This window comes from Rhodobacter sp. CZR27, assembly GCF_002407205.1.
GTDB lineage: Bacteria > Pseudomonadota > Alphaproteobacteria > Rhodobacterales > Rhodobacteraceae > Cereibacter_A.
The window spans coordinates 1,729,222-1,784,735 of sequence record NZ_CP023548.1 but is presented as its reverse complement, the minus strand read 5'-3'; the positions used below and the strand labels follow the sequence as shown (position 1 = coordinate 1,784,735).

Below are 55,514 nucleotides of genomic sequence, written 5' to 3'. Positions count from 1 at the left end.
GTCGTCCATGTAGGCCGAGGTCAGCGCCCAGCCCAGGCGGTTCGACCGGCCGAGCAGCACCGCCGGGATGCCCGGGATGGTCGCGCCGATCACCCCGCCGGTGGAAAGCTGGAGCCGGGCGAGATACCAGGTCGACGGCGCGGTAAAGGCAAGGTGCGGATCATTGGCCAGCAGCGAGCCGCCGGCCGCCGAGCGTCCCGGCGCCGCCGCCCAGGCGTTCGAGGCGCCGGACAGGGCCTTCGGATGGAAGGGTGACAGCGGGTCCCCGGCCACCCCGGCCTTGCGCAGCGCGGGGAAGGGACCCGGCACGATCGAGGCGTAATCGGGCAGTGCGGTCACGCCCTCGCCCGGGGCGTCGGGCAGGATCTGCGCCACCCGCTCGTCCGGCATCAGCAGCGAGACGCGCGCGCGCAGCACCTCTGACTGCAGATGCGAGGACAGCTGAAGCGCCATCAGCTTGATCAGCACGATGCTGTCCGCGGGCCGCCAGACCGCGATCTCGTTCGAGAACAGGAAGAACTCCGGGGCGCCGCGGCCGCGGGCCTCCTCGTTCACCTGCTCGATCCAGGCATTGACGCCCCGGGCATAGGCGTCAAGCGCGGCGCGCGCCTCCGGGTCCTGCGCCTCGACCGACTGCTGCGCGACGTTGTAGAGATCGTAGCGCCGCATCAGCTCGTCGATCTTCAGCGTCCGCTCGCCGAAGACTTCGGACAGCCGGCCCTGCGCCGTGCGCCTGAGCGTCACCATCTGCCACAGCCGGTCCTGCGCATGGGCGAAGCCCAGCGCGAAATAGACGTCGGCATCGGTCTTGCCGAAGATGTGCGGCACATTCGCGTCGTTGCGCACGATCTCGACCGGCCCGGATATGCCGTCGAGCCGGAAGCTCTCGTTGTAGTCGGGCAGCGAGCGCGACAGGAAATAATAGGTGATCAGCGCCGCGGCCAGCGCCAGCACCACGAGCCCGGTGAAGATGCGCAGGAGCCAGCGGAAGACGACGATCATGGGGGCCCGTCCTTGACGCGAGAAGTGCGATGGTTCCTAGTCGATCCGGTCCGCAACGGCAATCGGGAGGGAAGACCATGGCCAAACTTGCGTTTCTGGGACTGGGCGTCATGGGATATCCGATGGCCGGCCATCTGGCGGCGAAGGGGCATGAGGTGACGGTCTTCAACCGAACCGCGGCCAAGGCGGAGGCCTGGACGGCGCAGCACGGCGGCCGCGCGGCCTCCACCCCGCGCGCCGCCGCCGAAGGGGCCGAGGTGGTCTTCGCCTGCGTGGGCAATGACGACGACCTGCGCTCGGTCTGCCTCGGGGATGAGGGGGCCTTTGCCGGGATGGCGCGGGGCGCGCTTTTCGTCGATCACACCACCGTCTCGGCGCAGGTCACGCGGGACCTCGCGGCCGAGGCCGACGCGCTGGGGCTGGGCTTCGTCGATGCGCCGGTCTCGGGCGGGCAGGCGGGGGCCGAGAACGGCGCGCTCTCGATCATGTGCGGCGGGGCCGAGGATCACTATGCCCGGGCCGAGCCGGTCATGGCCGCCTATGCCCGGGTCTGCCGCCGGCTGGGCGAGAGCGGCTCGGGCCAGATCGCCAAGATGATGAACCAGATCTGTATCGCGGGGCTGGTGCAGGGCCTGTCCGAGGCGCTGGCCTTTGGCGAGAAGGCGGGCATGGACGGCCGCGCGGTGGTCGAGGTGATCAGCCAGGGCGCTGCCGGTAGCTGGCAGATGGCCAACCGCCATGCCACCATGCTCGAGGACCGGTTCGACTTCGGCTTCGCGGTGGACTGGATGCGCAAGGATCTGGGCATCTGCCTGCGCACGGCGGACGAGATCGGCGCAAGCCTGCCGGTTACCGCCCTGATCGACCAGTTCTACAAGGAAGTGCAGCAGATGGGTGGCGGCCGCTGGGACACCTCCTCGCTGATCAAGCGTCTGCCGCGCTGAGACGGTGGCGAGGCCCTCATCCGGGTGAGGGCCTCGCCGGGGATCGTCGCTGGCGTGCAGCAGGCAGCTTGCGCCGGCCTCTCAGGGAATGATGCGGGTATACTTCACACCGCCCAGCGTCGCGCCCGCGATCAGCCCGGACTGGCCGAAGACCAGCGCCACGACCGGCTGGATCTCGGTCGTCTCCTTGCCGATGCTCGCCCCCTGGTCGGGCGTGGCATAGCGCACGTCCGCGCCCACCGCCCAGCCCGAGCCCGCGCGGAACTCGGCCAGCGCCTGCTCGGTCATGAAGAACAGCGCATGGGCGTATTGCTGCGCGCCGATCTGGAAGCCGATCGTGGCGCGGGTGGCCGAGTAGTAGTCCACCGTGATGTCGTTGATGCGCAGCGCGCCGCGGCCATAGGCGCCGCCGACGCCAAAGCCCGCCTCGGTCACCAGCGGCATGTAGAGCACGCCCTTGGCATCCTGCGCCAGGTCGCGGGTGCCCGGATAGCGGCCGAACAGGTAATCCCGCGTCGCATCCACGCGCGCGTCGATCACGGCGGCGTTGTTGTTGCCCACGCCATTGGCGCAACCCGCCGTCAGCAGCACCGCCGTGCCGGCAGCGCCCAGAAAAGCCCGTCTCGAAAACTCTGCCATGAAACCCTCTTTTCCGCCTCAAGCCCTTGCAGCGGGGATCTTCGCCCCCTGACAACAAGATATAGCCGTTTCTTCGCGCTCTGTCAGCACGCGAGGCACAGGCAGCGGCGGCGGGCCGCCGCTGCCCCCGACGCCGATCCCCGGATCAGGCCTGCGCGCGCAGCAGCCGCGCCGCTTCGGGCGCGAAATAGGTCAGGATGCCGTCGCAGCCCGCGCGCTTGAAGCAGAGCAGGCTCTCCATCATCGCGGCCTCGCCCTTGATCCAGCCACGCTCGGCCGCGCCCTTGATCATCGAATATTCGCCCGAGACCTGATAGGCATATGTCGGAACGCCAAAGGCGTCCTTCACGCGGCGGCAGATGTCGAGATAGGGCATCCCGGGCTTGACCATCACCATGTCGGCACCTTCGCGCAGGTCGCGCTCGATCAGCCGCAGCGCTTCGTCCGAGTTGCCCGGGTCCATCTGGTAGGTCTTCTTGTCGCCCTTCAGCGCCCCCGATGCGCCGACCGCATCGCGGAACGGCCCGTAGAAGGCCGAGGCGTATTTCGCCGAATAGCTCAGGATCGTCACGTCCTTGTGGCCCGCGGCCTCCAGCGCCGAGCGCATGGCGCCGATCCGGCCGTCCATCATGTCCGAGGGCCCGAGGATGTCCGCGCCGGACTCGGCCTGCGCCAGCGCCATCTTCACCAGCGCCTCGACCGTCTCGTCATTGAGGATGATGCCGTCGCGCACCAGCCCGTCGTGCCCATTCGCGTTGTAGGGATCGAGCGCCACGTCGGTCATCACCGCCACTTCGGGCACCGCGGCCTTGATCGCCCGGATCGCCCGGTTGGCGAGGTTGTCGGGGTTCCACGCTTCCTCGCACAGTTCCGTCTTCAGCGACGGGTCGGTGTAGGGAAACAGGCAGACCGCCGGGATGCCGAGGCTTGCCGCCTCTTCCGCCGCCGCGACGATCCGGTCGACCGAGCGGCGCACCACGCCGGGCATGGAGTGGATCGGCTCCTCGACGTTCTCTCCGTCGCGCACGAACAGCGGCCAGATCAGGTCGCCGGAGGTGAGCGTATATTCCTGCGTCAGCCGGCGCAGCGCGTCGATGCGACGGATGCGGCGAAAGCGGGCGTGCGGGTAGGGAGCTTGGATCGGGCGCATGGCTGTCCTCGGGGGCGCAGGCGTTGCCACCTTGCGCGGGCTGGGAAATTTTCTTCTGCCTGCCATGGAAAGGCCCGCGTCTCAAGGGTAGGAATGCCGCAATCGCCCCGTGGAACGGAGCGGTTTCGCGCGCGAGAGGAAGAGGGCCCGTGGATTTCTACGCCAGCATCTCCGAGGTGATCGACCTGCGGTCCTTCTCGAACCTGTGGTTCTGGATCGCGCTTGCCGTGATGTGGTCCACCGTCAGCCACTGGGTGATGGGCGTGCCGTGGGATCTGGTCCAGCGCGCCCGGCGGCGCGGAGGGCCGGCGGGCGAGGATGTCCACCAGCTTGCGCGGATCTATGCCGCGCGCCTGCGGCACATGGGCAGTTCGGCCGGAGCCTGGCTGGTCGGCGTGGTCGCCTTCCTGCTGACCACGCTCGGCCTTCTGGGCTTCGTCTACGGGTTGGAATTCGCGCAGGCGCTGCTTTGCCTCATGTTGCCCATGACGCTGGTGGGCGCGCTGAGCCTGCACACCGCTGCGCGGATCGAGCCTCTGGAGGGTCCGGCGCTGTATCATGCGCTTGCGTCCCACCGCCGCCGGGTGCAGGCGCTGGGGGTCGTCTCGATCTTCGTGACCGCCATGTGGGGCATGTACCAGAACCTCCGCATCGGCGTTCTCTGAGCGTTGACGCGGCGGCGCCTGCTGTTAAGTGAGCCTGATGCAGAACGGACCACGGATCCTCCTCGGCGGTGCGCCCGAGGGCTACGACGCCCGCCTCGTCGCGAAGGAACTCGCCCGCGGCGCGCCTGTCATCCATGTCGCGCGCGACGACAAGCGGCTCGAGGCGATGCGGGTGGCGCTCTCGGTGATGGCACCGCAGGCCGTGGTGCTGGAGCTTCCGGCGTGGGACTGCCTGCCCTATGACCGCGTCTCGCCCAACCCCGAGATCTCGGCGCGCCGGATGGCGACGCTGGCCGCGCTGGCCCAGGGCGTGCCCGGCGCCTTCGTGCTGCTGACCACGCTGAACGCCGCCACCCAGCGCATCCCGGCGCGCGAGGTGCTGCGCGCGGCCTCCTTCACCGCCCGCGTCGGTGACAGGGTGGATGAAGGACGCCTGCGAACTTACCTGTCCAGAATGGGATTTTCGCTGACCGACACGGTGACGGAACCGGGCGACTACGCCATCCGCGGCGGCATCGTGGACATCTTCCCGCCCGGCGTCACCGGGCCGGTGCGGCTGGATTTCTTCGGCGACGTTCTGGACGGCGCGCGCCGCTTCGACCCCGAGACCCAGCGCACGACCGAGAAGCTGCAACTGGTCGAACTGGCGCCGGTCTCCGAGGTGATGCTGGACGAGGGCGCGATCACCCGCTTCCGCCAGAACTACCGCATCGAATTCGGCGCCGCGGGCACCGACGATCCGCTTTACGAGGCGGTGAGCGCGGGGCGCAAGCATCAGGGGATGGAGCACTGGCTGCCCTTCTTCCACGAGCGGCTGGAAACGCTGTTCGACTATCTGCCGGATGCGAGCGTGATGCTCGACGATCAGGTCACGCCCGCGCGGATCTCGCGCTGGGAGGGGATCGCTGACCAGTATGACGCGCGGCGCGAAGCGATGACGGTGAAGGGCCGGATGGACACGGTCTACAAGCCCTCGGCGCCCGACCTGCTCTATCTGGACGAAGCGGCGTGGGACGAGGCGACGCGGGCGCATCGCGTGATCCAGCTTTCGCCGCTGGCGCAGTCGCCCGGTCCGGGCGTGCTGGACGCGGGTGGGCGCATGGGGCGCAACTTCGCACCCGAGCGCCAGCAGGAAAACATCAGCCTTTTCGGTTCCCTGGTCGATCATGTTCGCAAGTTGCGCGAAGATGGCCAGGTGGTGATCGCCAGCTGGTCCGAAGGCGCGCGCGAGCGTCTGAAGGGCCTGCTGGAGGATGCCGGCCTGCAAGGCGCGACATTCGTCCGCGACATCCGCGACGTGCCCGACGGCCGTGGCGGCACCTTCCTCATGGTCTGGGCACTGGAGCAGGGCTTCACCGCCCCCGGCCTCGCCGTGATCTCGGAACAGGACGTGCTGGGCGACCGGCTGATCTCGAAGCCGAAGAAACGCCGGAAGGCCGAGAACTTCCTGCGCGAGCATGACACGCTGACGCCCGGCGATCTGGTCGTCCACGTCGAGCATGGCGTGGGCCGTTACATGGGCCTCGAAACCCTGCGCGTGCCGCAGCCGCCCTCGAACAAGCCGGGTCCGCCACACGATTACCTGCACCTCGTCTATGCCGAGGAGGCCAAGCTCTACCTGCCGGTCGAGAACATTGAGCTTCTGAGCCGCTACGGGCACGAGGAAGGTCTGCTCGACAAGCTCGGCGGCGGGGCGTGGCAGGCCAAGAAGGCCCGCCTGAAGGAGCGCATCCGCGAGATCGCCGAACGCCTCATGCGGATCGCGGCCGAGCGGCACCTGCGCCACGCGCCGATCCTCGAGGCGCCGCATTCGCTGTGGGAAGCCTTCTCCGCCCGCTTCCCCTATCAGGAGACCGACGACCAGCTGTCCGCCATCGCCGACGTGGTGAAGGATCTCGAATCCGGCAGCCCGATGGATCGTCTCGTGGTGGGCGACGTGGGCTTCGGCAAGACCGAGGTCGCAATGCGCGCGGCCTTCGTCGCGGCACTGGCGGGGATGCAGGTCGCCGTGATTTGCCCGACGACGCTGCTCGCGCGCCAGCATTTCCGCAGCTTTTCCGAGCGCTTCCGCGGCTTTCCGATGAAGGTGCGTCAACTGTCGCGCTTCGTCTCGGCGAAGGAGGCAGCCGACACGCGGGCGGGGCTTGCCGACGGGACGGTGGACATCTGCATCGGCACGCATGCGCTGCTGGCCAAGGGAGTGAAGCTGAAGAGCCTCGGCCTTCTCATCATCGACGAGGAGCAGCATTTCGGCGTCTCGCACAAGGAGCGGCTGAAGGAGATGCGCTCGGAGGTGCATGTCCTGACGCTGACCGCGACGCCGATCCCGCGGACGCTGCAACTGTCGCTGACGGGCGTGCGGGATCTCTCGATCATCGCGACCCCTCCGGTGGACCGCCTCGCTATCCGGACCTATGTCTCGGAGTTCGACACGGTCACGATCCGCGAGGCGCTGCTGCGCGAACATTATCGCGGCGGGCAGAGCTTCTTCGTCGTCCCGCGCGTTTCGGATCTGCCCGACATGGAGGCCTTCCTGCGCGATCAGGTGCCCGAAGTCACCTTCGTCGTGGCGCATGGCCAGCTGGCGGCGGGCGATCTCGACGAGCGCATGAATGCCTTCTACGACGGCAAGTTCGACGTGCTTCTTGCCACGACGATCGTGGAATCCGGCCTCGACATCCCGACCGCGAACACGATGATCGTGCACCGCGCGGACATGTTCGGCCTCAGCCAGCTTTACCAGATCCGGGGCCGGGTCGGTCGGGCCAAGACACGGGCCTATTGCTACCTGACCACGAAGCCTCGCGCGCCGCTGACGCCGCAGGCGGTCAAGCGGCTGCGGTTGCTGGCCTCCCTCGACAGCCTCGGCGCGGGCTTCAACCTTGCGAGCCATGACCTCGACCTGCGCGGCGCCGGGAACCTGCTCGGCGAGGAACAGTCGGGCCATATCAAGGAGGTGGGCTACGAACTCTACCAGCAGATGCTGGAGGAGACGATCCAGAAGATCCGCTCGGGCGAGTTGCAGGGCCTGACCGAGCAGGACGAGCACTGGGCGCCGCAGATCAACCTCGGCGTTCCGGTGCTGATCCCCGAGGAATTCGTGCCGGATCTCGACGTGCGGCTGGGGCTTTACCGCCGGCTGTCGGGTCTGACGACCAAGGTCGAGCTGGAGGGCTTTGCGGCTGAACTGATCGACCGTTTCGGCGAATTGCCGAAGGAAGTGAACACCTTGCTGCTCGTCGTTCGCATCAAGGCGATGTGCAAGCGGGCCGGGATCTCGCGGCTCGAGACAGGGCCGCGCGGCGCGACCGTCCAGTTCCACAACGACAAGTTCGCCAATCCGGCGGGGCTTGTGGACTTCATCAAGGCGCAGGGCGACACGGCGCGGGTGAAGGACAACCGGATCGTGCTCGCGCGCGACTGGAAGACGGAGGCCGAGCGGATCAAGGGCGCCTTCGCCATCGCCCGCGATCTGGCCGAGAAGGTGGTGAAGCCCGAGAAGCCGAAGGCAGAGGCTGCGACCTCCGCCGTCAAGCCCTCGGCAGCGACCGGATCAGCAGGAAGCCGACGCCGCTGAAGGCCGCAACGCCCAGCATCAGGGGCAGGGGCGTGCCGTCGAAAGCCAGCCCCAGCGGCGCCGCAAGGGCAACCGCCAGCACTGTCGCCACCGAGCCGATGACCGAGGCCGCCATGCCGGCGATATGGCCCACCGGCTCCATCGCCAGCGCGTTGAGGTTGCCCAGCGTGAGGCCCGCCATGAAGAACACGCTGGTCGTCCAGGCGACATGGGCCGGGAAGACCAGCGCCTCGGGCCAGAGGCCCTGCGAGGTCATCGTCCACATGCCAAGCGACAGCACCAGCTGCCCGCCGAGCGCCACGGTCACGAGGAAGCGCATCCCCAGCCGCATGACCAGTGCCGCGTTCACGAGGCTCGCCGTGCCGGCCATCAGCGCGATCACCGCGAACCAGAACGGAAAGCTTGCGCCCCGGTCGAAGGTCACGTCGAAGATCTGCTGGGTCGAGGACAGCGTGCCGAAGAGCGCGCCGAACACCAGCGTCTGGACGCCGATGGCGGTCACAATCACCCGGTGCGACAGCACCTCGCGCAGCGCCTCCCACAGCCGCGCAGCCGAGAAGTCGCGGCGTGCCTCGGGCAGGAGCGTCTCGCGCTGGCGCAGGCCCAACCAGAGCATCGAGACGGCGGAGAACGCGAGGAAGGACAGGAAGATCCCGCGCCAGCCGAGGCCCGCGATGATCACCGTGCCCATCAGCGGCGCGACGGCCGGGACGAGGGTGAAGATCAGCATGGCAAAGCTCATGATCCGCGCCATCTCGCGCCCGCGGTAAAGGTCGCGGACCAGCGCCAGCGACACGACCCGGGGGGCTGCGGCGCCGAGCCCGCCCACGACCCGCGCCAGCAGAAGCGTCTCGAGCGTGGGCGCGGCCCAGGCGGCCAGCGCCGCCGCGCAGTAAAGCAGCGCCCCGCCCATGATCACCGGCTTGCGCCCGAACCGGTCCGACAGCGGGCCGGCGATGAAGGTGCCGATCCCCATGCCCAGCACGAAGCTCGTCAGGATCAGCTGCGCCCGGTTGGGTGCTCCGGCCGTCAGCTCGGCCGCGATCTCGGGCAGGGCCGGCAGCATCGAGTCGATCGAGAAGGCCACGGTCGCGAACAGCATCGCGATCATGCCGACGAATTCCGGCCGGGACAGCCGGTCCTGCTGCGGGATCTCCCGCGCCAGCGTCATGCCTTCGCCTCCCCGGCCGCGATCTCGTCGATCGCCTGCTGCCAGAGGGTGACGGGTTGCGTCCCCGCCACCACATAGCGGCCATCGACGAGGAAGGTCGGCACGGCCTGCACCCCCTTCGCCCGCGCATCGGCATCGCGGGCAAGGATGTCGTCGCGGTCGGCGTCAGAGGCGAGCAGCCGCGCCGTCAGGGCGCGGTCCATCCCGCATCCCGCCGCCAGATCCGCCAGCACCTCGGGATTGCCGATGTCCAGCCCCTCGCGGAAGTAGCCGCGGAACAGCGCGGCCACCACCGCCGCCTGCCGCCCTTCGATCCCCGCCCAGTGGATCAGCCGGTGCGCGTCGAGCGTATTCGGCGTGCGCTCCATCCGCTCGAAGTCGATCCCGACGCCCGCCGCCTCCGCCGCCGCCTGAACCTTGGCGTAGATCTCGACGGCGCGCTCGCGTCCGCCGAACTTCGCCTCGAGGTAGCTGCGCCGGTCCACGCCCTCGCGCGGCATGTCCGGGTTCAGCTGGAACGGATGCCAGGCGATGACGAAGGGATGATCCGGCCGCGTCTCGAGCGCCCGGTCGAGCAGCGCCTTGCCGATGTAGCACCAGGGGCAGATCGGATCGGAAAAGATATCGAGGCGGATCATGGCCGCTCCTTTCGTCGTCGGGCGGGGCGTCGGTCGGGGAGCGTCCCCGGCGGGCTGGCGCGGCTGGCCGAGGACGGCCCCCGTGCTACGCCTCCCGCCCGGGGGATGCAAGCGGCGGGCCCTCACGGCCTCTTGAACTTGCCGCAGGCTCGGCTATCTGCGAATGAACGTTCATTCGCTCCCGCAGGAGAGGCCATGTCGGACAGCGCGCTCGCCTCCGCCCAGCGGAGCGGAGAGATCCTGGACCTGATCCGGGGAACCTTTGCCGACAAGGGCTTCGACGGCGCCTCGATGCAGGATCTGGCGCGGGCCGCCGGGATGAGCGTCGGCAACTTCTACCGCTACTTTCCGTCGAAGGCGGCCATCGTCGAGGCCATCGTGCTGCGCGACCTGAAGGGCGTGGAGCGCGATTTCATGGCGGTGGTCAGTTCGACCGACCCGCTGGCGCGCCTGCGCGAGATCCTGCGCTACCGGATCGAGGTGAAGCTTTGCGAGGAGGACGCCCCGCTCTGGGCCGAGATCACCGCCATGGCGCACCGCAACCCCGAGATCGGCGAGATCTGCCGCCGGATGGAGGCCGAGATCGAGCGGGCCCTGGTCGGCATCTTCGCCCGCGTCACCGGCCTTGCCCCCGACGAGGCACACCGCCGCTTTGGCGCCCATGCGGCCTTCGTGGTGATGCTGGTCAAGACCTGGGCGCTCGACTGGCCGCAGAAGAAGGCCGGCGCCACTGAACTGAAATCCCTCCTGCTGCGTACCATCGACGCGACCCTGGACGAGGTCGCGCAGCTTCAAGCGAAAGGCGAGCCATGCGGCGCATCCTCCTGACCGTCGTTTTCCTGAGCGCGCTGCCGGCGGCCCTGTCCGCACAGGAGGTCGCCCCGCCGCAACCGCAGCATCAGGCGCTGCCGGCCATCACCGTCTCGACCGTGGGCGAGCGGGTGATGCGCGACCGGGTGATCGCCTCGGGCCTTGTCGGCGCGGTGGAGCTGGTGCAGGTCCAGCCGCTGATCGAGGGCCAGCCGATCGAGACGCTGGAGGCCGAGGTCGGCGATTACGTGGCCGAGGGCGAGGTGCTGGCGCGGCTGTCGCTCTCCACCCTCGAACTGCAGAAAAGCCAGTTCACCGCGGCGCTCGCCTCGGCCAGGGCCACCATTGCGCAGGCCGAGGCGCAGGTGCTGGAGGCGCAGGCGTCCTCGGACGAGGCGCAGCGCGTCAGCCAGCGCACGGCGCAGCTGCGCCAGCAGGGCGCGGCCTCGCAGGCGGCGGCCGATACGGCGCAGGCGGGCGCGATCTCGGCCAATGCCCGGGTGATGGTGGCGCGCCAGACGCTGGCGGCCGCCCGCGCGCAGGTGCTGCTGGCTGAGGCGCAACTGGCCAACATCGAGCTTCAGCGCGAGCGGACCAATGTGGTGGCGCCGGTCGCGGGCGAGATCGTCGAGCGCAATGCCAAGATCGGCGCCATCGCCGCGGCGCAGGGCGAGCCGATGTTCACGCTGCTGCGCGACGCGGCGCTGGAACTGTTCGCCGATGTGCCCGAGCAGGATCTGATCCGCCTGAAGCCGGGCCAGACGGTGCTGATCCGCACGCTGGGGGCGGACGAGCCGCTGATCGGCTCCGTCCGGCTGGTCGAGCCCGCGATCGACACCGAGACCCGCCTTGGCCGCGCCCGCATCGCCATCGAGCGGATGGAGCGCGTCCGCTCGGGCATGTTCGCCGAGGCCGAGATCCTGATCGCCGAGCGCAGGACGCTGGCGGTGCCGATCACCGCGGTGGGTTCCGGCCCCGAGGGATCGACGGTGATGCGGGTGTCCGAGGGCAAGGTCGAGCGCCGCCGCGTCCTGACCGGCATCCGCGACGATGGCATGGTCGAGATCGTCGAGGGCCTCGCGCCCGGCGATCTGGTGGTGACCAAGGCCGCGGCCTTCGTCCGTCCCGGCGACCGGATCAATCCGGTCCCGGCCGAGCCCGTGAACTGAGGGGCCAGCGATGAACTTCTCCGCCTGGTCGATCCGCAACCCCGTCGCCCCGATCCTCGGCTTCGTGCTGCTCGTGGTGCTGGGCTGGCAGTCCTTCAACTCGCTGCCGATCACCCGCTTCCCGAACATCGACGTGCCGCTGGTGGCGGTGGTGGTCAACCAGTCCGGCGCCGCGCCGGCCGAGATGGAGACCCAGGTCACCAAGGAGATCGAGGATGCCGTTGCCGGCATCACCGGGGTGAAGAACATCACCTCGACCGTGGTGGACGGCCGCTCCACCACCGCGGTCGAGTTCCGCATGGAGGTGCCGACCGACAAGGCGGTGCAGGACACCAAGGACGCCATCGACCAGATCCGCGGCGACCTGCCGGGCGACATCGAGGCGCCGATCGTCAGCCGCATCGACGTCGAGGGGCAGGCGATCATGAATTTCGCGGTCTCCTCGCCCGACATGACGATCGAGGAGCTGTCGTGGTTCGTCGACGACACCGTGACCCGCGCCTTGCAGGGCAAGCCCGGCATCGGCCGCGTCGACCGCTACGGCGGCGCCGAGCGCGAGATCCGGGTGGAACTCGATCCGGTGAAGCTTGCAAGCTATGGCATCACCGCGCCGCAGGTGAACGTGCAGGTGCGCGCCACGAACGCAAACCTCGGCTCGGGCCGGTCGCAGCTGGGGCAGGGCGAGCAGGCGATCCGCACGCTGGGCGACGCCTCGACCGTGGAGCGCCTGGCCCAGACCACCATCGCGCTGCCGTCGGGCCGGCATGTCCGGCTGGCGGATCTGGGCGAGGTCGTGGACACCTACGAGGAACTGCGCTCGTTCTCGCGCCACAACGACGAGCCGGTGGTGACCTTCGCCGTGTTCCGCGCCAAGGGGGCGAGCGAGGTTTCGGTGGCGGAAACCGTGAACGCCGTCCTCGCCGACCTTGCAGCCAAGCACCCGGAGGTGCGGGCGGAACTGGTCGATGACACGGTGTTCTACACCTACGGCAACTACGAGGCGGCGCTTCATACCCTGCTGGAAGGCGCGCTGCTGGCGACGCTGGTGGTGCTCGCGTTCCTGAAGAACTGGCGTGCGACCTTCATCGCGGCGGTGGCGCTGCCGCTCTCGGCGGTGCCTACGTTCTGGATCATGGACCTGCTGGGCTTCTCGCTGAACCTTGTCAGCTTCCTCGCCATCACGCTCGCCACCGGCATCCTCGTGGACGACGCCATCGTCGAGATCGAGAACATCGCCCGCCACATCCGAATGGGCAAGACGCCCTACCGCGCCGCCATCGATGCAGCGGACGAGATCGGCATGGCGGTGATCGCGACCTCGCTCACCATCGTGGCGGTCTTTGTGCCGGTCTCGTTCATGCCGGGCATCCCGGGGCAGTATTTCGAGCAGTTCGGCCTGACCGTCGCCATCTCGGTGCTCTTCTCGCTGCTGGTCGCACGGCTCATCACGCCGATGATGTCGGCCTATCTCATGCGGCCCAAGGATGCCGACGAGCACCCGCAAGAGGATGGCTTCATCATGCGCAGCTACCTCGGCCTCGTGCGGCGCACGCTGAAGATGCGCTACCTGACACTGCTGGCGGCCATCGGCGTTCTGGCGATCTCGATGTTCTTCATGCTCCGCATCCCCGGCAGCTTCATCCCGCCCGAGGACGTGAGCCGCATCCCGCTGAGCGTGGAACTCGCGCCCGGCTCGTCGCTCGACGACACCGATGCCGCGACCCGCAAGATGGCGGCGCTGATCCGGGACGTGAATGGGGTCAAGGACGTCTTCGTGCTCGGCGGCGCCTCGCCCACCGGCGAGCGCGACATCCGCCGCGCGAGTGTGACGATCCTGCTCGACAAGCTCGACCATCGCCTCAGCTACCGCATCTCGAGCCTGATGCAGCGCCTGCCCGGGATCGGGCCGTTCCTTCCGGGGCTGGAGCCGAAGGGCCGCGTCCGGCCGCAGAACGAGATCGAGGCCGAGATCTTCCGCCTTCTTTCCGCGGTGCCCGACCTGCGCGCCTTCAAGCTGAACGACCGCGGCGAGCGCGACCTGTCGTTCTCGATCCTGTCCTCGAGCGAGGCCGACCTGAACCTTGCCGTGGCGCGGCTCGAGGCGGCGATGCGGGGCGATCCGCTGCTGGACGATGTGGCCTCGGAAGGCGCGCTGCCGCGGCCCGAGCTTCAGATCACGCCGCGCGAGAAGGAAGCGGCGCGGCTTGGCGTCACGACGCGCCAGATCGCCGAGATCGTCCGCGTGGCCACCATCGGCGATATCGACGCGAGCCTTGCCAAGCTCTCCATTGATGACCGGCTGATCCCGGTCCGGGTGCAGATCGCGCCCACGGCGCGTGGCGATCTTGCCCGGCTTGCCTCGCTCAAGGTCACGACCGCTTCGGGCGCTCAGGTGCCGCTGTCGGCGGTGGCCGATATCCGCATCGCGGAAGGCCCCAGCGTGGTGGACCGGCTGAACCGCGAACGCCGTGCGACCATCGGGGCGAACCTGCCGGTGGGTGTGGCGCTGGGGACCGCCTCGGCCCGCTTCAAGGAGATCACCGAGAGCGTGGAGCTTCCGCCCACAGTCCGCATCGCCGAGGCGGGCGATGCCGAGATCCAGCAGGAGCTGCTGCAAAGCTTCGGCCGTGCGATGATCCTGGGCCTGATGCTGGTGCTGACGGTGCTGATCCTGCTGTTCCGCTCGGTGCTGCAGCCCTTCACCATCCTGTTCTCGCTGCCCTTGGCCATTGGCGGGGTAGCGGCGGCGCTGATCCTGACCGGATCGGCGCTGTCGATGCCGGTGCTGATCGGCATCCTGATGCTGATGGGGATCGTCACGAAGAACGCGATCCTGCTGGTGGATTTCGCGGTCGAGATGCGGGCGCGCGGGATGGACCGCTTCACCGCGATCATGGAAGCCGGTCACAAGCGCGCGCGGCCGATCGTCATGACCTCGATCGCCATGTCTGCGGGGATGCTGCCCTCGGCGCTGGGGGTGGGCGAGGGCGGGCCGTTCCGCGCGCCGATGGCGACGGCGGTGATCGGGGGGATCATCGTCTCGACGGTCCTGAGCCTCGTCGTGGTGCCGTCGTTCTTCCTGATCATGGACGACCTCTCGCGGCTTCTGGCGCGGATCTTCAGCGGCATCGCCACCGCGCGGGATGCCGAGCCCGAGGAGCCGTCGGCCGAGGAGCTGGCGGCCCGTCTGGCCGCCCGCGAGGCCGAGTTCGGGGCGCTGGAGGAACGGGTGGCCCGGCTGGAGAAATCGCCGCCGCCCCGGATCTTCGTGGCGCAGTAGCGGGACCGGACGACGTGGCCGGTCCGGTGTCGCCGGACCGGTCGGGCGCTCGCCCCGCGCCGCTCTTGTCGGGTCGCGGCGTTTGCTGTCTCCAGCTTGCGGCGGCCGCGCGGCCGCCCGTTCAGCCGGATCGGGAAAATCCGGCCGTCGCGCTCAGTATCCCGGCCCGAGCACCCAGTTCCCGACGCGGTTCGCGCCGCCGGTGATGTCCTGACCCACGCCGGCCACCGTGTTGCAGCCCTGAAGGGCGGCCGCGAGGGCCGCCAGAACCATCAGCTTCTTCATCTTCTCTGCTCGCTCTCAGTCCTCGTGCCACCAGACGTCCGGCAGGAAGCCCGGCCAGTCGCCATAGATGGGCAGTTTCGCCGGATAGCGCAGGTGCCTGTCATGCGCCAGCCGCGAGACGTCGGAATACCAGATCGGAACAACATAGCGACCCGCCGTAAGGATGCGGTCCAGCGCCCGCACCGAGGCCCGGAACTCCTCCGGGTCCGAGGTCGCGAGCATGTGCCGGATCATCGCTTCGGCCGCCGGACTGTCCATCCCCATCAGGTTGCGCGAGCCCGGCACGTCCTTGCCCTCGGCCGACCAGTAGAGCAGCTGCTCGTTCCCCGGCGACAGGGTGAGCGAGCGGATGAAATGGGTCATGTCGAAGTCCTGCCCGTCCACCCGCTGCTTGAACTGCGCCGGATCCACCGTGGTGATCCGCACCGAGATCCCCAGCCGCGCCAGCGCCTGCCGGTAGATGTTGGCGGCCGAGAGCATGGTGTCCGAGCCCTGCTGCAACAGGATCTCGAAGGCGAAGGGCTGGCCCTTGCCGTCCTTCAGCACGCCGTCCTCGACCTGCCACCCTGCCTCGGCGAGCAGCTTCGCCGCCGCCCGCAGCCCCTTGCGGTTGGACTCGGAGCCGTCGGAGACGGGCAGGGCATAGCCTTCCAGCGTGCCGGGCAGAAGCTCTGCCGCGAAGGGGGCGAGCAGGGCGCGCTCGCGCCCCTCGGCCGGCTTGCCCGGCTCCATCCCGAGGTCGGAGTTCGAGAAATAGGAGCGGATCCGCGGCTCGGCCCCGCCGGTCAGAGTGGTGTTGACCAGCTCGAAGTTGAAGGCGCGGATCATCGCCTCGCGCACGCGCCAGTCGGCGAAGATCGGCCGGCGGATGTTCATCACCAGCCCCTCCATCCCCGAGGGGCGGCCATGCGGGATCTCGGACCGGACGATCTCGCCCGAGCGCACGGCGGGGAAGTCGTAGTTCACCGCCCATTTCGCCGGATTGGCCTCGCGGAAGCTGGTGAGCGTGCCGGACTTGAACGCCTCGAACGCCACTCCGCCGTCGCCGAAGTATTCGATCACCACCTCGTCGAAATTGTGCTGGCCGCGGTTGAAGGGCAGATCCTTGCCCCACCAGTCGGGATTGCGGCGGTAGCGGATCACCCGGCCCGGCTCGAAGCTTTCGACCACATAGGGACCCGAGCCGATCGGCGCCTCGAAGCCGGAGGCCGCGAAATCGCGCCCCTCCCACTGCGCCTTCTTCAGGATCGGCCGCAGGCCCAGCACGAGGGGCAGTTCGCGGTCCTCGGTGTTGAAGGTGAAGCGGACGGAGCGCGGCCCGGTCTGCTCGGCCTTCGCGATCTTCTTCCACGCCACCCAGTAGCGCGGCATGCCCCTGGTGCCGAGCGTCTCGAAGGACCACAGCACGTCCGCGACCGTGACGGGCGAGCCGTCCGAGAATCGGGCGCCCTCGCGCAGCGTGAACTCGACCCATGTGCGCCCCGCGTCGGTCTCGACCGATTCGGCAAGCAGGCCGTAGAGGGTGAAGGGCTCGTCGATCGAGCGCCCCATCAGGGATTCGACCGTCATCGGTCCCAGCGAGGCCGCCGCCCGGCCCTTCACGATATAGGGGTTGAGCGAATCGAAGCCGCCGGTCTCGCCCAGCACGATCCGCCCGCCTTTGGGTGCATCCGGATTGACGTATGGCAGAGACACAAAATCCGGTGGAAGCTTCGGTTCGCCATACATAGCTATGCCGTGCTGCGGCGCGGCCGTGGCCGGGCCGGCCATGACGGCAAGGCTTGCAGGGATGAGGAGCAGGCGCAGAAGCGGCCGGATTCGATGTATCATTCGGGCAACAACTCCTCGGCAGCCGGTCCATCGCGGGCCAGAACTAAACCCGCTTGGTAACCTTTTCAAACTTTTACCTTGGACAGCGGCGGAGAAGGTCGTATAAGTGACTTACTGCTCGATAGGTTTCTTGCCTGTATGAAACCTGCCTCAACGACTTAACGCCGGCTTCGCGCCGGCGTTTTTTTTTCGCGCTTCGCGAATGACAGGGGCTTCATGCGCGCGATGCCGTCTCGCCTTGCGGCACCGGCCCGGATAGTCCTGTGGCCAGTGGAAATGACGGGAGGCAAGACATGGTGCTGAAGGGCAGGACGGCGATCGTCACCGGCTCGAACTCGGGAATCGGGCTGGGCTGCGCGGAGGAGCTGGCGCGCGCCGGGGCGGATGTGGTGATCAACTCCTTCACCGACCGGGACGAGGATCACGCGCTGGCCGAGCGGATCGGCCGCGACTTCGGGGTGACCGTCCGCTACATCGCCGCCGACATGTCGAAGGCCGAGGACTGCCGCGCACTGGTCGAGAAGGCGGGCGGCTGCGACATCCTGGTGAACAACGCGGGCATCCAGCACGTCTCGCCGATCGAGGATTTTCCGGTCGAGAAGTGGAACGCGATCATCGCGATCAACCTGACCTCGGCCTTCCACACCACGGCCGCGGCGCTGCCGGGGATGCGGGCGAAGGGCTGGGGCCGGATCGTCAACATCGCCTCTGCGCACGGCCTGACCGCCAGCCCCTACAAGTCGGCCTATGTCGCGGCCAAGCATGGCGTCGTGGGCTTCACCAAGGTCACCGCGCTGGAAACCGCCGGCAAGGGCATCACCTGCAACGCGATCTGCCCGGGCTATGTGCTGACCCCGCTGGTCGAGGCGCAGATCCCCGACCAGATGAAGACCCACGGCATGGACCGCGAGACCGTGATCCGCGAGGTCATGCTGGAGCGTCAGCCTTCGCGGCAGTTCGCGACCACGGGCCAGATCGGCGGCACGGTGGTGTTCCTCTGCTCGGACGCGGCCGAGCAGATCACCGGCACCACGATCTCGGTCGACGGGGGCTGGACGGCTCTTTGACCGCAGGCGGCGGCCCTTCCCTGCGCAGGGCAAGGGCCGCCGCCTGTGCGCGACGGGCCGCGCCGCCTCAGCCTGCCACGATGGCTTTCGCGATCGCCGCGGCGAGGCGGGCGTTCGCAAGCACCAGCGCGGTGTTGGCGGTCAGCGAGCGGCCTTCCGTCAGGTCGAAGATCAGGTCGAGCAGGAAGGGCGTGACGGCCTTGGCGGCCACGCCCTGCGCCTCGGCTGTGGCGATGGAGCGGGCGACCACTGCTTCGATCTCCTCCAGCGGGATCTCGGCCTCGGCGGGGATCGGGTTGGCCACGAGCTGCCCGCCCGGCAGGCCAAGCCGCGCGCGCATCAGGTGGGCGGCGGCGATCTCTTCCGGCGCGTCGAGCCGCAGCGGGGCCCTCAGCCCCGACCGGCGCGACCAGAAGGCCGGCAGCTCGTCCTGGCCCACCGCGATCACCGGCACGCCCAGCGTCTCCAGCACCTCGAGCGTCTTCGGCAGGTCGAGGATGGCCTTGGCGCCCGCAGAGACCACGGTGACCCGCGTCTGCGCCAGTTCCTGAAGATCGGCCGAGATGTCGAAGCTCTGGTCCGCCCCGCGGTGCACGCCGCCGATCCCCCCGGTGGCGAAGACCTCGATGCCCGCGAGCCGCGCGGCGATCATCGTGGCGGCAACCGTGGTCGAGCCGAGCGCGCCGGTGGCAAGGCATACCGCCAGATCGGCGCGCGACAGCTTCATCACATGCTCGGCGCGGGCGAGACGCTCGATCCCGGCTTCCTCGAGACCCACGCGGATGCGCCCGTCCATCACGGCGATGGTCGCGGGAATAGCCCCGGCCCGGCGCACCTCGGCCTCGACCGCGCGGGCGGTGCGGACGTTCTCGGGGTAGGGCATGCCGTGGGTGATGATGGTCGATTCCAGCGCGACGACGGGCCGGCGCGCGGCGATCGCCTCCTGGACCTCGGGATGCAGGGCAAGCGGTGCGGTCATGGGCTGTCGTCTCCTGAAACATGGGTGGCCGCGGCGGCAAGCGCGGCCTGAAGGGCAATCGGGCGCGGGACCCCCTGCCATTCGGCGGCGAGGTGGGCGGCAAGGAAGGCGTCGCCGGCACCGGTGATCCGGCGCAGCGGGACGGCGGGCGGCAGGGCTTCCAGCACGCCCGCCTCGCGGCAGCCATCGGCTGCGGGGCAGGGCCCGTCGGTCACCACGACGCGGGCGCAGCCCAGGGCAAGCAGCGCCTCGGCCGCGGCGCGCGCCGTCGCAAGACGCGATCCGCAGATCGCCTCGGCCTCGGCGCGGTTCAGGTGCAGCACCGCCTGCGGGTGCCGCATCAGCGGCACGAGGCGCGCCGCCTTGGCGGGACTCGCCGGGACCAGCCGCAGCCGCGCCCGCGACAGCAGCGGCAGGTCGGCCAGCGCATCAATCGCATCGGGGGCAAGGTTGGCGTCGATGACCGCCGTGCTGGCCCAGGGCGCCCCGTCCCGGCCGAGCCTGCCATCGGCCAGCGGATCGAGGATCGCGCGGCCCGCGGCCTCCAGCGCCCGGCCATCCGCCACGGCGCCGACCAGCACGCCCTGCGACTCCAGCGCCAGATAGATGTCGGTCATCGCCCCGCGATGCAGGAAGCGCGTGTCGAGGCCGAGCGCCTCGCAGGCCGCCACCAGCTCCGTGCCCTCGGCGTCCGTGCCGACCGAGGACAGAAGGCCGACGGCGCAACCCTGCCGCGCCAGCGCCCGCGCGATGTTGAGCGCGACGCCCCCTGGCCGGCGGCCGATCTCGCCCGGCACGTCGGCGCCTACCGGAAGCGCCCGGGCCGCTCGGCCGATCACGTCCCAGTGCACGGCGCCGATGCAGAGGATGTCGGGCAGGCTCATGACGGCTTGATGCCCGGTCCCGGGCCTTTCGGCAAGCCGCGCCGACAGACGCCAGCGTCGCATTGCGGTCCCGCGCCGCGCGGGGCTTGCAATCGCACCGCAAGGGGGATAAAGGCGGCGCACTTCACAGGCGGAACCTGGGCCTTGCGGGGGAGACATCCCCGCAGGTCCGCCGGTTGGGGCGCAAGCCCTTACACGGTTCCGCCGAGGCGCAAACCGGAAAGGACATGGACATGGCGCTCCCCGAGTTTTCCATGCGTCAGCTGCTTGAAGCTGGCGTTCACTACGGCCACCAGACCGCCCGCTGGAACCCGAAGATGGCAGAGTTCATCTACGGCGAACGCAACGGCATCCACATCGTCGACCTGACCCAGACCGTGCCGATGCTCGACCAGGCGCTCAAGGTCGTGCGCGACACCGTGGCGAAGGGCGGCCGCATCCTCTTCGTCGGCACCAAGCGTCAGGCCCAGAAGCCGATAGCCGAAGCCGCCGAGAAATGCGCGCAGCACTACATGAACCACCGCTGGCTGGGCGGCACGCTCACCAACTGGAAGACCGTCTCGCAGTCGATCCAGCGCCTGAAGAACCTGGACGAGCTGCTCGCCCACGGCGCGGAAGGCCTGACCAAGAAAGAGCGGCTGAACATGGAGCGCGAGCAGCAGAAGCTGCAGGCCTCGCTGGGCGGCATCCGCGAGATGGGCGGCACCCCGGACCTGATCTTCATCATCGACGTGGGCAAGGAAGACCTCGCGATCCTCGAAGCCCAGAAGCTGGGCATCCCGGTCGTGGCCGTGGTCGACACCAACAACTCGCCGAAGGGCGTGGACTACGTGATCCCGGGCAACGACGACGCCGCCCGCGCGATCGCGCTCTATTGCGACCTCGTCTCGCGCGCCGCCCTTGACGGGATGAGCGCCCAGATGGGTGCCGCCGGCATCGACCTCGGCGCGCTCGACGTGGCGCCCGAGGAAGAGTCGCTCGGCGCCTGATCGGCGGCCGTCGCAATCCCGTTACCGGACGGGGGTAACTCCCCCGCCCGGGCTTTGGCAATTCAGTGAGGAGAGCCGCAATGGCAATCACCGCCCAGATGGTGAAGGAACTGCGCGAATCCACCGGCGCAGGCATGATGGACGCCAAGAAGGCGCTGACCGAAACGGACGGCGACATGGAAGCCGCGGTCGACTGGCTGCGCACCAAGGGCCTCGCGAAGGCGGCGAAGAAGGCCGGCCGCACCGCGGCCGAGGGCCTCGTGGGCGTCGCCGTCTCGGGCGGCACCGGCGTCGCGGTCGAGGTGAACTCGGAAACCGACTTCGTGGCCAAGAACGCCGACTTCCAGTCGATGGTGGCGGGCTTCACCAAGGCGGCTCTGGCGACTGACGACATCGACGCGCTGAAGGCCGCGTCGCTGAACGGCAAGACCGTCGAGATGACGCTGCAGGAAACCATCGCCGTCGTCGGCGAGAACATGACGCTGCGCCGGATGGCCAAGGTCTCGGGCGATTCGGTCGCGGCCTATGTCCACAACGCCGCCGCCGACGGTCTGGGCAAGATCGGCGTGCTGGTGGCCGTGAAGGGCACCGACAACGGCATCGCCAAGCAGATCGCCATGCACATCGCCGCGACCTCGCCGATGGCGCTGTCGGAAGCGGACCTGGACCCGGCCGTGGTCGAGCGTGAGCGCAGCGTGCAGACCCAGAAGGCGCTGGAAGAGAACGCCGCCTCGGCCAAGCCGAAGCCCGCGCAGGTGATCGAGAACAACATCATCCCCGGCCGGATGAAGAAGTTCCTCGAAGAGAACACGCTGCTCGGCCAGAAGTTCGTGATCAACCCGGACCTGACCGTGGCGGAAGCCGCGAAGCAGGCCGGTGTCGAGATCACCGGCTTCGTCCGCATGGCGGTGGGCGAAGGCATCGAGAAAGAGAAAGAGGATTTCGCCGCCGAAGTGGCGAAGACCCTCGCCGGCTGACGTCCGCAACATTGCCCCGGACGGCGCGACCCATCGGGTCGCGCCGTTTTCATTTGGCGCCGCGGGTTTCTGGTTCGCCGCCTTCGGCTCCGGCGTCCGTAGCCCGCGCGTGGGGCAGGGGCCGCCTTCATGATTGCCGCTTCCGGCCGGGCCTGTTCATCGTCGGGCGCCTGCACTAGCCTCGCCGAAAATCGGCAGCGGGGCAGGGCATGAGCGGACGGACGGCGGATGTGGTGGTGATCGGCGGCGCGGTCATGGGGGCCTCGGCGGCCTTCTGGCTGACCCGGATGCAGCCGGGTTTCCGCGTGGTGGTGGTCGAGCGCGACACGACCTTCGCGCGGGCCTCCACGGCGCTCTCGGTCGCCTCGATCCGGATGCAGTTCACCACCGCGGTGAACGTGGCGATCTCGCGCTTCGGGGTGGAGTTCATCCGCGACTTCCGCAACAGCCTGGGGATCGATGTCGGCATCGGCTCGCTCGGCCTGACCGAGAACGGCTATCTCTTCCTGACCGGCACCGAGGAAGGCGCTGCCGTCCTGGCCGAGGTCGCGGCCATGCAGCGCGCGCTGGGCGCCGCGACCGAGATCCTGTCACCCGAGGCGCTGAAGCGCCGCTTTCCTTGGCTCGAGACGTCCGACCTCGTGGCGGGCTCCTTCGGTCCGCGTGACGAGGGGTGGTTCGACAACATGGGCCTTCTCAACGGCTTGCGCGCCGCGGCGAAGGCACAGGGAGCCGAGTTCATCCGCGACACCGTCACCGGTCTCGACATCGGGGCAGATCGGGTGACGGCTGTCCGGCTCGCCTCGGGCGAGTGGATTGCCTGCGCCGCGGCGATCAACGCCGCCGGAACGCGCGCGGCCGAAGTCATGGCGATGGCCGGCCTTCCGCTGCCGGTCGAGCCGCGCAAGCGCACGGTCTTCGTGATCGATGCGCCGAACGCCCGGCATCCCGAGGCCCCGCTGCTGGTGGACCGCGGCTTCTACCTGCGCCCCGAGCGCGGCGGACAGTGGATCACCGCGACTGTTCCCGATCTTGACGGCCCCTGCGATCCCGATGACTTCGAGCCCGATCTTCACCTGTTCGAGGAGGTGATCTGGGAGCAGCTCTACGCCCGAGCCCCCGGCTTCGACGCGGTCAAGGTGGTCCGCCACTGGGTGGGACATTACGCCTACAACACCCTGGACCAGAACGCGATTCTGGGCCCGGACCCCCGGCTGCCGAACCTTTTCCTGATGAACGGATTCTCGGGCCACGGGCTGCAGCAGGCGCCGGCCGTGGGTCGCGGCATCGCCGAGCATGTCCTCACCGGCGGCTGGCAGAGCCTGGACCTGTCGGATCTCGGCGTGGCACGCATCCTTGCCGAGCGGCCGTTCCGCGAGCGGGCGGTGGTGTGACGCCGCCGGAAGAAACGACCGGAACACGTTGAAGCGCAACGGGTTCCGGTCGCTTGGGGATCACTTCGCGGCGAACTGCTGGCCCAGCGCGCCTTCGGCCGCGGCGCGGATCGCGCGGATGTTTGCGCCATAGGGCGCGGGATTGTCCACCGAGCCGCCCTTGAATACGGCCGAGCCCGCAACAAGCACGTCGGCACCCGCCGCCGCGACCAGAGGTGCGGTCTCCGGCGTCACGCCGCCGTCGATCTCGATATGGATCGGCCGGTCACCGATCATCGCGCGCAGGTCGCGCACCTTGGCCACCTGGCTCTCGATGAATTTCTGCCCGCCGAAGCCGGGGTTGACGGTCATGATGCAGACGAGGTCGAGCAGGTCGAGCAGATGCGCCACCGCGTCAAGCCCCGTGCCGGGGTTCAATGCGAGGCCGGCCTTGCGGCCCGTGCCGCGGATCGCCTGCAGCGTCCGGTGGATGTGCGGACCGGCCTCCAGATGCGCCGTGATGACATCGGCCCCGGCGGAGGCGAAGGCGTCGATGTAGGGATCGACCGGCGCGATCATGAGATGGACGTCCATCACGCCCTTGATATGCGGCCGGATCGCCGCGCACATCGCCGGGCCGAAGGTGAGGTTCGGCACGAAATGGCCGTCCATCACGTCGACATGCACCCAGTCGCAGCCCTGAGCCTCGATGGCGCGGCATTCGGCGCCGAAATTGGCGAAGTCGGCGGAGAGGATCGACGGGGCGATCTTGATGCGGCGGTCAAAGGTCATGGCTGCGCTCCTTGGGGTTGAGGTCGGAATATCCGATGCGGGTCGCAGGCTTCAAGGCGGTCTTAAGTCTCATCTACACGATAACATAATACGGATTATCCGAACATCGCCACACAAAGCGGTAGTTTTGTGCCCTTTATGACGTATTTGCAGGAGCTTGCCGAGTGTGTTCTTCTTCCGTTCTGAGGTGCGCAGAATGACTTATTGTTTCCCCTGCCACAGACCGGTATTTTCATCGCGTGAGGCGCTACATCCTCGCATACGGCGAACGCTTCGTCACCGTCGTCGACGAATCCGGCGCGCCGGCGTACTACTCGACGGCGCTGGCGCTCTCGCGGCGTTCTCATGGCCATTGGTCAGAGACCATGAGTGCGGAAGCCACAGATCTGGTTCGCCTCGGGCTCTGGGCACTTCGGGAGCGCATCGACCTGAATGCGCGAGGCCGGCGCCTATTTCGATCTGGTCGAGATCGAGACACTGGCGGAAGCCTGCGGGCTGAAGACCGAGACTCTGCGACGGATCACATTGCCAGCGGTGACGGAGATCCGGCGGTGGGTTGCCATGTCGAAGGCCGACATCGTCAGTAACGCCCTGAAGTACCGTCGCCTGTCGACCGCCGCCCGATATTTTTGTTTCGTCGGGCGCATGTCCGAGGCGCATCTTCCAAAGCGTTCGCTGGAACTTGCCGAGCGGATCAGCGCGCGCAAGGACATGGCCGCTCGCATAGCGGTTCACCGGCCAAGGATCCAGTCCTCGCGGATCCGAAGTATCGTCAAGGCTGCCGATGTGGCCAGGGTGGCGGCCTTTGTGGCCACGGGTAATCCCTACGACGTCTGGAAGACGGAAGCGATGGCGCGGCGCAACTGGGCTCTCGTCTGCCTGCTGGTGGCATCCGGCGTCCGTCAAGGTGAAGCACGGCAATTGAAGCCGGAGGACGTTAAACTTGCGACCTGCGAGATCCGGGTGGAGCGACGGCATGACGATCCGGAAGATCCGAGAAACCGTGAGCCGAATGCAAAGACTCTCGACCGGATTGTACCTTTCGGACCCACTGTCGCGCAGGCCCTGGAGGACTACATGTTTGGTCCGGGAAGCGACGCGGCCGAGAAGCGCGGCTCGCCCTTCATCTTCCTGAGCCATGACAACCATACGCATGGGACGCCGATCCCCGATCGTACCGTTGGCCGGGTGGTCCACGAGCTCGGAAAGCATCTCGGCATCGAAGGCCTCACGCCGCACCACCTTCGACATGGCTGGATTCAGAGCCTGGCCGACTGGGCAATTGCGGCCGGGATTAGCGCTGCGGACTTCGCGCGCTTCGCCAATTTCCTTGGTGGTTGGTCCTACCTCAGCACGATGGCCGCCGAATACCGAGGTGATCTACTTGACGGAAGCCGCTTTCAAGACAGGAGTCCGGGTTCAGGAGAGTCGTTCGTGAAATCCCCCACGAGTTCGACACATGTAGTTGGGTCTGAATATCGGCAAGCATTCGCGTCTGATGGTACGCCGTTTGATCCCGAGCAGGATTCCTGGTCGTTCCGCACGCTCTCCGGCGCGGTCAATATCGACTTTACCATGTTGCGGGAAAGCGCGTCAGGCGCATTGATTGCTTCTTTGAAGCGATCAATGCGCACCATGGTGGCGACCAGAAACCTGAACACTTCTGGAGCAGCCTTCCGCCAGTTCAGAAATCTTGTTCTGTTTGCACACCAACGTCGCGATGGGCAGGTCGAAGAGATCGACGCGGAGGATGTCGCTCACTGGTGCGCGCGCGGCAACGTCGCTCACCTCGCACAGCTTCGTATGTATCGACCCAGTGAAAATCTGCTCATGCTACAAGGAGTAAGGTAGCGATGAGTGTGACGATGGACGACCCGATCAAACGCTGGACGGCGAAGCGCAAGACGGCGCTCGTGGTGGAGATCATCCAAGGCACTTGTGAGGGACCGTGGCGCCAGTGGCGCCGCGTAAGCCCGAACAAGGACGGTGGCCGAGGCCAGCCGGTCCTATGATCTCTCGCCTTCCGAGATCGAGGGTTGGGTCGAGGATGCCAAGCGGGGGATGGATATCGAAGGGGACCGTGGCCGCAGTGCGGCCGCGTAAGCCCTGGAGATGGCGCTCCGCGCCAACCCGCTCGACATCCGCGAGCAGTACGAGAAGCAGCTGAAGGACCTTCAGGAAGCCTATGGCGAGGCGATGCTGGAGCTGCGGGCGAGAAAAAAGCTCCAGGCCCTGCTGGATGCGGCGGATCGAGCCATGGAGCCGCCACTGGTCCGAGGCCCATGGCGAGGAAATGATCCAGAGCATCCAGCAGGGCCTTCTGGCCGATGGGATCACGGTGCCGCTGACCAAGCTGTGTGCGTGGTTCGGCGTGCCGCGGCGGACCGTGTACTACAAGCCGACGAAAGCTGCGCCGAAGGTTGATCCACGATTTGCCGAGCCGATCAAGGCCATGATCGAGCAGGAGCCGTCCTTCGGCTACCGCACGGTCGCCTGGCTTCTGGGCTTTCAACAAGAACACGGTGCAGCGGGTCTTCCAGATCAAGGGCTGGCAGGTCCGCAAGCGCCCGATCGGAATGCGACCCAGGATAGAAGCGGTGCCCTCGGTGGCCCAGGCCCCCAACGAGCGCTGGTCCACGGATCTCTGCCGGGTCTGGGCCGGGCGCGACGGCTGGGCCACGCTCGCCCTGGTGATCGACTGCCATACCCGCGAGCTTCTGGGCTGGCACCTGTCGCGCTCGGGCAAGGCCTCCACGGCCGCGAGCGCGTTGGAACACGCGCTGATCAACCGGTTCGGCACACTCGGCCGGGTGACGAAGGAGTTCCTGCTGAGGTCCGACAACGGCGTTCGCCATGGGCCTCGGACCAGTGGCGGCACCATGGCTCACTCTTCACCAGTCGCAAATACACGGCCCTCGTCCGCAGCTACGGCCTGAAGCAGGAGTTCATCACCCCGCATTGCCCGCAGCAGAACGGCATGGTCGAGCGCGTGATCCGGACCCTGAAGGAGCAGTGCGTTCACCGCCAGCGCTTCGACAGCCTCCAGCACGCGGCACGCGCCATCGGCGACTGGATCGCTTTCTACAACCATCGCCGCCCGCATCAGGAGCTGGACATGAAAACCCCCGCCGAGGCATTCGCCTTGGCGGCTTAACCTGTGCAGATTCCGCTGGGTCGATACAGGCCACCGAGGACGCCCTCTTACCCGGTCGCAGCGACATTGCCGACGGCGATCCGATCATCTGGACCCGGAACGACTGGGACCGGGAGCTCATGAACGGGTCGATGGGCCGCGTTCAGTCAGTGATGGACGGCATCGCGCACGTGACGCTGGACGGCAAGCCGTTCGAACTCGATGCAGCCGACGCGGACAACCTGGACCTCGCCTATGCCATCTCGGTCCATAAGGCCCAAGGCTCTCAATGGAGGCGCGTCATCATTCCGGTCTTCAGATCCCGTCTGCTGGACCGGACCCTGATCTACACCGCCATCACGAGAGGCACGGAGCAAGTCATCATATTGGGGGACCAACGTGCCCTAGCGGCTGCTATAGAGAACATGCCCGCTTCAACAGCACGCTCTATTGGGCTGGATAAAAGGCTGCGGCGGGCATAAGGCCTCTCCTCATATGCAGATTATGTACCCGAGGCAAGGGAAGCAAAGAGTGAATGAAGTTGAGTTTGATGCGCTGATCACGGAACTCCGCAACGAGGCGGATGAGGCAGCTTGGCATATTGGCTTCATGAAGGTGGCGATTGACCAGAATGAGATGATCGCGGATCGTCTCAACGGGTCTTGCTCCGGATATGCCGGATTGGTCGCACGAAGTGCCGTCAAGGCTGCCGTGATTCTGTATTGCGCGAGAGCCTGGGACAAGGCACGGGACTCCGTATCACTTCGCCGGGCATTTGAAGAGTTCCCTGCGCTTGATGACCTTAACACACGACGCAGTGAGCAGCTGGCGACCCTTGGGATCGAGTTTGACGAGGCCACTCTTGTCGGCCGCTATGCGAATCTTCTGGAAGAATACAGTGTGGCGGAAGCCTCACCGGAACACCATCATATCCGACTTCTGCGCACGGAATATTTTGCTCATCGAGTCATCGAAAGCGATGATCGCAAGAAACTCGCAAAGGCTGGAGTGGACGTGGACCCTGCCACGTATGATGGCTTGTTGAGGCTCGCCGTGACCACCGTCTCGCTTGTCGGCGAGTTTGGCTATCTCTGGGATCGTCTCAGTAACCCCTACCCCGACCGGATCGCTTACGCCGAACGTTGTTGTCGCGAATTCTGGCGCAACGTGCCGGTGCTGAGAGACGTTGAGGAGTGGGAAGATCAAGTCATGACCGGTAGCGCTATGCCTGATGAACCTCCATAGCCTGCTGCTCAAGTGATGATTTGTCAGATCGGGGATCACTGTGACCGCTTTACTCAGATGCGGCACTGAAGACCGTGATTCGCGTAGCGGGATTGGTGCTTCCATCAATTCCTCTACGAGTTCATGATCGCCGTGGTTACTTTTTGACGGGAGATTCTTGTGAACGAATCCAGCGGGCTCGCGGATCCATTGGTCTTGGGGATCCTCGTCTGGTTCCTATTAACGCCACTCTTCCTTATCATGTGGCTGATATACGCCCAGAAAGCGCGCCGGGCCGTGAGCAGGATCGTGGAAGTAGAGAACGAGAAGGCGCGCGAATGCGAGCGGCTGACCGGTGTGGTGGACGAGATGCGCGGGCGGTTTGCGCCTATCCTGTCCATTGATGAGGAGGTGACGAAGTTAAAAGCAGCCGCTGCCGAAGAGAACCGGCGGGTGGAAGATCTGCGTGCCAGCTACGCCGAGAAACGCAAGGTCTTTGACAGACTTGAGCAGCAGGTGGCGATCTACGACGAACGACTCGCGTTCGCCGAGTTGGGTGTCTACGAGCCGCACTTCGATTTTGGGGACAGCGAGACCTACAAGTCCCGCATCAAGGAGGTGCGGGAGCGTCAGAAGGCGATGATCACGCAGGGAACTGCCACGATCTGCCCGACGGGCTGGACTGTCGATGGAAGCCGGTCGAAGGGTCAGACAATGGTCAATCGGCAAATGCGCCTGACGATGCGCGCCTTCAACAACGAGTGCGAGGCCGCCATCGCGAACACCCGCTGGAACAACGCGGTTGCCATGGAGAAGCGGATCATGGCGGCTGCCGCCGCGATCAACCGCGAGAACAGCTCGATGAACCTCTCGATCAGCGACGCCTATGTTGCGCTGAAGATCGAGGAGCTGCGGCTGACACACGAATGTCGCGAGCGCCTGAAGGCCGAGAAGGAAGAGCGCGCCGAACTGGCACGGATGGAGCGTGAGGAGAAGAAACTGCTGGCCGAGGCGGAGGCCGCAGAGCGCGCAGAACGAAAATACCAGGAACTCCTCGACAAGGCACGCAAAGAGGCGGAGGCCGGCTCTGCGACCGATGAGATGCGTCGCCGCATCACGGAACTCGAAGCCTCTCTTGCAGAAGCGCACAGCGCGAGCGAGCGGGCTCGCGCCATGGCCGAGATGACGAAGTCCGGCTACGTCTACATCATCTCGAACATCGGCTCCTTCGGCGAGGACGTGGTAAAGATCGGCCTCACCCGCCGCCTGGACCCGGATGACCGGGTGCGAGAACTGGGCGATGCCTCTGTGCCCTTCTCGTTCGACACCCATGCGATGATCTACAGCGACGAGGCGCCGGCCCTCGAAGGAGCGCTTCATCGCGAGTTCGCCGACCGCAGGATCAACATGTCCAACTTCCGGAAAGAGTTCTTCCGCGTGAAGCTCGAGGAGGTCGAAGAAGCCGTCGCTCGCCTGGCGCCGTCCGCCGCCTTCTTCAAGGATCGGGAGGCGCAGGAGTGGCACGAGACCCTCGCCCGCCGCAACCAGGCGCTTCAGGATATGGCCGCACCTGAGCGAGAGGTTCTTCCGGCGTCGCTCTGACCTGCCACGCACGCGGTTGGGAAGCAAGCGGCGCCGCGAACTAGCCCGGCTAGAATGGTCGACACTAACCTGCTGGTCGCGTCAGGCTATGGTCTCCGCACCAAGGACGTATCCGCAAAACTACCGGTCAGCGTCCGACCTGCTCCCAAAACTGCCGCAAAACCACCGGTAGTTTGAAAGAACAGCGTGCGATGCTGCTCCAGACCTCTGTTCGGCAAGCGGCCATCACCACACACACAGTTCCGAGTGTCGCATTCGAAACCTTATAAGATGATCGCGCACACACCAGCCGACTGTGCCGGATGGCGACCTTCGCTTCCCTGCACCTGCACCTGCGCGGGGCACGGGCCAGCCCGGCCACCCGCCCGAACACCCTCAGACCACCTGACCGGCTGCCCAGCCCGATGACCACGCCCACTGGAAGTTGTAGCCGCCGAGCCAGCCGGTGACGTCCACCGCCTCGCCGATGAAATGCAGCCCCGGGATGCTGCGGGCCTGCAGGGTCCGGGCGTCGAGATGATCGGTGTCCACGCCGCCCAGCGTGACCTCGGCGGTGCGGTAGCCTTCGGTGCCGACCGGCCGAAGCTCCCAGGCGCCGACGAGGCTGGCGAGCCTGTCCAGCGTGGCATTCGACTGCGCGCCCAGCGGCCCCTCGATCCCGGCCCGGCCCTCCAGATGCCGTGCGAGGCGCTCCGGCAGGATCTGCGCCAGCACCGTGCGGACCGCGCTCCGGGCCTGCTCGTCGCGGCCGCGTCGCAGCATCTGCAGCACCTCGCTGCCCGGAGCGAGCCGCAGGGTGACCGGCATCCCCTCGCGCCAGTAGGAACTGATCTGGAGAATCGCCGGACCCGACAGGCCGCGATGCGTGAACAGCACGGCCTCGTCGAAGGCCGCCCCGCCCGCCGAGACGCGGGCCGGCACGGCAATGCCCGCCAGCGGCTTCAGCAGGTCCAGCTCCTGCGTCGCGAAGGTCAGCGGGACGAGGCCCGGCCGTGTCTCGACCACCGGCAGGCCGAAGCTTTCGGCCAGGCGATAGCCGTAGCCGCTCGCGCCCATCTTCGGGATGGATTTCCCTCCGGTGGCCACGACGACCGAGGCGGCCGAGACCGCCCCTCGCGAGGTGTCGACGACGAAGCCCCCGCCGTCCCGGCGCACCTCGCCCGGCTCGGTGGACAGCCAGAGCGTCACCCCGGCCTCGCGCATCTGCCGCACCAGCATGTCCACGATCTGCGTGGCGGAGCCGTCGCAGAACAGCTGCCCCAGCGTCTTCTCGTGCCAGGCGATTCCCTCGGCGTCGAGACGGGCGATGAAATCCCACTGCGTGAAGCGCTTCAGCGCCGAGAGTGCAAAGCGCGGGTTCCGCGACAGGAAACGGTCGGGCGCGATGCCGCGGTTGGTGAAATTGCAGCGCCCGCCGCCCGAGATGCGGATCTTCTCGCCCGGCGCGCGGGCATGGTCGATCACCAGCACGCGGCGGCCCCGGCGGCCCGCCTCGATGGCGCAGAACATGCCGGCGGCCCCTGCCCCCAGGATCACGACGTCGGTTTTTTCCATGCGCTTCCATAGCTTGCGGCCAATATCGCGGCAATGCCAGAAATCTGCGGACTGCCCCTTGCAGAGGTCCGGAGGCTTCGCTAAACACCGCCGCAGTTGGGGCGTCGCCAAGCGGTAAGGCAGCGGTTTTTGGTACCGCCATTCGTTGGTTCGAATCCAGCCGCCCCAGCCACTTGCCGGAAGCGATGGCAGCATCGGTTCCGGTGACGACTGCGCTCTTGCGGCTCGGGGGCGCCTTTGCTAGATATCGGCCGCACAGTTGGGGCGTCGCCAAGCGGTAAGGCAGCGGTTTTTGGTACCGCCATTCGTTGGTTCGAATCCAGCCGCCCCAGCCACTTTCCTCAGTCGATACAGCAACCTGCCCGCCGCGGCTGCATGCGCGCCCTTGCGGCGCCGTCAGAACTCCACCCCCGGCTGGCCCTTGATCCCGGCGCGGAACGGATGCTTCACCGCGACCATCTCGGTGACCAGATCGGCCGCCTCGATCAGTTCGGGCTTCGCGTTGCGCCCCGTAAGGACGACATGGGTCATCGGCGGCTTCTCGTCGCGCAGGAAGGCCAGCACCTCGGCCAGGTCCAGATAGTCGTAGCGCAGCGCGATGTTGATCTCGTCCAGCAGGACCATGCGGATCGCAGGATCGCGGATCAGCTCCTTCGCCTTCTCCCAGCCGGCGCGGGCGGCGGCGATGTCGCGCCCGCGGTCCTGCGTCTCCCAGGTGAAGCCCTCGCCCATGGCGTGGAACTGGCAGAGCCCGCCGAACGCGCCGGTCAGCAGACGACGCTCGCCGGTGTCCCAGGCGCCCTTGATGAACTGCACGACGGCGCAGGGCATGCCATGCGCGATGCAGCGCAAGATCATCCCGAAGCCCGAGGAGGACTTGCCCTTGCCCGGCCCGGTATGGACGATGATCAGGCCTTTCTCGCCGGACTTTTCCGCCATCATCCGGTCGCGGGCGGCCTTGATGCGGGCCTTCTTCTCGGCGTGGCGGGTAGCGTCGTCCATCAGCGTATCTCGATCCTGACAAGTTGGGTCTGGGCGCGGGGGCCGGAGAAGACGGGGCGTGCCACCGGGCCGAGCACGGTCGGCAGGTAACCCGCAAGGAAGGACAGCCAGCCAAGGCACCAGAGCGCCGCGGCCAGCGTGACGACATCGGCCGAAGGTGCCAGCGGTGCCGCCAGCCGCAGCAGCGCGGCGCTCCAGATCAGGGCGAAGGCCGCGACCATCGTCGGCCGCGCCCGCAGCGGCCCGCCGTCGCGGGGCGCCGCCGCGCGGGCGGCAAGCGACAGGATCATGCCCGACATGGCGCCCATGGTCAGCGCATGAAGCGCGTCCATCTCCGCCAGCGGCAGCAGGCCGAGCCGCGCGAGGCCCACCAGCACCAGCCCGGCCGCGAGCCAGCCGAAGGTGGCATGCAGCAGCAGGAGCAACAGGTTGCCCCGCGCGTCCCTGCCCCGCCAGCCGGCAAGACGGATGCCCTGCAGGATGCCCGCCGCGATCAGCGCCAGTGCCGAGACGGTTTCTTCCCCGGCGAAGGTCAGCGCCAGAGCCGACCAGAGCAGCCCGAGCGCCGCCCAGCCGAGCGCCGGGCGCGGCGCGGGATCGGCCACCGTCAGCCCGGCCTGCCGCAGCCAGTTCAGCGTGAAGGCCGGCACCATCCGCCCGCCGATGATCGAGATCTTGATCGCGAAGAACATCCAGCCCACGCGGACCATTGTCGCGCTGTCGGGCATCGCCTCGGTGACCGCCGCGCGAAGGTAAAGCGTCTCGGCCAGCCCGAAGGCGAAGATGCCGGCGGCGAAGCCGAGCTTCGGCCAGCGCCGTGCCGCGACCGCCTCGCGCGCAAGCAGGGCGCCGAGCAAGAGAAAGTAGCCCAGCGCCGCCGGCTGGAGCAGCCACAGTGGCAGGCCGGGCCACAGCCCCTCGGCCAGCAGGGCCACCCGCCCGAGCAGCCAGAGCGCCACGAGGGCCATCAGGGGCCGCCCGCTCAGCGGGTCCGCGCCGCGCCAGCTCATCGAGGCGGTCAGGAAGTAGCCCCCCACCGCCGCCGAACCGAGGCCGAACAGCATCTCGTGCCCGTGCCAGAGGCCCGAGGTGCCAAGGACCGGCGTTGAAAGGCCCATCGAGCCGCCCCAGTGCCACCAGACCAGCGCGACCAGCGCCCACAACCCCGCCGCCAGAAACAGCGGCCGATGCGGGGCAAGCCAGATCGAGGATACGGCGGCCATCGGAGTCTCCCGTCGAGCGGCCTTCCTTCTGCCTGCTCGCATCCGGTTTGTGAAGCCCGGCCGCGGCACGCCCGCGCGGGACGGGCGAGCTTCTTGACACGGGCGCCGCTTTGGCCCACCACTCCGCCCGCGCTGGTTCCTGTCATCATGACAGGCGAAGAGGGAATGCCGAGAAGGCAGCCGCCCCCGCGACCGTGACCGGAAAGGTCGCCCAAGCCACTGGCCCCGGGGTCGGGAAGGCGGGCGCCCGCTGGGCCGCAGGCCCTGGATCCGCAAGCCGGGAGACCTGCCCGCGCTGAGACTTACGGGCGGACGGGGTGTTCCGCGGCCGGTGGACCAGGGCGCCTCTTGTCGTCGCGCCCCATTCCCTGGATGCCGCCCCCGATGCCCCCGCACGAGGGACGGCCAATGACCGTGACGCTTCACGTCTGCACCACCTGCCGCGCCGGACGCCCCGTCGCCGAGGGGGAGCCCGTTCCGGGCGCGCTCCTCCACGCGGCCCTCGCCGCGGCAGCCCCGGACGGCGTGCGGGTCGCGCCGGTCGAATGCCTCTCGGCCTGCGCGCAGGGCTGCGCCGTGGCGCTCTCGGCCCCCGGCCGCTGGACCTACGTCTACGGCCGGCTCGACCGGGACCACGCAGCCGAGATCGTCGCCGGGGCCGAGGCCTATGCCGCCGCCCCCGACGGGATCGTGCCCTGGCGCGAGCGGCCCGAGATCTTCCGCAAGCAGTCGCTTGCCCGCATTCCCCCGATCGGAGAGACCCCATGACCGACCTTGCGAAGATCCCCGTCACGGTGATCACCGGCTTTCTCGGCGCCGGAAAGACCACGCTGATACGCCACCTGATGCAGAACGCGGGCGGGCGCCGGCTGGCCGTTCTGGTCAACGAGTTCGGCACCGTGGGCGTGGACGGCGACCTGATCCGCGCCTGCGCCGACGAGAGCTGCCCGGACGAGGCGATCGTGGAGCTTGCGAACGGCTGCCTCTGCTGCACCGTCGCCGACGAGTTCATCCCCACCATCGAAGCGCTGATGGCCCTGCCCCGCCGCCCCGACCACATCCTGATCGAGACCTCGGGCCTTGCGCTGCCCAAACCCCTGCTCAAGGCCTTCGACTGGCCGGCCATCCGCTCGCGCATCACGGTGGACGGGGTGATCGCGCTGGCCGATGCCGAGGCCGTCGCCGCGGGCCGCTTCGCCCCCGACGCCGACGCGGTGGCCGCGCAGGCCATGGCCGAAGGCGCCGATCACGAGACGCCGCTGTCCGAGGTTTTCGAGGATCAACTCGCCTGCGCCGACATCGTGCTCCTGACCAAGGCCGACCTTGCCGGCGAGGCGGGCCTAGCGGCCGCCCGCGCCGTGGTCGAGGCCGAAGCGCCGCGCCCGGTTCCGATTCTCGCAGTGACCGAGGGCACGGTCGATCCGCAGGTGATCCTCGGGATCGGCGCCGCGGCCGAGGATGATCTGGCCGCCCGCCCCTCGCACCATGACGGCGCGGACGACCACGAGCATGACGATTTCGCCTCGACAGTGATCGACCTGCCCGAGATCTCCGATCCCGAGGCACTGGCCGCCGCCATCCGGGCGCTCGCGCGTGAGCGCAACGTCCTGCGCGTCAAGGGCCACGTCGCGGTGGCCGGAAAGCCGATGCGGCTGCTGGTGCAGGCGGTGGGCGAGCGGGTGCGCCACCAGTATGACCGGCCGTGGCCGGGCGAGCGGCTCTCGCGCCTCGTGGTGATCGCCGAGCGTGCCGACATTGACGAGGCCGCGATCCGTCAGGATCTGCTCGCGCGGGTCGCCTGAGCCATGCACGTCGTCTTCCGCGAAAGCCACGGGCTCGAGGAGACCGCAACACCCTTCGATCCGGGCCAGACGCCGGCGGATCTGGTGGTGCTGTCGTTCTCCGACAGCGACCTCGGGGCTTTCGCGGCGGGCTGGCACCGGTCGAAGGGCGGCCTGCCCTCGCTGCGCCTGCTGAACCTCGTGGCGTTGCGGCATCCCCTGTCGATCGACACCTATGCCGAGACGGTGCTGGCCCATGCCAAGGCGATCCTGATCCGGCTGATCGGCGGCGAGAGCTACTGGAGCTACGGTCTGGCCGAGGTGCAGGACCTCTGCCGCCGCCGAGGCATCGCGCTCGCGGTGCTGCCGGCGGACGGGCGCGAGGATCCGGCGCTGGATGCGGTCTCGACGCTGCCGGTCTCGACGCTGCGGCGGCTTTCGGCGCTCTGCGATGCCGGAGGGGCGGTCGCGGCGCAGGCGGCGCTTGCGCAACTGGCGCTGGCGGCGGGACTTTATGCCGGGCCGGTCATGGGCGACAAGCGCGTCCCCGACTGCGGCTGGTACGACCCCGAGCGGGGCGTGATCCCTCAGCCCGAGCCGGGGGGCGTTGTCGTCACCTTCTACCGCAGCTACCTGACCGCCGCCGATACCGCGCCCATCGATGCCCTGATTTTCGCGCTTCGCGAACGGGGGTTCAGCGCCTGCGGCCTCTTTGCCCCCTCGCTCAAGGCGCCGGGCGCGGCGGATTGGATCTCGGCCCAGCTTGCGGTCTTCACGCCGGTGGCGATCGTGAACGCCACGGCCTTCTCGGCGAAAGCCGCCGCCGGTTCGCCGCTCGACGGTCCCGGCTGCCCGGTGTTCCAGGTCGCGCTCTCCACCGCGCGCCGCCGCGACTGGGCTGAGGCCGAGCGCGGCCTGTCGCCGGCCGACCTCGCCATGCATGTCGTGCTGCCGGAAGTCGACGGCCGGATCCTCGCCGGCGTCGTCAGCTTCAAGTCGCCTGGGCGGCGTGATCCCGATCTGCAGTATTCCCGGTTTGCCCATCGCCCGGACGGGGAGCGGATCGCCGCCGTGGCCGACCGCGTTGCGGCTTGGCATCGTCTGGGCCGGACCCCGGCGGCTGAACGGCGACTGGCCCTCGTGCTCTCCACCTATCCCGGCCGTCCGGACCAGATCGCCCATGCGGTGGGCCTGGACGCCGCGGCCTCGGCCGAAGCTCTGCTGGCGACGCTCGCCGCAGAGGGCTACGCTACCGCTCCTGCGGCACCGGTGACGGAGAGCCTGCTCACGGAGGTCCTCGTCTGGCCTCTCGCGGAGTATCGCGCCGCTCTCGCCACCCTGCCCGAGCCGATGCAATTCACCCTTCGTGAAATATGGGGCGATCCCGAGCAGGATCCGGCCTGTCGCGACGGGGCGTTCCGCTTCGCTGCCACCCGGCGCGGCAAGGTGCTGGTGGCGCTCCAGCCCGAGCGCGGCGAGAGCGGCGCGCGGGACGCCGACTACCACGACCTCTCGCGCGTGCCGCGGCACGGCTATGTCGCCTTCTACCTCTGGCTGCACGCGCAGGGCCTGCACGCACTGGTCCACATGGGCGCGCATGGCACGCTGGAGTGGCTGCCGGGAAAGGCCGTCGCGTTGTCTGGCACCTGCTGGCCCGAGGCACTGACCGGCGCGCTGCCCGTGATCTACCCCTTCATCGTCAATGACCCCGGCGAGGCCGCGCAGGCCCGCCGCCGCATTGGCGCGGTGACGCTTGGCCACCTGCCGCCTCCGCTCAGGGACAGCGCGCTGCCAGACAGCCTCAACCGGCTGGAGCGGCTGCTGGACGAATACTCGACCGCCGACGGCCTCGATCCCGCGCGCCGGGGCCGGCTGATCGCCGCGATCCGCGACGAGGCCCGCGCCGCCGGGGTGGAGGCTGATCTCGGCCTCCCCGAGGATGCCACGCCCGCCGAGGCGATCACCCGCATCGACCGCTTCGTCTGCGACCTGAAGGAAAGCCGCTACGGCGAGGGCCTGCACGTCTATGGGCAGGGCGCGGGCGAGACGGCGGGACTTCTGGCTGCGCTCGACGGACGGAGGGTCGCGGCCGGGCCATCGGGCTCGCCGCACCGCGGGCGGGCGGATGTGCTGCCCACGGGCCGCAACCTCTACTCGGTCGATCCGCGCGCGGTGCCGTCGCGCGCGGCCCATGCGCAGGGCGTGAAACTCGCCGAGGAACTCTTGCGGCGCCACCTGCAGGATCACGGCGACTGGCCGAAGGGGCTGGTGGTGGACCTCTGGGGCTCGGCCTCGATGCGCACGGCGGGCGAGGAATTCGCCATGGCGCTGCATCTGGCCGGGCTCGCGCCCCGTTGGGACGAGGGTACGGAGCGGGTTTCGGGGTTCGAGATCCTGCCGCTTGCCCTGCTCGGCCGGCCGCGGATCGACGTCACGCTGCGCGTCTCGGGCCTCTTCCGTGACATCTTCCCGACGCTCGCGCAACTCTTCGGCGCGGGGGCCGAGGCGTTGGCCGAACGCGACGAGGCGCCCGAGGATAATCCCTACCGCACCCCCGGACCCCGCGTCTTCGGCCCGCGCCCGGGGAGCTACGGCGCAGGGGTCCGGGTCGAGAACTACACGGCCGAGGGCCGGGACGCCGCCGGCGAGGCCTGGCTTCAGGGCTCGGCCTGGGCCATCGGCAGCGACGGCGCGCCCGAGCACGCGCCCTCCGCGCTGGCCGATCGCGTGCGTGCGGCCGATGCCTTCGCCCATGTGCAGGACCTGCCCGAGACCGACCTCCTGATGGCCGAAGACTATGCCGCGCATCAGGGCGGCTTTGCCGCCGCGCTCGCCCATCTGGGGCGGGAGGCCACGCTCTACCACCTCGACGCGACGCGCCCCGACTCGCCGCGAGCCCGCACGTTGAATGAAGAGCTTTCGCGCATCGTCCGCGCCCGCATCGCCGACCCCGCCTGGGCCGATGCCATGATGCGCCACGGCTTCCGCGGCGCGGCCGAGATCACGGCGAGCGTGGATCATCTCGCGAGCTTCGCGCAGCTGACCCGCGCGGTGCCGGATCACCTCTTCGACCTCTGCTTCGAGGCGACGCTTCAGCGCGAGGACCTCGTGGCCTTCATGGCGCGCGAGAACCCCGCCGCGCTCGAGGCACTCCGCGACCGCTTCCGGCGGCTGGCCGAGGCCGGTCTCTGGACCACCCGCCGCAACTCCATCGCCGCCCTTATGACCTGCGAGGCCCCATGACGCCGCATCTTTACGAAACCGATGGCGCCGCGATCTACCGCCAGTCCTTCGCCACCATCCGGGCCGAGGCCGCCTTGTCCGGCTTCACCCCCGAGGAAGAGGTGGTGGTGGTCCGGATGATCCACGCCGCAGGGATGGTCGGGCTGGAGGCCCATGTCCGCTTCTCGCCCGGCATGGCCATCGCGGCGCGGGCGGCGCTCGAGGCCGGCGCGCCGATCCTCTGCGACGCGCGGATGGTGAGCGAGGGGATCACCCGGGCCCGGCTTCCTGCGGACAATGCGGTGATCTGTACGCTGCACGATCCCGAGGTTCCGGCGCTCGCGCGCAGCCTGAACACCACGCGGTCGGCCGCGGCGCTGGAACTGTGGCGGCCGCATCTTCAGGGCGCGGTGGTGGCGATCGGCAATGCGCCGACCGCGCTCTTCCACCTGCTGAACATGCTCGAAGAGCCCACCTGCCCGCGCCCCGCCGCGATCATCGGCTGCCCGGTGGGCTTCGTCGGCGCGGCCGAATCGAAGGACGCGCTGATGGCCGACCTGCCCTGTCCCTCGCTGATCGTCGAGGGTCGGCTCGGCGGCTCGGCCATCACGGTTGCGGCTGTCAACGCGCTCGCGAGCCGGGTGGAATGATGGGACGCATCATCTGTGCGGGCCTCGGCCCCGGCGATCCCGAACTGCTGAGCGTCAAGTCGGACCGGCTGATCCGGGCCGCCCGCCATGTCGCCTATTTCCGCAAGGCGGGCCGCTCCGGTCAGGCGCGGCGCATCGTCGAGGGGATGCTGCGCCCCGACGTGGTCGAGCATCCCATGGATTACCCGGTCACCACCGAGATCCCGTTCGATCACCCCGACTACAACCGCCTGCTGGCGGAGTTCTACGACCTCTGGGCCGACCGGCTGGCCGACCTTTCGCAGACTGAGGAGATCGTCGTGCTCTGCGAAGGCGATCCGCTTTTCTACGGCTCGTTCATGCACCTGCACACCCGGCTGCAGGGTCGGGCCGAGGTCGAGATCGTGCCGGGCATTCCCGGAATGGCGGGCTGCTGGAACGCGGCCGACCTGCCGATCACCTGGGGCGACGACGTGCTCTCGGTGCTCGCGGGCACGCTGCCCGAGGCGGACCTCGCCCGCCATGCCGCGGCGGCCGATGCGCTGGTGGTGATGAAGACGGGACGCAACCTGCCCAAGGTGCGCCGGGCTCTGGCGGCTGCGGGCCGGCTGGAGGAAGCCTGGCTCGTGGAGCGCGGAACCATGCCGGGCCAGCGCGTGGCACGGCTGGCCGAGGTCGAGGGGGCGGATTGCCCGTATTTCGCCATCGTGCTGGTGCCCGGGCGCGGCCGTCGGCCGGAGCTTGCGGAATGAGCGGCTGGGTGGTGGTGGCGGGTCTCGGCCCGGGCTCGGAGGCGCTGGTGACGCCGGAGGTCACGGCGGCACTGGCCGAGGCGACCGATGTGGTGGGCTACATTCCCTACGTGGCCCGAGTCGCACCGCGGCCGGGGCTCGTGCTGCACCCCTCGGACAATCGGGTGGAGGTCGAGCGCGCGACCCATGCGCTGGAGATGGCGGCCGCGGGGCGGCGGGTGGTCGTGGTGTCCTCGGGCGATCCGGGGGTTTTCGCCATGGCCTCGGCGCTTTTCGAGGCGATGGAGGCGCGACCCGATCTGGCCTCGGTCGACATCCGGGTGTTGCCCGGCATCACGGCGATGCTCGCGGCGGCGGCGGCGGCGGGTGCGCCCTTGGGCCACGACTTCTGCGCGATCAACCTGTCGGACAACCTGAAGCCCTGGGCGCTGATCGAGAAGCGGTTGCGGCTGGCGGCCGAGGCCGATCTTGCCATGGCCTTCTACAACCCTCGCTCGAAGTCCCGACCGGAAGGCTTTGCAAAGGTTCTGGAACTCCTGCGCGACGCTTGCGGGCCAGAGCGGCTGATCACCTTCGCCCGCGCCGTCTCGACCCCCGATCAGCGGATCGAGACGGTGACGCTGGCCGAGGCGCAGCCCGAGATGGCCGACATGCGGACGGTGGTGCTCGTCGGCAACTCGGCCACGCGGCGCGTGGGGTGCTGGGTCTACACGCCGAGGTCCGCGTGAAAGCCGAGCCAAGCCATCACCGCCTCGGGCGTCTCGGCGCGCGGGCGCTCCGGGATCGCCGGCCGGTCGATCAGGATCACCGGCAGCCCGAGCATCCGCGCGGCATCGAGCTTGGCGCGCGCGCCCTCGCCACCCGCGTTCTTCGCCACGACGATCTGCGTGCCATGCCGACGCATCAGCGCCAGATCCTCGTCGAGCGTGAAGGGACCGCGGGCGATCACTGCTTCGGCCCGCGGCAGCGGCAGCGCGTCGGGCGGATCGACGAGGCGCAACAGGTAGCGGTGCTGCGGATGGCCCGCGAAGGCATCCAGATGCTGCCGGCCGATGGCGAGGAACACGCGGGCCGGTGCCTCGGGCAGCGCCGCGGCGGCTGCGGCAAGATCGGAGACGAGGGTCCAGCGATCGCCCTCGCCCGCCTGCCAAGGCGCGCGTTCGAGCGCGACGAGCTGCGTTCCGGTCAGGGCACAGGCCTCGACCGCGTTGCGACTCATCTGCGCGGCGAAGGGATGGGTCGCATCGATCACGTGGCTGATCCGCTCGCGACGGAGCCAGTCGGCCAGACCCTCCACGCCGCCGAAGCCGCCCACGCGCATCGGCAGCGGCTGGGCGACCGGCGCCGCGGTGCGGCCGGCGTAGGAGAAGACGGCGTCGAGCCCCGCCCCGACCAGTGCGCGGGCCATGCGGCTGGCTTCGGTCGTGCCGCCCAGAAGGAGGATGCGCATGGCTGATCCCTGGCTGTCGATCATCGGTCTGGGCGAAGATGGACCGGCGGGACTGACGGATGCAAGCCGCGCCGCGCTGGCGGCGGCGGAGATCGTGGTCGGCTCGCCGCGACATCTGGCGCTGGTCGCGGCAGGCGAGCGCGGGATGGAATGGCCGGTGCCCTTCGATCTGGCGCCGGTGCTGGCCCTGCGGGGCCGGCGGGTGGCGGTTCTGGCCTCGGGCGATCCGTTCTGGCACGGCGCGGGCGGCAGCCTTGCCGCGGTGCTGGGCACGGGCGAGTGGCGGGCCTTTCCGGCACCCGGCGTGATTTCCCTTGCCGCGGCCCGGCTCGGCTGGCGCCTCGAGGAGGTGCGCTGCCTCGGCCTGCACGCCGCCCCGTTCGAGCGGCTGGTGCCCGATCTGGCGCAAGGTTTCCGCGCCATCTGCACGCTCCGCGACGCCGCGGCCGCCGCGGATCTGGCACGCTGGCTTTCGGCCGCAGGATGGGGTGCGTCGAGGCTCTGGGTTCTCGAGGCCCTCGGCGGCCCGCGCGAGCGGGTGCGGCAGACGACGGCCGAGGACTTTTCGCTCGAGGGGATCGAGGCACCTGTCGCGGTGGCGCTGGAGGTCGCGGGCGCGATTGCCCTGCCCCGAGTGCCCGGCCTGCCGGAGTGGCGCTTTGCCCATGACGGCCAGATCACCAAGGCCGCGGTGCGGGCGATGACGCTGGCGGCGCTCGCACCCCGCAGCGGAGAGCTGCTCTGGGATCTCGGGGCCGGCTCGGGCTCGGTCTCGGTGGAGTGGTGTCTGGCCGGCGGGCGCGCCGTGGCGGTGGAACTGCGCCCCGGGCGGGTTGCCAACATCCGCGAGAATGCAGGGCGCTTTGGTCTGACAGGCCGGCTGACGGTGGTCGAGGGGTCCGCGCGGGATGTCCTGCCGGACTTGCCCGTGCCGGATGCGATCTTCGTTGGCGGCGGCTTCGACGCGGACCTGTTTGCGGCGCTGCCGCGCGCAGCCCGACTGGTGGTCAATGCGGTCACGCTGGAGACCGAGGCGCTGCTGGCCGAGCTTCATGCCCGCCACGGCGGCGAATTGCTGCGCATCGACCTTGCCCGTGCGGCGCCGCTCGGGCGGATGCGGGGCTGGGAAAGCGCGCGGCCAGTGGTGCAATGGAGCCTTGCCCCGTGATCGTGGCGGGTCTCGGATTTCGCGCCGCAACCTCGGAAGAGGATCTCTCGGCCGCGCTGATGCTCGCGGGCTGCGAGCCCGACCTGATCGCCACCCTCGCGACGAAGGCGGAGGTTCGCGCCCTTCAGGCGGTGGCGCGGCGCCTCGGGATCCGGGTGATCGGGGTGCCCGAAACGGCGCTCGCCGGAGTTTCCACTGCGACCCGGTCGGACCGGATCATCCGGCGTTTCGGCACCGGGTCGCTGGCCGAGGCCGCGGCACTGGTGGCCGCCGGGCCGGGCGCGCGGCTGATCCGGCCGCGGATCGTGTCGGGGCCGGTCACACTCGCGCTGGCCGAGGCCCGGGAAGAACAGATGTTTCACAAGGACGGGAAGGGAATCGCGGAATGACCGTGCATTTCATCGGAGCGGGACCCGGAGCGCCGGATCTCATCACGCTGCGCGGGCGCGACCTGATCGCGGCCTCGCCGGTCTGCCTCTATGCCGGCTCGCTGGTGCCGGAAGGCGTGCTGGCGCATTGCCCGCCCGGCGCGAGGATCGTCAACACCGCGCCCATGAGCCTTGATGCGATCATCGAGGAAATTGCGGCCGCCCATGCGGCGGGCCACGACGTGGCGCGGCTGCATTCCGGGGATCTCTCGGTCTGGTCCGCCATGGGCGAGCAGTTGCGCCGGCTGCGGGCTCTGGGGATTCCCTATGACGTGACGCCGGGCGTGCCGTCCTTCGCCGCCGCGGCGGCGACGCTGGGGGCGGAACTGACCCTGCCGGGTGTCGCGCAGTCGGTCGTGCTGACCCGCACCTCGGGACGCGCCTCGCCCATGCCCGAGGGCGAGCGGCTTTCGGCCTTCGCGGCGACCGGGGCGGTGCTGGCGATCCACCTGTCGGTCCATGTCCTCGACCGGGTGATCGAGGAGCTGTCGCCGCATTACGGCGAGGATTGCCCGGTGGCCGTGGTCTGGCGCGCAAGCTGGCCGGACGAGCGGGTGGTGCGGGCGACGCTCGGCACCCTGCGCACCGCCCTTGCCGCGGAACTGGAGCGGACGGCGCTGATCCTTGTCGGCCGCAGCCTCGGCGCCGAGGACTTTGCGGAAAGTCGCCTTTATGCCGGCGACTACGACCGCCGCTATCGCCCCGTCGGCACAGCGCCGCGCTTTCCGGAGGCGTCATGAGCGGATTCGTCTCCTTCGTCTCGTCGGGGCCGGGCGATCCCGAGCTTCTGACGCTGAAGGCGGTGGACCGGCTGGGGCGGGCGGATGCCGTGCTGTTCGACGACCTGTCCTCGGGGCCGATCCTTGCCCATGCGCGCGAGGGGGCGGATCTGGTTGGCGTCGGCAAGCGCGCCGGCCGCGCCTCGCCGAAGCAGGACCACGTCAGCCGGCTGCTGGTGGATTACGCCCGGACCGGCGCCCGCGTGGTGCGGCTGAAGTCGGGCGATGCAGGCCTGTTCGGCCGGCTGGAGGAGGAGATCGAGGCGCTTTCCGCGGCTGGCATCGGCTACGAGATCGTGCCGGGCGTGCCCTCGGCCTGCGCGGCGGCGGCGGCGGCGGGGATCCCGCTGACGCGGCGGCTGACCGCGCGGCGGGTGCAGTTCCTGACCGGGGCCGATGTGACGGGCGGCCTGCCCGAGACCAATCTGGCCGCGCTGGCCGATCCGGCGGCAACCACCGTCGTCTTCATGGGCAAGCGCACCTTCCCGGCGCTTGCGGAGCGCCTGTTTGCGGCAGGCCTGCCGGAGGCGACGCCCGCCCTGCTGGCCGAGGGCGTCTCGACCCCGGCACAGCGGATCTGGCGCGGCACGATGGCCGCGCTGGTCGCGGAGGTGGCGCGGGCCGGAGAGGCGCCGGCGCTGATCCTTTATGGACCTCTCGCGGCGGAGGATGGCGATGCGTGAGCTGATCCTGATCGGCATAGGCACCGGCAATCCCGGCCACCTGACGGATCAGGGGCGCGAGGCGCTCCGGACGGCCGAACTGATCCTCGTGCCGAGGAAGGGGCCGGACAAGGCCGACCTTGCCGACTTGCGCCTTGCCATCTGCGCGAAGGCCGCGCCGGGCGTGCCGGTGGCCGAGTTTGACCTGCCGGTGCGCGATGCCTCGCTGCCCGACTACAAGCGAGGCGTGCACGAATGGCACGACGCCATCGCGCAGGCCTGGGCCCAAGCTGCCGGTGCGGCGGGCCGCGTCGCGCTGCTGATCTGGGGCGATCCCTCGCTCTACGATTCGAGCCTGCGGATCGCCGCCCGGCTGGCACCCGCGCCGAAGATCCGGGTCGTGCCCGGGATCACGGCGATTCAGGCACTTTGCGCCGCCCATGCCATTCCGCTGAACGAGGTGGGTGCCCCGGTCCTGATCACCACCGGGCGCAACCTGCGCGAGGGCGGCTGGCCCGAGGGCGTGGACCGGCTGGCCGTGATGCTCGATGGCGATTGTGCGTTCCGAGGGCTGCCGCCCGAGGGGATCCGCATCTGGTGGGGCGCCTATCTCGGCATGGCCGAGGAGATCGTCGAGGCCGGGCCGCTGGCCGAGGCGGGTCCGCGCATTCTGCAGACCCGCGCCGCCGCCCGGGCGCGGCATGGCTGGATCATGGACATATATCTGCTGGACAGGTGCGGCGGCACCTGAGCCCTACGACCGCGGCGCGGCCCTCAGCGAGCGCTGCCCCTTGGGGGGGCAGGCGGCGTTTGCGGCCGGCTGATATGGCCGGCGCCGAGGCTCGCACCCGAGGCCGAGGGCCGGCAATGCGCCGGGCGCGACGAGCGTTCCGCTCCGGTCGTCAGCGCAGCGCCAGCGCCTCGGTCAGAACGGCGCGCACCGCGTCGGGCGGCACGTCGTCGGCCACGAAGGCCGAGCCGATGCCGCGGGCGAGGATGAAGCGCAGCCTGCCGTCCACCACCTTCTTGTCCTGCCCCATCAGGGCAAGGAGCCCCTCGGCATCGGGCAAGTCGCCGGGGATGTCGCGAAGGTCCACCTTGGTGCCCATCGACCGCAGATGGGCGCGCAGACGGCTCGGCGCCTCCTGCGCGCACAGGCCCAGCCGCTGCGACAACTCGAACGCGAGCACGCAGCCGATCGCCACGCCTTCGCCATGCAGGAGCCGGTCGGAATAGCCGGTGGCCTTTTCCAGCGCATGGCAGAAGGTGTGGCCCAGGTTCAGCAGCGCCCGGTCGCCCTCCTCGGTCTCGTCGCGGGCGACGATCTCGGCCTTCATCTCGACCGAGCGGCGCACGGCGCGTTGCCGGGCCTCGGGGTCCGAGGCAAGGCGCGGCCCGGCCTCCTCCAACCAGTCGTAGAAGTCGGCATCGCCCAGAAGGCCGTATTTCACCACCTCGCCATAGCCGGCAAGAAAGTCGCGGGCGGGCAGCGTCTCGAGCACGTCGATGTCGGCCAGGACCAGCGAGGGCTGGTGGAAGGCGCCCACGAGGTTCTTGCCCTGCGCGGTGTTGATGCCGGTCTTGCCGCCGACCGAGCTGTCGACCTGCGCGAGAAGCGTCGTCGGCACCTGCACGAAGCGCACGCCGCGGCGCAGGACGGCGGCCGCAAACCCCGCAAGATCCCCGATCACCCCGCCGCCGAGCGCCACCACCACATCGCGCCGCTCGACCTTCTCCTCCAGCAGCCATTCGACGGCGCGCGAGAACTGCTCCCAGCCCTTCGTGGCCTCGCCCGCCGGCAGGGCCAGCGCCGAGGAGGCGATGCCCGCCTCGCGCAGCGCCGCCTGAAACGGCGCGAGATGCAGGCCCGCCACCGTCTCGTCGGTCAGGATCGCCACCTTCGGCCGGCGCAGTAGCGGCGCGATCTCGGCCCCCGCCCGCGCGATCAGCCCCTGCCCGATCCGCACCTCATAGGCGCGCTCGCCCAGTTCGACCCGCACCGCATCCACTGCCATCATTCCACCTCCAGCACATCCGGGCGCGTGGCCAGCGCCTCGCGGACCCGCTCGGCCATCTGCTCGACCGAGCGGTCGGGCGCGCTTTCCACCGTCAGATCCGCAAGGGCATAAACCGGCTCGCGCGTCTCGAGCAACGCCCGCAGCGTCTCGCGCGGCTGCGGCGTGCGCAGCAGCGGTCGCGTCGTCTTGTGCCGCACGCGCTGCCACAACAGCTCCAGATCCGCCTTCAGCCAGACCGAGACGCCCTGCTCGCGGATCATCCGGCGGTTCGGCTCGGCCATGAAGGCGCCGCCGCCCGTCGAGAGCACGCAAGGATCGCCTCGCAGCAGGCGCGAGAGCACCTGGCTTTCCTTCTCGCGGAAGAAGGGCTCGCCGTCCCGGGCGAAGATCTCGGCGATGCTGCGATTGGCGGCGCGCTCGATCTCCTCGTCCGAATCCAGGAAGGGCACGCCGAGGGCACGGGCCAGCGCGGTGCCCACCGCCGTCTTGCCCGCCCCCATCATGCCGACCATCACAACCGTCTTCTTCAGCCGCGCCATCGCCCCCGGCCGTCCCCCGTCCCCTTGGCGGGCGGCCTTCCGCCCCTTGTCGAACTTTGTTGCCTGAATGGCGTGAAGTCGGCTGAAAAGCCATATATATTCGACGCCGACGATCCCTGTGGCCCGTGCAAGATGCGCGAGTCCCGCGGGGCAACAACGAACCGGGGCAGAACGAGGGTCGGAAACGGGCATGTGGCGCATCTTGAAGGCTTTGCTGGTGCTTGCTGTGGTGGGTTTGATCGCGCTGACGGGCTATGCCTATCTCGCCGATCTGTCGCCGCCCCAGGAGGAGGTGACGAAGCCGGTGATGCTGAATGCCGAATGAGCTTCGCGCCGGGGCGCGACACGGCGCCGCGGCCTTCTGCGCGCTGATCTGCGCCTCGCTCTCCGCCTCGGCGCAGGAGCCGCTGTCGGCCATCGACTGGCTGTCGCGCTCGGTCTCGGCCACGGTGAAGGTGGCGCCGCCGCGCGACGAGCCGCGGGTGACCAAGGGGGCGCTTCCGGCGACGGTGGCGGTGACGCCGCTCGACGGGCCGTCGCCCGACGGGGCGGGGCTGTTGTCGGCTGCGCGCACCGGCCTGCCGCATGCCCTGTGGGGGATGGGCCGCACCACCGAGATCGCGAACCGCATCGCCGTGGCGCCCACCGGCACGCTGCCCGCCCTGCAATCGCTTCTGATGACGCTGCTTCTGGCCGAGGCCGAGCCGCCGGCCGATTCCGAGGGCAAGGGCCAGCTTCTGCTGGCGCGGGTGGACAAGCTTCTGGCCATCGGCGCGCTGGAAGCGGCCGAAAGCCTGCTCGAGGCCGCGGGCGAGACCGGGCCGGAGGTCTTCCGCCGCAGCTTCGACATCGCGCTGCTGACCGGGACCGAGGATGCCGCCTGCACCACGATGCAGAAGTCGCCCGATCTGGCCCCCACCTTCCCGGCCCGGATCTTCTGCCTTGCCCGCTCCGGCGACTGGAATGCCGCGGCGCTGACCCTGCGCACCGCGCAGGCGCTGGGCTTCGTCGACGATGCGCAGGATGCGCTGCTGTCGCGCTTCCTCGATCCCGATCTCTATGAGGGTGAAGGTCCGCTCGCGCCGCCGGCGCGGGTTACCCCGCTAGACTGGCGGCTGCTCGAGGCGGTGGGCGAGCCCCTGCCCACCCAGTCGCTGCCGATCGCCTTCGCCCATGCCGAACTGCGCGAGACCGCCGGCTGGAAGGCGCAGATCGAGGCGGCCGAGCGGCTCGCCCGGTCCGGCGCGCTGGAGCCGAATCGGCTGCTGGGACTTTACACCGCGCGGAAGGCCGCGGCCTCGGGCGGTGTCTGGGACAGGGTGCGCGCCTTCCAGGCGCTGGATGATGCGCTGACGGCGGGGGACGCCGCGGCGGTGTCGAAGGCCCTGCCCCTCGCCTTCGAGCGAATCGCCGAGGTCGAACTGGAGGTCGCCTTCGCCCGGCTGGTGGCCGACCGGCTGAAGGGCCTTGCGCTGATGCCTGAGGCGCGGGCGCTGGCCTTCCGCATCGCGCTTCTGTCGCCCGATGCCGAGGCGGTGGCGAAGGCCCATGCCCCGGCCGATGCCACGGAACGCTTCCTTGCGGCGCTGGCCATGGGAAGGACCAAGGGGGCGCAGCCGGTCGATGCCATGGGGCGCGCCGTCCTCGCAGCCTTCCGGGATCCGGTTCCGTCGTCGGCCGCGCAGGACCTGCTGGACCAGAACCGCCCCGGCGAGGCGCTGCTTCTGGCGCTGGACGAGGTGTCGCGCGGGTCGGATGGCGATCTCGTCGGCGTGACCGAGGGGCTCTCGCTGATCCGCAAGCTGGGGCTGGAGCCCGTCGCGCGCCGCATCGGGCTGGAGCTTCTGCTGCTGGAGCGCCGCGGCTGATGGCGCCCGCGGGGATGGAGCGGTGGATCTCGGCCTTCCTCGAGGCGCAGGCCGCCGAACTCGATGCCGCGCGCAACACCCGCCTGGCCTATGGCCGGGATCTCAAGGACTTTGCCGCGTGGCTTGCGCGGCGCGAGGGCGACTTCACCACCGCCGACCGCGATGCGGTCGAGGCCTATCTGGGTTTCTGCGAGGCGCAGGGCCTGTCGCCCGCCACCCGGGCGCGCCGGCTGTCGGCGATCCGGCAGCTCTACCGCTTCGCGCATGAGGAAGGCTGGCGCGCCGACAATCCGGCGATCCGCATCCAGGGACCCGCGAAAGCGAAGCGCCTGCCGAAGACGCTGGAGGTCGAGGAGGTCGACCGTCTGCTCGAGGCCGCGCGCGACAAGGGCCGCCGGGCGGAGGACCAGATCCGCAACCGCTGCCTGCTGGAACTGCTCTATGCCACCGGCATGCGGGTCTCGGAGATGGTCGAGATGCCGGCCGCGGTGGCGCGGGGCAATCCGCAGATGATCCTTGTCCGGGGCAAGGGCGGCAAGGAGCGCATGGTGCCGCTTTCGCCCCCTGCGCGCGAAGCCCTTGCCGACTGGCTGAAGGCGCGCGACGAGGCCGAGGAGCGCGCGGCGAAGGCGGGGCGGCCCGCCTCGCGCTTCCTGTTCCCGGGGGCAGGCGCGGCCGGTCACCTGACGCGCGAGTATTTCTATGTCCTCGTCAAGGAGATCGCCGTTCTGGCCGGCATCGATCCGGCCCGCGTCACGCCGCACACCCTGCGCCATGCCTTCGCCACGCATCTTCTGGCCGGCGGCGCCGACCTGCGGGTGATCCAGACGCTGCTGGGGCACGCCGACCTTGCCACGACCGAGATCTATACCCACGTGCTCGACGAGCACCTGAAGGACCTGGTGCTGCGCCACCATCCGCTGGCGCGGGGCGACTGAGGTCTGCGGCGTCTCCCTTCGAGTCCGGTTCCCCACAGCGGGGCCGGCGGAAGAGGGCGGGACCGCAGACCCGGCCGGCGCGGGCCTGCCCGGCCAGTTCCGCGCGAACGACCGCTTGCGGGGCGCGGGCCGTGCCCTCCATACTGGCGCCCCTGCCTGACCTGAAGGACCTTTCCTGTCATGATGTTCTCGAACCTCGATCCGCAGTCGATGCTGACGGCTGGGGCGATCCTCGTCCTGATCATGCTCTCGGCCTTCTTCTCCGGCTCGGAGACCGCGCTGACGGCCTCGTCCCGTGCCAAGCTGCGGTCGCAGGCCGACAAGGGCTCGCGGGGGGCCGAATCCGCGCTGCAAGTCACGGAGGACAGCGAACGGATGATCGGCGCCCTGCTTCTGGGCAACAACGTGGTGAACATCCTGTCCGCCTCGCTCGCGACGGCGCTGCTGACCAAGCTGGTCGGAGACGGAGGCGTTGCGGTGGCGACGCTGGCGATGACCTTCCTCGTGCTGATCTTCGGAGAGGTGCTGCCGAAGACGCTGGCGATCAGCCGGCCCGAGGCCTTTGCCCGTCGGGTCGCCCCGATCATCCGCGTGCTGATCGTGGTGTTCTCGCCCGTCGTGGCCGTCGTGCGGTCGCTCGTGCGGGGCCTGCTGCGCGTGGTGGGGGTCAGGATCAACCCGAACGACCACATGCTTGCCATCCGCGACGAGATCGCCGGCGCCATCGCGTTGGGCCATTCGCAGGGCGCGGTCGAGAAGGAGGACCGCGACCGGCTGCTGGGTGCGCTCGACCTGTCCGAGCGCACGGTCGAGGAGATCATGCGCCACCGCAGCCAGATCGAGATGATCGACGCCGACAAACCCTCGTCCGAGATCATCGCGCAGGTGCTGGCCTCGCCCCATACGCGGATCCCGGTCTTTCGCGGCGATCACGAGAACATCGTCGGTGTCATCCACGCCAAGGACCTGCTGCGCGAGGTCAGCCGGCTGATGCGGGCGGGCAGCCCCGAGGCGGTGAGCCAGCCCGACATCCTGAAGGTGGCGATGAAGCCCTACTTCGTCCCGGAAACCACGCCGCTCGACGAACAGATGCGCCAGTTCCTGAAGCGCCACACCCATTTCGCGCTGGTGGTGGACGAGTACGGCGCGCTGAAGGGACTGATCACGCTGGAAGATATCATCGAGGAGATCGTGGGCGAGATCAACGACGAGTTCGACATCGCGCAGGAGGTGACGCTGAAGCGCGCCGACACGGGCGACTATCTCGTCGATGGCTCCATGACGATCCGCGACCTGAACCGCATGATGGACTGGCAGCTTCCCGACGACGAGGCCAACACGGTGGCCGGCCTCGTCATCCACGAGGCGCAGATGATCCCGAACGAGGGGCAGGCCTTCAGCTTCCACGGCTTCCGCTTCGAGGTGCTGACCAAGCGCGAGAACCGGATCATGAAGCTGAAGGTCAAGCCTCTCTGACGCTCAGCCGATCAGCGGCCGCGCCCGGCCATAGGTTTCGTCATAGTGCCGGCGCAGCCGCTGCAGCGCGATGCGGAGCACGATCTTGCCCGACCGCGCCGACCAGCCCATCCGCCGCTCGGCGGCCTCGAGCCCCTCGAGGAAGCAGCAGCAGCGCAGCACCATGTCGCCCAGCCCCGGGCCGAGGTCGCGCAGCGCGGCGGCGACGCGCTCGCGGGCCTGCCGCGGCCCCTCGGCGCCGCCCGCGTCGCTGCGGAAGTTGCCGCGGTCGGCGCCGGTCAGGAAGCGGTCCCAGTTCTGGGCGACGCGCGGACCCATCTGCGCCAGTTCGAAATCCTCGCGCAGCCGCTCGGCGGCCTCGACCAGTTCGGGCGACAGGAACGGCTGGCCGTCCTTGTCGCGCCGCCGCCCCAGCACGGCCACCGGGCTTTCGGCGGCGTTGTAGCGCATGCGCCGGTTGCCCTCCTCGTCGCGGATCTCGCGCTCGTCCCAGTCGCGGTGCTGGTCCGCGAAGGGCGTGGCCGCCTCGGCCAGCCCGCGCCGGCCCTCCTCCTGGCCCGCGAGCCGCTTCAGGGCGATCCGGCCGGCGGCGGTGATCTCGTAGGTGGCGATCCGGCCCGGCTTGCGGCAGGTGATCCAGTCCTTCAGCGCGAAGGCCTGCGCCACCGTCCGCTCCACCACCGCCATCCGCACCGTCTGCCCGTCGGCAAGGGTGCGCAACACCGCGGCCTTCTCCATGTCGGGTGCCACGGCGAGAACGCATTGCGGCTCGGCCAGCCGGCGCAGCACGCGGCGCGCCTCGCGTGCGATGGTGGCCTCGTCGAGCGTGGCCGGCAGGGGGGAATCGGGGCGGATCGGTGCCGTCATGTCGGATCTGTCCTTTCTGGAGGGAGGGTGGCCGCGCCCCTGCGCCCGCCCGAGCGCCGCCAGCGCCTCATCCACAAGGGGATCGTCGCGGCGGCTCTCGCATCGGCGCACGTGGCGCATCACCGTCGAGGCGTGGCAGCCCTCGCGCCGCGCCAGCGCGCGGAGCGAGAGACCCACCTCGGTGTGATCGAGGTAAAGCCGCACGGCTTCGGGAAGCCATGCGGGCAGCGTCGAAGTCTCGCGAAGATCGGTATGCATCTTTCCATCCCGTGGCACCCCGCCTTGGGGCGTTGTCCGGCCTTGGACGTTTGCAACCGTCAGGGGCATTGGTTACCTGTTCGTTAATAACTGCGGTGTTGTTGATAATTCTTTCTAATTCCTAAACATTCGAGAAAGGTCCGCGCGCTGAATCGGTCGCGCCTGCAACGCAGAGTTGCACGGACTCAATCTGTCCAGCCCGACAGAGGAGAATCCCATGACCGATTTCCGCAGCCTTCTCGCCGAGATCCGCCGCCCGCGACTTCTCATGCGCGCAGCGCGGCTTGGACTGGCCGACTATCGGCGCGAGCGCGACCTGCGGCGGCTGGTCGGAGAGCAGCGTCTCGAACCCGCCGTCGCGGCGCTGATCACCGAGGAACGGCAACTCGAGGACCGGCGGCTGGCGGGGGATGCGACCTATTCCGTCGCCCATCATGTCGAGGTGCTGATCGCGCTGATCGCCGAAGCGCGGCTGATCGAGCCCTCGCTGTAAGGCAGCGGGCCCGTCCGGCGGGCGTCGCATTCGCGGCGCCCGGCCGTCACGGGCGGGTTCCGGCGCGGGCGGCTGCCGTCAGACGGCAACGGGCACGGACCCGTCGGCCCGTGCCCGCCCCGCCTGTCCTGCCTGTCGCCTCAGATGAAGGCGTCGGGCATCGATTCCTTCTTCTTCGCCACATAGGCGGCGAGCGACTCGGCCACGCCCTCGTCAAGCGCGGGCTGCTGGTAGTCGCCGAGCAGCTTCTTCACGCGCGCCGCCGCAAGCGCCTGCGTGTCGCGCGCGCCCTCTTCCTCCCAGGTTTCGAACGGCTTGTAGTCGAGCAGGTCCGAACGCCAGAAGGCCGTCTTGAAGTTGGCCTGCGTGTGCGAGCAGCCGAGGTAGTGCCCGCCCGGGCCCACCTCGCGGATCGCGTCCATCCCCTGCCCGTTCTCGTCCACCGAGATTCCCTGCGCCAGATGGTGCAGCGTCCCGAGCTGGTCGGCATCCATCACGAACTTCTCGTAGGACGACACGAGCCCGCCCTCGAGCCAGCCGCAGGCGTGCAGCATGAAGTTCACGCCCGACAGCAGCGCCATGTTGAGCGAGTTGGCCGATTCATAGGCCGCCTGCGCGTCGGGCAGCTTGGAACCGCAGAACCCGCCGCCCGAGCGGTAGGGCAGCCCCAGACGCCGCGCCAGCTGGCCCGCGCCATAGGTGATGTGCGCGGCCTCGGGGGTGCCGAAGGTCGGCGCACCCGAGTTCATGTCGATCGAGGTCACGAAGGCGCCGAAGATCACCGGTGCGCCCGGCCGGATCAGCTGGCTGTAGGCCACGCCCGCCAGCACCTCGGCCAGAACCTGCGTCAAGGTGCCCGCCACGGTGACCGGCGCCATCGCGCCGCCCACGATGAACGGCGAGACGATCGCGGCCTGACCCGCCTGCGCATAGACCTCGAGCGCGCCCATCATCGTCGCGTCGAAGGTCAGCGGCGAGTTGATGTTGACGAGCGAGGTCATCACCGTGTTCCGGTCGACGAAGTCCGACCCGAACAGGAGCTTCGCCATCTCCACCGAATCCTCGGCGCGCGAGGGTTCGGTGACCGATCCCATGAAGGGCTTGTCCGACAGCGTCATGTGGGCATGGAGCATGTCGAGGTGGCGCTTGTTCACCGGCACGTCGGTCGGCTCGCAGACCGTGCCGCCCGAGTGGTGCAGCCATTTCGACATGTAGCCGAGCTTCACGAAGGCGCGGAAATCCTCCATCGTGGCATAGCGGCGGCCGCCTTCCAGATCGCGCACGAAGGGCGGGCCGTAGACCGGCGCCAGCACGAGGCTGCGCCCGCCGATCTCGACGTTGCGCTCGGGGTTGCGCGCGTGCTGGGTGAAGGCCGAGGGCGCCGTGGCGCAAAGCTTGCGCGCAAGGCCCCTCGGGATGTGCACCCGCTCGCCCCGGACATCCGCACCCACGTCACGCCAGCGCTGCAGGGCCGCCGGATTCTCCAGGAAGTTGACGCCGACCTCCTCGAGGACCGTCTCGGCGTTCCACTCGATGATCTGGAGCGCTTCCTCGTTCAGGATCTCGAAGTTCGGGATGTTGCGGGTGATGAACTTCGCGGTGTCCAGGCTGACGGCGGTGCGCTCCGCCCGCCGCGCCGATCCGCCGCCCCCGCGCGCCCTGCGTGTCGTGACGTCGTTCATCGCCCATCCTCCAGAACCGGTGCCGTTTTGCGTCCTTATGACGCTTTTCCGGGCGCGGTCGGCCGACGTTTCCGGCGCTTGCTGCCGAAAAGCGACATGCTCAGCGCGTGCGGGACCGCACCCACGGCGCGGCCTCGGACAGGGCCTGCGTCGTGGCTGCCTCGAAGGCCACGATCACGTCGCCGGTCGCGTCGGAAAGGGCCTGCGCCCGGGCATCCACCCGCCGGGTCGCAAGGATGGAGCGGTCGTCCTCGCGGATCAGCGTCAGGGTCAGGCCGACCTTGACCACCGGCGGCTGGCCGGGGGGCGCCTCGGCCTGGAAATCGCGCAGCTCGGTCATCAGCGTGTAGTCGGGCACCAGCCCCGCCGCATCGCGCGCCACCAGCCGGAAGCCGCCGGCGTTCTGCAGCGATCCGACCAGAAGCGTCTGGACCAGCGCCGGCGCCGGGTCCGACCAGCGCGCATCCGGCAGATACTGCGCCTGCACGCGCGACGGCTTGATCAGGATGCGATCGGTTGACAGCGCCCCGCCCGACGAGGCGGCT

The 55,514-nt window shown here is 69.1% G+C and carries 53 protein-coding genes, 2 tRNA genes and 1 riboswitch (2 of these 56 only partly in view); of the genes, 36 read left to right on the top strand and 19 right to left on the bottom strand.

From position 1 onward, the window contains the following. Positions 1-1,002: the beginning of a penicillin acylase family protein gene (locus CK951_RS08650; protein WP_096785760.1), read on the bottom strand. It extends 1,458 nt beyond the left edge of the window; only the first 1,002 of its 2,460 coding nucleotides appear in the window; its start codon is at positions 1,000-1,002; its stop codon lies off the left edge, out of view. Between the two features lie 77 nt (positions 1,003-1,079). Here CK951_RS08650 and CK951_RS08645 point away from each other — a divergent pair, with 77 nt between their 5' ends. Next, positions 1,080-1,946: an NAD(P)-dependent oxidoreductase gene (locus CK951_RS08645; protein WP_096785759.1), complete on the top strand. Its 867-nt coding sequence runs from the start codon at positions 1,080-1,082 to the stop codon at positions 1,944-1,946. Positions 1,947-2,027: 81 nt separating this feature from the next. Here CK951_RS08645 and CK951_RS08640 read toward each other — a convergent pair whose 3' ends face one another. After that, complete coding sequence (locus tag CK951_RS08640; RefSeq protein ID WP_096785758.1) at positions 2,028-2,585, bottom strand: YSC84-related protein; 558 nt, start codon at positions 2,583-2,585, stop codon at positions 2,028-2,030. Between the two features lie 145 nt (positions 2,586-2,730). Then, positions 2,731-3,735 carry a porphobilinogen synthase gene (hemB, locus tag CK951_RS08635; RefSeq protein ID WP_096785757.1) on the bottom strand — a complete coding sequence of 335 codons (1,005 nt, stop codon included), beginning with the start codon at positions 3,733-3,735 and terminating at the stop codon, positions 2,731-2,733. Between the two features lie 149 nt (positions 3,736-3,884). Here hemB and CK951_RS08630 point away from each other — a divergent pair, with 149 nt between their 5' ends. Both CK951_RS08630 and mfd read left to right on the top strand, forming a co-directional pair. After that, entirely contained in the window at positions 3,885-4,400 is a 516-nt protein-coding gene (locus tag CK951_RS08630) for a component of SufBCD complex (RefSeq protein WP_096785756.1), read from the top strand. Between the two features lie 37 nt (positions 4,401-4,437). Further along, on the top strand, positions 4,438-7,977 hold the full coding sequence (gene mfd / locus CK951_RS08625) for a transcription-repair coupling factor (protein WP_096785755.1): 3,540 nt from the start codon (positions 4,438-4,440) through the stop codon (positions 7,975-7,977). Here mfd and CK951_RS08620 read toward each other — a convergent pair. Together CK951_RS08620 and CK951_RS08615 are read right to left on the bottom strand one after the other, a co-directional pair. After that, the gene (locus tag CK951_RS08620; RefSeq protein ID WP_096785754.1) at positions 7,931-9,148 is read right to left on the bottom strand and encodes an MFS transporter; all 1,218 of its coding nucleotides are present in this window, start codon (positions 9,146-9,148) and stop codon (positions 7,931-7,933) included. The genes mfd and CK951_RS08620 overlap by 47 nt on opposite strands. Then, positions 9,145-9,786 carry a DsbA family oxidoreductase gene (locus CK951_RS08615; RefSeq protein WP_096785753.1) on the bottom strand — a complete coding sequence of 214 codons (642 nt, stop codon included), beginning with the start codon at positions 9,784-9,786 and terminating at the stop codon, positions 9,145-9,147. Before CK951_RS08615 ends, CK951_RS08620 begins: the two co-directional genes overlap by 4 nt. 195 nt (positions 9,787-9,981) lie before the next feature. Between CK951_RS08615 and CK951_RS08610 the strand changes: the two genes are divergently transcribed. The 3 genes from CK951_RS08610 to CK951_RS08600 are packed head-to-tail and all read left to right on the top strand — an operon-like array spanning position 9,982 to position 15,045. Then, entirely contained in the window at positions 9,982-10,614 is a 633-nt protein-coding gene (locus tag CK951_RS08610) for a TetR/AcrR family transcriptional regulator (protein WP_096785752.1), read from the top strand. Continuing rightward, the gene (locus CK951_RS08605) at positions 10,596-11,765 is read left to right on the top strand and encodes an efflux RND transporter periplasmic adaptor subunit (protein WP_198402332.1); all 1,170 of its coding nucleotides are present in this window, start codon (positions 10,596-10,598) and stop codon (positions 11,763-11,765) included. Before CK951_RS08610 ends, CK951_RS08605 begins: the two co-directional genes overlap by 19 nt. A 10-nt stretch (positions 11,766-11,775) precedes the next feature. Further along, on the top strand, positions 11,776-15,045 hold the full coding sequence (locus CK951_RS08600; RefSeq protein ID WP_096785751.1) for an efflux RND transporter permease subunit: 3,270 nt from the start codon (positions 11,776-11,778) through the stop codon (positions 15,043-15,045). 153 nt (positions 15,046-15,198) lie between these two features. On the opposite strand, the gene CK951_RS08595 is transcribed toward CK951_RS08600, so the two are convergent. Then, positions 15,199-15,330, bottom strand: coding sequence for an entericidin (locus tag CK951_RS08595; RefSeq protein ID WP_096785750.1), 132 nt, complete (start codon positions 15,328-15,330; stop codon positions 15,199-15,201). Between the two features lie 15 nt (positions 15,331-15,345). Beyond that, positions 15,346-17,160: an extracellular solute-binding protein gene (locus tag CK951_RS08590; RefSeq protein ID WP_096785749.1), complete on the bottom strand. Its 1,815-nt coding sequence runs from the start codon at positions 17,158-17,160 to the stop codon at positions 15,346-15,348. A 293-nt stretch (positions 17,161-17,453) separates the two neighbouring features. Between CK951_RS08590 and CK951_RS08585 the strand changes: the two genes are divergently transcribed. Next, positions 17,454-18,227 (top strand): 3-hydroxybutyrate dehydrogenase, encoded by a 774-nt coding sequence (locus CK951_RS08585; protein WP_096785748.1) that lies wholly within the window; start codon positions 17,454-17,456, stop codon positions 18,225-18,227. A 67-nt stretch (positions 18,228-18,294) separates the two neighbouring features. Here the strand turns inward: CK951_RS08585 and CK951_RS08580 are convergent, their stop codons facing one another. Together CK951_RS08580 and CK951_RS08575 are read right to left on the bottom strand one after the other, a co-directional pair. Then, positions 18,295-19,206 carry a pseudouridine-5'-phosphate glycosidase gene (locus CK951_RS08580; protein WP_096785747.1) on the bottom strand — a complete coding sequence of 304 codons (912 nt, stop codon included), beginning with the start codon at positions 19,204-19,206 and terminating at the stop codon, positions 18,295-18,297. Further along, complete coding sequence (locus CK951_RS08575) at positions 19,203-20,090, bottom strand: PfkB family carbohydrate kinase (protein ID WP_096787208.1); 888 nt, start codon at positions 20,088-20,090, stop codon at positions 19,203-19,205. The genes CK951_RS08580 and CK951_RS08575 overlap by 4 nt, the downstream gene beginning before the upstream one ends. A gap of 227 nt (positions 20,091-20,317) precedes the next feature. Here CK951_RS08575 and rpsB point away from each other — a divergent pair, with 227 nt between their 5' ends. The 3 genes from rpsB to CK951_RS08560 all read left to right on the top strand — a co-directional run bounded on the left by rpsB (position 20,318) and on the right by CK951_RS08560 (position 23,450). Further along, positions 20,318-21,079 carry a 30S ribosomal protein S2 gene (gene rpsB / locus CK951_RS08570; RefSeq protein ID WP_096785746.1) on the top strand — a complete coding sequence of 254 codons (762 nt, stop codon included), beginning with the start codon at positions 20,318-20,320 and terminating at the stop codon, positions 21,077-21,079. A gap of 80 nt (positions 21,080-21,159) precedes the next feature. Then, entirely contained in the window at positions 21,160-22,056 is an 897-nt protein-coding gene (tsf, locus tag CK951_RS08565; protein ID WP_096785745.1) for a translation elongation factor Ts, read from the top strand. A 209-nt stretch (positions 22,057-22,265) separates the two neighbouring features. Beyond that, a complete protein-coding gene (locus CK951_RS08560) occupies positions 22,266-23,450 on the top strand; it encodes an FAD-binding oxidoreductase (RefSeq protein WP_096785744.1) in 1,185 nt (394 codons plus the stop codon). 60 nt (positions 23,451-23,510) lie between these two features. On the opposite strand, the gene rpe is transcribed toward CK951_RS08560, so the two are convergent. Further along, a complete protein-coding gene (gene rpe, locus CK951_RS08555; protein ID WP_096785743.1) occupies positions 23,511-24,221 on the bottom strand; it encodes a ribulose-phosphate 3-epimerase in 711 nt (236 codons plus the stop codon). 432 nt (positions 24,222-24,653) lie between these two features. On the opposite strand from rpe, the gene CK951_RS08550 reads away from it, so the two are divergent. The 8 genes from CK951_RS08550 (at position 24,654) to CK951_RS08525 (ending at position 30,180) form a co-directional block, all read left to right on the top strand. Further along, positions 24,654-26,072: a tyrosine-type recombinase/integrase gene (locus CK951_RS08550; protein WP_096785742.1), complete on the top strand. Its 1,419-nt coding sequence runs from the start codon at positions 24,654-24,656 to the stop codon at positions 26,070-26,072. 14 nt (positions 26,073-26,086) lie between these two features. Further along, positions 26,087-26,233, top strand: a complete 147-nt coding sequence (locus CK951_RS21655) for a hypothetical protein (protein ID WP_232520597.1) — start codon at positions 26,087-26,089, stop codon at positions 26,231-26,233. Between the two features lie 100 nt (positions 26,234-26,333). Beyond that, positions 26,334-26,645 carry a hypothetical protein gene (locus CK951_RS21650; RefSeq protein WP_232520596.1) on the top strand — a complete coding sequence of 104 codons (312 nt, stop codon included), beginning with the start codon at positions 26,334-26,336 and terminating at the stop codon, positions 26,643-26,645. Positions 26,646-26,743: 98 nt separating this feature from the next. Continuing rightward, entirely contained in the window at positions 26,744-27,157 is a 414-nt protein-coding gene (locus tag CK951_RS21370) for a DDE-type integrase/transposase/recombinase (protein ID WP_232520595.1), read from the top strand. A gap of 41 nt (positions 27,158-27,198) precedes the next feature. Continuing rightward, positions 27,199-27,375: an integrase core domain-containing protein gene (locus CK951_RS21645; RefSeq protein WP_232520594.1), complete on the top strand. Its 177-nt coding sequence runs from the start codon at positions 27,199-27,201 to the stop codon at positions 27,373-27,375. A gap of 119 nt (positions 27,376-27,494) precedes the next feature. Beyond that, entirely contained in the window at positions 27,495-27,836 is a 342-nt protein-coding gene (locus tag CK951_RS08535; protein ID WP_096785741.1) for an ATP-dependent RecD-like DNA helicase, read from the top strand. Positions 27,837-27,885: 49 nt separating this feature from the next. Then, a complete protein-coding gene (locus tag CK951_RS20995) occupies positions 27,886-28,599 on the top strand; it encodes a hypothetical protein (RefSeq protein ID WP_157764525.1) in 714 nt (237 codons plus the stop codon). A gap of 159 nt (positions 28,600-28,758) precedes the next feature. Then, positions 28,759-30,180: a DUF4041 domain-containing protein gene (locus CK951_RS08525; protein WP_232520593.1), complete on the top strand. Its 1,422-nt coding sequence runs from the start codon at positions 28,759-28,761 to the stop codon at positions 30,178-30,180. Positions 30,181-30,555: 375 nt separating this feature from the next. On the opposite strand, the gene CK951_RS08520 is transcribed toward CK951_RS08525, so the two are convergent. After that, entirely contained in the window at positions 30,556-31,734 is a 1,179-nt protein-coding gene (locus tag CK951_RS08520) for an NAD(P)/FAD-dependent oxidoreductase (RefSeq protein WP_096785738.1), read from the bottom strand. A 97-nt stretch (positions 31,735-31,831) separates the two neighbouring features. On the opposite strand from CK951_RS08520, the gene CK951_RS08515 reads away from it, so the two are divergent. Both CK951_RS08515 and CK951_RS08510 read left to right on the top strand, forming a co-directional pair. Continuing rightward, a tRNA-Gln gene (locus tag CK951_RS08515) sits at positions 31,832-31,906 on the top strand. A gap of 88 nt (positions 31,907-31,994) precedes the next feature. Then, positions 31,995-32,069 (top strand) — tRNA-Gln (locus tag CK951_RS08510). A gap of 61 nt (positions 32,070-32,130) precedes the next feature. On the opposite strand, the gene cobO is transcribed toward CK951_RS08510, so the two are convergent. Beyond that, positions 32,131-32,736, bottom strand: coding sequence for a cob(I)yrinic acid a,c-diamide adenosyltransferase (cobO, locus tag CK951_RS08505; protein WP_096785737.1), 606 nt, complete (start codon positions 32,734-32,736; stop codon positions 32,131-32,133). Next, the gene (locus CK951_RS08500; protein ID WP_096785736.1) at positions 32,736-33,959 is read right to left on the bottom strand and encodes an NnrS family protein; all 1,224 of its coding nucleotides are present in this window, start codon (positions 33,957-33,959) and stop codon (positions 32,736-32,738) included. Before CK951_RS08500 ends, cobO begins: the two co-directional genes overlap by 1 nt. Before the next feature lie 116 nt (positions 33,960-34,075). Next, a riboswitch (cobalamin riboswitch) is annotated at positions 34,076-34,268 on the top strand. Between the two features lie 99 nt (positions 34,269-34,367). Between CK951_RS08500 and CK951_RS08495 the strand changes: the two genes are divergently transcribed. The 6 genes from CK951_RS08495 to cobJ are packed head-to-tail and all read left to right on the top strand — an operon-like array spanning position 34,368 to position 41,071. After that, on the top strand, positions 34,368-34,727 hold the full coding sequence (locus CK951_RS08495) for a DUF1636 domain-containing protein (RefSeq protein ID WP_096785735.1): 360 nt from the start codon (positions 34,368-34,370) through the stop codon (positions 34,725-34,727). After that, entirely contained in the window at positions 34,724-35,761 is a 1,038-nt protein-coding gene (gene cobW, locus CK951_RS08490) for a cobalamin biosynthesis protein CobW (protein ID WP_096785734.1), read from the top strand. Before CK951_RS08495 ends, cobW begins: the two co-directional genes overlap by 4 nt. 3 nt (positions 35,762-35,764) lie before the next feature. After that, a complete protein-coding gene (gene cobN, locus CK951_RS08485) occupies positions 35,765-38,983 on the top strand; it encodes a cobaltochelatase subunit CobN (RefSeq protein WP_096785733.1) in 3,219 nt (1,072 codons plus the stop codon). Then, positions 38,980-39,612, top strand: coding sequence for a precorrin-8X methylmutase (locus tag CK951_RS08480; RefSeq protein WP_096785732.1), 633 nt, complete (start codon positions 38,980-38,982; stop codon positions 39,610-39,612). The genes cobN and CK951_RS08480 overlap by 4 nt, the downstream gene beginning before the upstream one ends. Then, a complete protein-coding gene (locus CK951_RS08475) occupies positions 39,612-40,343 on the top strand; it encodes a precorrin-2 C(20)-methyltransferase (RefSeq protein ID WP_198402440.1) in 732 nt (243 codons plus the stop codon). Before CK951_RS08480 ends, CK951_RS08475 begins: the two co-directional genes overlap by 1 nt. Next, entirely contained in the window at positions 40,340-41,071 is a 732-nt protein-coding gene (gene cobJ / locus CK951_RS08470) for a precorrin-3B C(17)-methyltransferase (protein WP_096785730.1), read from the top strand. Before CK951_RS08475 ends, cobJ begins: the two co-directional genes overlap by 4 nt. On the opposite strand, the gene CK951_RS08465 is transcribed toward cobJ, so the two are convergent. Beyond that, positions 41,050-41,793: a cobalt-precorrin-6A reductase gene (locus CK951_RS08465; RefSeq protein WP_096785729.1), complete on the bottom strand. Its 744-nt coding sequence runs from the start codon at positions 41,791-41,793 to the stop codon at positions 41,050-41,052. The two genes, cobJ and CK951_RS08465, sit on opposite strands and share 22 nt — an antisense overlap. Here CK951_RS08465 and cbiE point away from each other — a divergent pair. From cbiE to cobF, 5 genes are read left to right on the top strand one after another with little or no spacing between them, the layout of a single operon-like run. Beyond that, positions 41,792-42,961 (top strand): precorrin-6y C5,15-methyltransferase (decarboxylating) subunit CbiE, encoded by a 1,170-nt coding sequence (gene cbiE, locus CK951_RS08460; RefSeq protein ID WP_096785728.1) that lies wholly within the window; start codon positions 41,792-41,794, stop codon positions 42,959-42,961. The genes CK951_RS08465 and cbiE overlap by 2 nt on opposite strands. Next, positions 42,958-43,350, top strand: a complete 393-nt coding sequence (locus CK951_RS08455) for a cobalamin biosynthesis protein (RefSeq protein ID WP_096787207.1) — start codon at positions 42,958-42,960, stop codon at positions 43,348-43,350. The genes cbiE and CK951_RS08455 overlap by 4 nt, the downstream gene beginning before the upstream one ends. After that, positions 43,347-44,129: a precorrin-4 C(11)-methyltransferase gene (cobM, locus tag CK951_RS08450; RefSeq protein WP_096785727.1), complete on the top strand. Its 783-nt coding sequence runs from the start codon at positions 43,347-43,349 to the stop codon at positions 44,127-44,129. The genes CK951_RS08455 and cobM overlap by 4 nt, the downstream gene beginning before the upstream one ends. Then, positions 44,126-44,851 carry a uroporphyrinogen-III C-methyltransferase gene (gene cobA / locus CK951_RS08445; protein WP_096785726.1) on the top strand — a complete coding sequence of 242 codons (726 nt, stop codon included), beginning with the start codon at positions 44,126-44,128 and terminating at the stop codon, positions 44,849-44,851. Before cobM ends, cobA begins: the two co-directional genes overlap by 4 nt. After that, entirely contained in the window at positions 44,844-45,581 is a 738-nt protein-coding gene (gene cobF / locus CK951_RS08440) for a precorrin-6A synthase (deacetylating) (protein ID WP_096785725.1), read from the top strand. Before cobA ends, cobF begins: the two co-directional genes overlap by 8 nt. 151 nt (positions 45,582-45,732) lie before the next feature. Here the strand turns inward: cobF and aroB are convergent, their stop codons facing one another. Beyond that, the gene (aroB, locus tag CK951_RS08435; RefSeq protein ID WP_096787206.1) at positions 45,733-46,845 is read right to left on the bottom strand and encodes a 3-dehydroquinate synthase; all 1,113 of its coding nucleotides are present in this window, start codon (positions 46,843-46,845) and stop codon (positions 45,733-45,735) included. Then, positions 46,845-47,387 carry a shikimate kinase gene (locus CK951_RS08430; protein ID WP_096785724.1) on the bottom strand — a complete coding sequence of 181 codons (543 nt, stop codon included), beginning with the start codon at positions 47,385-47,387 and terminating at the stop codon, positions 46,845-46,847. Before CK951_RS08430 ends, aroB begins: the two co-directional genes overlap by 1 nt. A 190-nt stretch (positions 47,388-47,577) precedes the next feature. Here CK951_RS08430 and CK951_RS21905 point away from each other — a divergent pair, with 190 nt between their 5' ends. The 4 genes from CK951_RS21905 (at position 47,578) to CK951_RS08410 (ending at position 51,669) form a co-directional block, all read left to right on the top strand. After that, entirely contained in the window at positions 47,578-47,712 is a 135-nt protein-coding gene (locus CK951_RS21905; protein WP_096785723.1) for a hypothetical protein, read from the top strand. Next, positions 47,702-49,255, top strand: a complete 1,554-nt coding sequence (locus CK951_RS08420; RefSeq protein ID WP_096785722.1) for a hypothetical protein — start codon at positions 47,702-47,704, stop codon at positions 49,253-49,255. Before CK951_RS21905 ends, CK951_RS08420 begins: the two co-directional genes overlap by 11 nt. Next, entirely contained in the window at positions 49,255-50,193 is a 939-nt protein-coding gene (locus CK951_RS08415; protein ID WP_198402331.1) for a site-specific tyrosine recombinase XerD, read from the top strand. Before CK951_RS08420 ends, CK951_RS08415 begins: the two co-directional genes overlap by 1 nt. A 183-nt stretch (positions 50,194-50,376) precedes the next feature. After that, positions 50,377-51,669 (top strand): HlyC/CorC family transporter, encoded by a 1,293-nt coding sequence (locus tag CK951_RS08410; RefSeq protein WP_394341566.1) that lies wholly within the window; start codon positions 50,377-50,379, stop codon positions 51,667-51,669. A 3-nt stretch (positions 51,670-51,672) separates the two neighbouring features. Here CK951_RS08410 and CK951_RS08405 read toward each other — a convergent pair whose 3' ends face one another. Next, positions 51,673-52,794: a DUF6456 domain-containing protein gene (locus tag CK951_RS08405; RefSeq protein WP_096785719.1), complete on the bottom strand. Its 1,122-nt coding sequence runs from the start codon at positions 52,792-52,794 to the stop codon at positions 51,673-51,675. 217 nt (positions 52,795-53,011) lie between these two features. Here CK951_RS08405 and CK951_RS08400 point away from each other — a divergent pair, with 217 nt between their 5' ends. Beyond that, on the top strand, positions 53,012-53,287 hold the full coding sequence (locus tag CK951_RS08400) for a DUF6477 family protein (protein WP_096785718.1): 276 nt from the start codon (positions 53,012-53,014) through the stop codon (positions 53,285-53,287). A 140-nt stretch (positions 53,288-53,427) separates the two neighbouring features. Here the strand turns inward: CK951_RS08400 and CK951_RS08395 are convergent, their stop codons facing one another. Both CK951_RS08395 and CK951_RS08390 read right to left on the bottom strand, forming a co-directional pair. Further along, a complete protein-coding gene (locus CK951_RS08395; RefSeq protein ID WP_096785717.1) occupies positions 53,428-54,969 on the bottom strand; it encodes a trimethylamine methyltransferase family protein in 1,542 nt (513 codons plus the stop codon). A 100-nt stretch (positions 54,970-55,069) separates the two neighbouring features. Beyond that, positions 55,070-55,514 carry the 3' portion of an ABC-type transport auxiliary lipoprotein family protein gene (locus tag CK951_RS08390; protein ID WP_096785716.1) on the bottom strand. The gene runs 161 nt beyond the window's last position, so 445 of the gene's 606 nt are visible here — the last part of the coding sequence; its start codon lies beyond the right edge, outside the window; its stop codon occupies positions 55,070-55,072.

Coding starts and splice junctions, on each gene's coding strand:
- CK951_RS08575 (WP_096787208.1), bottom strand. CDS start 20,090: ATGAGCCTGCCCGACATCCTCTGCATCGGCGCCGTGCACTGGGACGTG.
- CK951_RS08645 (WP_096785759.1), top strand. CDS start 1,080: ATGGCCAAACTTGCGTTTCTGGGACTGGGCGTCATGGGATATCCGATG.
- CK951_RS08475 (WP_198402440.1), top strand. CDS start 39,612: ATGGGACGCATCATCTGTGCGGGCCTCGGCCCCGGCGATCCCGAACTG.
- CK951_RS08595 (WP_096785750.1), bottom strand. CDS start 15,330: ATGAAGAAGCTGATGGTTCTGGCGGCCCTCGCGGCCGCCCTTCAGGGC.
- CK951_RS08520 (WP_096785738.1), bottom strand. CDS start 31,734: ATGGAAAAAACCGACGTCGTGATCCTGGGGGCAGGGGCCGCCGGCATG.
- CK951_RS08420 (WP_096785722.1), top strand. CDS start 47,702: ATGCCGAATGAGCTTCGCGCCGGGGCGCGACACGGCGCCGCGGCCTTC.
- CK951_RS08605 (WP_198402332.1), top strand. CDS start 10,596: ATGCGGCGCATCCTCCTGACCGTCGTTTTCCTGAGCGCGCTGCCGGCG.
- cobW (WP_096785734.1), top strand. CDS start 34,724: ATGACCGACCTTGCGAAGATCCCCGTCACGGTGATCACCGGCTTTCTC.
- cobF (WP_096785725.1), top strand. CDS start 44,844: ATGCGTGAGCTGATCCTGATCGGCATAGGCACCGGCAATCCCGGCCAC.
- CK951_RS08405 (WP_096785719.1), bottom strand. CDS start 52,794: ATGCATACCGATCTTCGCGAGACTTCGACGCTGCCCGCATGGCTTCCC.
- CK951_RS21650 (WP_232520596.1), top strand. CDS start 26,334: ATGGCGCTCCGCGCCAACCCGCTCGACATCCGCGAGCAGTACGAGAAG.
- CK951_RS08500 (WP_096785736.1), bottom strand. CDS start 33,959: ATGGCCGCCGTATCCTCGATCTGGCTTGCCCCGCATCGGCCGCTGTTT.
- cbiE (WP_096785728.1), top strand. CDS start 41,792: ATGGCTGATCCCTGGCTGTCGATCATCGGTCTGGGCGAAGATGGACCG.
- CK951_RS08430 (WP_096785724.1), bottom strand. CDS start 47,387: ATGGCGCGGCTGAAGAAGACGGTTGTGATGGTCGGCATGATGGGGGCG.
- CK951_RS08465 (WP_096785729.1), bottom strand. CDS start 41,793: ATGCGCATCCTCCTTCTGGGCGGCACGACCGAAGCCAGCCGCATGGCC.
- CK951_RS08480 (WP_096785732.1), top strand. CDS start 38,980: ATGACGCCGCATCTTTACGAAACCGATGGCGCCGCGATCTACCGCCAG.
- cobN (WP_096785733.1), top strand. CDS start 35,765: ATGCACGTCGTCTTCCGCGAAAGCCACGGGCTCGAGGAGACCGCAACA.
- CK951_RS08585 (WP_096785748.1), top strand. CDS start 17,454: ATGGTGCTGAAGGGCAGGACGGCGATCGTCACCGGCTCGAACTCGGGA.
- CK951_RS08495 (WP_096785735.1), top strand. CDS start 34,368: ATGACCGTGACGCTTCACGTCTGCACCACCTGCCGCGCCGGACGCCCC.
- CK951_RS08580 (WP_096785747.1), bottom strand. CDS start 19,206: ATGACCGCACCGCTTGCCCTGCATCCCGAGGTCCAGGAGGCGATCGCC.
- rpsB (WP_096785746.1), top strand. CDS start 20,318: ATGGACATGGCGCTCCCCGAGTTTTCCATGCGTCAGCTGCTTGAAGCT.
- cobA (WP_096785726.1), top strand. CDS start 44,126: ATGAGCGGATTCGTCTCCTTCGTCTCGTCGGGGCCGGGCGATCCCGAG.
- CK951_RS08410 (WP_394341566.1), top strand. CDS start 50,377: ATGTTCTCGAACCTCGATCCGCAGTCGATGCTGACGGCTGGGGCGATC.
- CK951_RS08600 (WP_096785751.1), top strand. CDS start 11,776: ATGAACTTCTCCGCCTGGTCGATCCGCAACCCCGTCGCCCCGATCCTC.
- CK951_RS08415 (WP_198402331.1), top strand. CDS start 49,255: ATGGCGCCCGCGGGGATGGAGCGGTGGATCTCGGCCTTCCTCGAGGCG.
- CK951_RS21905 (WP_096785723.1), top strand. CDS start 47,578: ATGTGGCGCATCTTGAAGGCTTTGCTGGTGCTTGCTGTGGTGGGTTTG.
- CK951_RS08395 (WP_096785717.1), bottom strand. CDS start 54,969: ATGAACGACGTCACGACACGCAGGGCGCGCGGGGGCGGCGGATCGGCG.
- CK951_RS08590 (WP_096785749.1), bottom strand. CDS start 17,160: ATGATACATCGAATCCGGCCGCTTCTGCGCCTGCTCCTCATCCCTGCA.
- cobJ (WP_096785730.1), top strand. CDS start 40,340: ATGAGCGGCTGGGTGGTGGTGGCGGGTCTCGGCCCGGGCTCGGAGGCG.
- CK951_RS21655 (WP_232520597.1), top strand. CDS start 26,087: ATGGACGACCCGATCAAACGCTGGACGGCGAAGCGCAAGACGGCGCTC.
- CK951_RS08535 (WP_096785741.1), top strand. CDS start 27,495: ATGAACGGGTCGATGGGCCGCGTTCAGTCAGTGATGGACGGCATCGCG.
- CK951_RS08615 (WP_096785753.1), bottom strand. CDS start 9,786: ATGATCCGCCTCGATATCTTTTCCGATCCGATCTGCCCCTGGTGCTAC.
- rpe (WP_096785743.1), bottom strand. CDS start 24,221: ATGACCTTTGACCGCCGCATCAAGATCGCCCCGTCGATCCTCTCCGCC.
- CK951_RS08400 (WP_096785718.1), top strand. CDS start 53,012: ATGACCGATTTCCGCAGCCTTCTCGCCGAGATCCGCCGCCCGCGACTT.
- CK951_RS08640 (WP_096785758.1), bottom strand. CDS start 2,585: ATGGCAGAGTTTTCGAGACGGGCTTTTCTGGGCGCTGCCGGCACGGCG.
- cobM (WP_096785727.1), top strand. CDS start 43,347: ATGACCGTGCATTTCATCGGAGCGGGACCCGGAGCGCCGGATCTCATC.
- cobO (WP_096785737.1), bottom strand. CDS start 32,736: ATGGACGACGCTACCCGCCACGCCGAGAAGAAGGCCCGCATCAAGGCC.
- CK951_RS08550 (WP_096785742.1), top strand. CDS start 24,654: ATGCGCGAGGCCGGCGCCTATTTCGATCTGGTCGAGATCGAGACACTG.
- mfd (WP_096785755.1), top strand. CDS start 4,438: ATGCAGAACGGACCACGGATCCTCCTCGGCGGTGCGCCCGAGGGCTAC.
- hemB (WP_096785757.1), bottom strand. CDS start 3,735: ATGCGCCCGATCCAAGCTCCCTACCCGCACGCCCGCTTTCGCCGCATC.
- aroB (WP_096787206.1), bottom strand. CDS start 46,845: ATGGCAGTGGATGCGGTGCGGGTCGAACTGGGCGAGCGCGCCTATGAG.
- CK951_RS21645 (WP_232520594.1), top strand. CDS start 27,199: ATGGTCGAGCGCGTGATCCGGACCCTGAAGGAGCAGTGCGTTCACCGC.
- CK951_RS08610 (WP_096785752.1), top strand. CDS start 9,982: ATGTCGGACAGCGCGCTCGCCTCCGCCCAGCGGAGCGGAGAGATCCTG.
- CK951_RS08560 (WP_096785744.1), top strand. CDS start 22,266: ATGAGCGGACGGACGGCGGATGTGGTGGTGATCGGCGGCGCGGTCATG.
- tsf (WP_096785745.1), top strand. CDS start 21,160: ATGGCAATCACCGCCCAGATGGTGAAGGAACTGCGCGAATCCACCGGC.
- CK951_RS08620 (WP_096785754.1), bottom strand. CDS start 9,148: ATGACGCTGGCGCGGGAGATCCCGCAGCAGGACCGGCTGTCCCGGCCG.